The 55972-nt window shown below is 71.3% G+C and carries 48 protein-coding genes and 1 pseudogene; 17 read left to right on the top strand and 32 right to left on the bottom strand.

The genetic code is table 11. The features are described from left to right. Positions 1–17: 17 nt before the first annotated feature. Positions 18–737 carry a glutathione S-transferase gene (locus QZ500_RS02850; protein ID WP_295850541.1) on the bottom strand — a complete coding sequence of 240 codons (720 nt, stop codon included), beginning with the start codon at positions 735–737 and terminating at the stop codon, positions 18–20. A gap of 42 nt (positions 738–779) precedes the next feature. Beyond that, positions 780–2063, bottom strand: a complete 1284-nt coding sequence (locus QZ500_RS02845) for a hydroxymethylglutaryl-CoA reductase, degradative (RefSeq protein ID WP_295850538.1) — start codon at positions 2061–2063, stop codon at positions 780–782. 133 nt (positions 2064–2196) lie between these two features. On the opposite strand from QZ500_RS02845, the gene QZ500_RS02840 reads away from it, so the two are divergent. Together QZ500_RS02840 and QZ500_RS02835 are read left to right on the top strand one after the other, a co-directional pair. Then, complete coding sequence (locus tag QZ500_RS02840) at positions 2197–3081, top strand: alpha/beta hydrolase (RefSeq protein ID WP_295850536.1); 885 nt, start codon at positions 2197–2199, stop codon at positions 3079–3081. Positions 3082–3098: 17 nt separating this feature from the next. After that, positions 3099–4487: a PLP-dependent aminotransferase family protein gene (locus QZ500_RS02835; protein ID WP_295850533.1), complete on the top strand. Its 1389-nt coding sequence runs from the start codon at positions 3099–3101 to the stop codon at positions 4485–4487. Positions 4488–4493: 6 nt separating this feature from the next. Here the strand turns inward: QZ500_RS02835 and QZ500_RS02830 are convergent, their stop codons facing one another. From QZ500_RS02830 to apaG, 12 genes are all read right to left on the bottom strand, one after another. Next, entirely contained in the window at positions 4494–6137 is a 1644-nt protein-coding gene (locus QZ500_RS02830) for an AMP-binding protein (protein WP_295850531.1), read from the bottom strand. Then, positions 6134–7756 (bottom strand): GMC family oxidoreductase N-terminal domain-containing protein, encoded by a 1623-nt coding sequence (locus QZ500_RS02825; RefSeq protein WP_295850529.1) that lies wholly within the window; start codon positions 7754–7756, stop codon positions 6134–6136. Before QZ500_RS02825 ends, QZ500_RS02830 begins: the two co-directional genes overlap by 4 nt. Position 7757: 1 nt before the next feature. Beyond that, positions 7758–8519 (bottom strand): ABC transporter ATP-binding protein, encoded by a 762-nt coding sequence (locus QZ500_RS02820; RefSeq protein ID WP_295850527.1) that lies wholly within the window; start codon positions 8517–8519, stop codon positions 7758–7760. Next, positions 8512–10338, bottom strand: a complete 1827-nt coding sequence (locus QZ500_RS02815) for a branched-chain amino acid ABC transporter ATP-binding protein/permease (protein WP_295850553.1) — start codon at positions 10336–10338, stop codon at positions 8512–8514. Before QZ500_RS02815 ends, QZ500_RS02820 begins: the two co-directional genes overlap by 8 nt. A 109-nt stretch (positions 10339–10447) precedes the next feature. Next, positions 10448–11368, bottom strand: coding sequence for a branched-chain amino acid ABC transporter permease (locus tag QZ500_RS02810; RefSeq protein ID WP_295850522.1), 921 nt, complete (start codon positions 11366–11368; stop codon positions 10448–10450). An 85-nt stretch (positions 11369–11453) separates the two neighbouring features. Then, positions 11454–12626 (bottom strand): ABC transporter substrate-binding protein, encoded by a 1173-nt coding sequence (locus QZ500_RS02805; RefSeq protein WP_295850551.1) that lies wholly within the window; start codon positions 12624–12626, stop codon positions 11454–11456. Positions 12627–12764: 138 nt separating this feature from the next. Continuing rightward, complete coding sequence (locus QZ500_RS02800; RefSeq protein ID WP_295850519.1) at positions 12765–14429, bottom strand: FAD-dependent oxidoreductase; 1665 nt, start codon at positions 14427–14429, stop codon at positions 12765–12767. Positions 14430–14513: 84 nt separating this feature from the next. Further along, positions 14514–15272 (bottom strand): amino acid racemase, encoded by a 759-nt coding sequence (locus QZ500_RS02795; RefSeq protein WP_295850517.1) that lies wholly within the window; start codon positions 15270–15272, stop codon positions 14514–14516. A gap of 48 nt (positions 15273–15320) precedes the next feature. Further along, positions 15321–16439 (bottom strand): YbdK family carboxylate-amine ligase, encoded by a 1119-nt coding sequence (locus tag QZ500_RS02790; RefSeq protein WP_295850515.1) that lies wholly within the window; start codon positions 16437–16439, stop codon positions 15321–15323. Further along, on the bottom strand, positions 16429–17718 hold the full coding sequence (locus QZ500_RS02785) for a cation:proton antiporter (RefSeq protein WP_295850514.1): 1290 nt from the start codon (positions 17716–17718) through the stop codon (positions 16429–16431). Before QZ500_RS02785 ends, QZ500_RS02790 begins: the two co-directional genes overlap by 11 nt. A 28-nt stretch (positions 17719–17746) precedes the next feature. Next, the gene (locus tag QZ500_RS02780; protein ID WP_295850512.1) at positions 17747–19786 is read right to left on the bottom strand and encodes a site-specific recombinase; all 2040 of its coding nucleotides are present in this window, start codon (positions 19784–19786) and stop codon (positions 17747–17749) included. 8 nt (positions 19787–19794) lie between these two features. Then, positions 19795–20199: a Co2+/Mg2+ efflux protein ApaG gene (gene apaG / locus QZ500_RS02775; protein WP_295850510.1), complete on the bottom strand. Its 405-nt coding sequence runs from the start codon at positions 20197–20199 to the stop codon at positions 19795–19797. 62 nt (positions 20200–20261) lie between these two features. Between apaG and rpe the strand changes: the two genes are divergently transcribed. Together rpe and QZ500_RS02765 are read left to right on the top strand one after the other, a co-directional pair. Continuing rightward, the gene (rpe, locus tag QZ500_RS02770) at positions 20262–20948 is read left to right on the top strand and encodes a ribulose-phosphate 3-epimerase (RefSeq protein ID WP_295850508.1); all 687 of its coding nucleotides are present in this window, start codon (positions 20262–20264) and stop codon (positions 20946–20948) included. Positions 20949–21354: 406 nt separating this feature from the next. After that, a complete protein-coding gene (locus QZ500_RS02765; RefSeq protein ID WP_295850505.1) occupies positions 21355–23532 on the top strand; it encodes a catalase in 2178 nt (725 codons plus the stop codon). 96 nt (positions 23533–23628) lie between these two features. On the opposite strand, the gene QZ500_RS02760 is transcribed toward QZ500_RS02765, so the two are convergent. Together QZ500_RS02760 and QZ500_RS02755 are read right to left on the bottom strand one after the other, a co-directional pair. Continuing rightward, positions 23629–23928, bottom strand: a complete 300-nt coding sequence (locus QZ500_RS02760) for a hypothetical protein (protein ID WP_295850501.1) — start codon at positions 23926–23928, stop codon at positions 23629–23631. Positions 23929–23972: 44 nt separating this feature from the next. Further along, a pseudogene (locus QZ500_RS02755) lies at positions 23973–24428 on the bottom strand (hypothetical protein); the annotation flags it as partial. A 158-nt stretch (positions 24429–24586) separates the two neighbouring features. On the opposite strand from QZ500_RS02755, the gene gph reads away from it, so the two are divergent. Together gph and trpE are read left to right on the top strand one after the other, a co-directional pair. Beyond that, a complete protein-coding gene (gph, locus tag QZ500_RS02750; RefSeq protein WP_295850498.1) occupies positions 24587–25279 on the top strand; it encodes a phosphoglycolate phosphatase in 693 nt (230 codons plus the stop codon). Between the two features lie 298 nt (positions 25280–25577). Further along, entirely contained in the window at positions 25578–27080 is a 1503-nt protein-coding gene (trpE, locus tag QZ500_RS02745) for an anthranilate synthase component I (protein ID WP_295850495.1), read from the top strand. 93 nt (positions 27081–27173) lie between these two features. Here the strand turns inward: trpE and QZ500_RS02740 are convergent, their stop codons facing one another. Continuing rightward, positions 27174–28016 carry an IclR family transcriptional regulator gene (locus tag QZ500_RS02740; protein ID WP_295850491.1) on the bottom strand — a complete coding sequence of 281 codons (843 nt, stop codon included), beginning with the start codon at positions 28014–28016 and terminating at the stop codon, positions 27174–27176. Positions 28017–28163: 147 nt separating this feature from the next. Between QZ500_RS02740 and QZ500_RS02735 the strand changes: the two genes are divergently transcribed. The 9 genes from QZ500_RS02735 to QZ500_RS02695 all read left to right on the top strand — a co-directional run bounded on the left by QZ500_RS02735 (position 28164) and on the right by QZ500_RS02695 (position 37558). After that, entirely contained in the window at positions 28164–29129 is a 966-nt protein-coding gene (locus QZ500_RS02735) for an MBL fold metallo-hydrolase (RefSeq protein WP_295850487.1), read from the top strand. 23 nt (positions 29130–29152) lie between these two features. Beyond that, the gene (locus QZ500_RS02730) at positions 29153–30904 is read left to right on the top strand and encodes an FAD-dependent oxidoreductase (protein WP_295850485.1); all 1752 of its coding nucleotides are present in this window, start codon (positions 29153–29155) and stop codon (positions 30902–30904) included. Next, positions 30901–31095, top strand: coding sequence for a DUF2783 domain-containing protein (locus QZ500_RS02725; RefSeq protein WP_295850482.1), 195 nt, complete (start codon positions 30901–30903; stop codon positions 31093–31095). The genes QZ500_RS02730 and QZ500_RS02725 overlap by 4 nt, the downstream gene beginning before the upstream one ends. Before the next feature lie 79 nt (positions 31096–31174). Next, positions 31175–32503 (top strand): homogentisate 1,2-dioxygenase, encoded by a 1329-nt coding sequence (gene hmgA, locus QZ500_RS02720; protein ID WP_295850477.1) that lies wholly within the window; start codon positions 31175–31177, stop codon positions 32501–32503. Positions 32504–32536: 33 nt separating this feature from the next. Beyond that, positions 32537–33526, top strand: a complete 990-nt coding sequence (locus QZ500_RS02715) for a tripartite tricarboxylate transporter substrate binding protein (RefSeq protein ID WP_295850474.1) — start codon at positions 32537–32539, stop codon at positions 33524–33526. A gap of 36 nt (positions 33527–33562) precedes the next feature. Continuing rightward, the gene (fahA, locus tag QZ500_RS02710; RefSeq protein ID WP_295850472.1) at positions 33563–34918 is read left to right on the top strand and encodes a fumarylacetoacetase; all 1356 of its coding nucleotides are present in this window, start codon (positions 33563–33565) and stop codon (positions 34916–34918) included. Positions 34919–35013: 95 nt separating this feature from the next. Further along, a complete protein-coding gene (locus tag QZ500_RS02705; RefSeq protein WP_295850469.1) occupies positions 35014–35889 on the top strand; it encodes a transglutaminase family protein in 876 nt (291 codons plus the stop codon). A 192-nt stretch (positions 35890–36081) separates the two neighbouring features. Then, on the top strand, positions 36082–36330 hold the full coding sequence (locus QZ500_RS02700) for a CsbD family protein (RefSeq protein WP_295850466.1): 249 nt from the start codon (positions 36082–36084) through the stop codon (positions 36328–36330). 292 nt (positions 36331–36622) lie between these two features. Then, positions 36623–37558, top strand: coding sequence for a formylglycine-generating enzyme family protein (locus tag QZ500_RS02695; RefSeq protein ID WP_295850548.1), 936 nt, complete (start codon positions 36623–36625; stop codon positions 37556–37558). A 16-nt stretch (positions 37559–37574) separates the two neighbouring features. Here the strand turns inward: QZ500_RS02695 and QZ500_RS02690 are convergent, their stop codons facing one another. The 9 genes from QZ500_RS02690 to QZ500_RS02650 all read right to left on the bottom strand — a co-directional run bounded on the left by QZ500_RS02690 (position 37575) and on the right by QZ500_RS02650 (position 46115). Continuing rightward, on the bottom strand, positions 37575–38492 hold the full coding sequence (locus tag QZ500_RS02690) for an SMP-30/gluconolactonase/LRE family protein (protein ID WP_295850464.1): 918 nt from the start codon (positions 38490–38492) through the stop codon (positions 37575–37577). A 37-nt stretch (positions 38493–38529) separates the two neighbouring features. Next, entirely contained in the window at positions 38530–39432 is a 903-nt protein-coding gene (locus tag QZ500_RS02685) for an amidohydrolase family protein (RefSeq protein ID WP_295850461.1), read from the bottom strand. 5 nt (positions 39433–39437) lie between these two features. Continuing rightward, complete coding sequence (locus QZ500_RS02680) at positions 39438–40412, bottom strand: tripartite tricarboxylate transporter substrate binding protein (RefSeq protein ID WP_295850458.1); 975 nt, start codon at positions 40410–40412, stop codon at positions 39438–39440. A 77-nt stretch (positions 40413–40489) separates the two neighbouring features. Beyond that, positions 40490–41473, bottom strand: a complete 984-nt coding sequence (locus QZ500_RS02675; protein ID WP_295850454.1) for a tripartite tricarboxylate transporter substrate-binding protein — start codon at positions 41471–41473, stop codon at positions 40490–40492. A 5-nt stretch (positions 41474–41478) separates the two neighbouring features. Continuing rightward, the gene (locus tag QZ500_RS02670; protein ID WP_295850451.1) at positions 41479–42414 is read right to left on the bottom strand and encodes an NAD(P)-dependent oxidoreductase; all 936 of its coding nucleotides are present in this window, start codon (positions 42412–42414) and stop codon (positions 41479–41481) included. Continuing rightward, positions 42411–43097: an RraA family protein gene (locus QZ500_RS02665; protein ID WP_295850448.1), complete on the bottom strand. Its 687-nt coding sequence runs from the start codon at positions 43095–43097 to the stop codon at positions 42411–42413. The genes QZ500_RS02670 and QZ500_RS02665 overlap by 4 nt, the downstream gene beginning before the upstream one ends. Positions 43098–43140: 43 nt before the next feature. After that, positions 43141–44148, bottom strand: coding sequence for a tripartite tricarboxylate transporter substrate binding protein (locus tag QZ500_RS02660; protein ID WP_295850445.1), 1008 nt, complete (start codon positions 44146–44148; stop codon positions 43141–43143). 31 nt (positions 44149–44179) lie between these two features. Next, positions 44180–45085: an amidohydrolase family protein gene (locus QZ500_RS02655; RefSeq protein ID WP_295850442.1), complete on the bottom strand. Its 906-nt coding sequence runs from the start codon at positions 45083–45085 to the stop codon at positions 44180–44182. 34 nt (positions 45086–45119) lie between these two features. After that, entirely contained in the window at positions 45120–46115 is a 996-nt protein-coding gene (locus QZ500_RS02650; RefSeq protein ID WP_295850439.1) for a tripartite tricarboxylate transporter substrate binding protein, read from the bottom strand. Positions 46116–46313: 198 nt separating this feature from the next. On the opposite strand from QZ500_RS02650, the gene QZ500_RS02645 reads away from it, so the two are divergent. After that, the gene (locus tag QZ500_RS02645; RefSeq protein ID WP_295850546.1) at positions 46314–47024 is read left to right on the top strand and encodes an IclR family transcriptional regulator; all 711 of its coding nucleotides are present in this window, start codon (positions 46314–46316) and stop codon (positions 47022–47024) included. Positions 47025–47046: 22 nt separating this feature from the next. Here QZ500_RS02645 and QZ500_RS02640 read toward each other — a convergent pair whose 3' ends face one another. The 5 genes from QZ500_RS02640 to QZ500_RS02620 all read right to left on the bottom strand — a co-directional run bounded on the left by QZ500_RS02640 (position 47047) and on the right by QZ500_RS02620 (position 53499). After that, positions 47047–47775, bottom strand: coding sequence for an extensin family protein (locus QZ500_RS02640; protein WP_295850436.1), 729 nt, complete (start codon positions 47773–47775; stop codon positions 47047–47049). 48 nt (positions 47776–47823) lie between these two features. After that, positions 47824–49920 carry a primosomal protein N' gene (priA, locus tag QZ500_RS02635; RefSeq protein WP_295850433.1) on the bottom strand — a complete coding sequence of 699 codons (2097 nt, stop codon included), beginning with the start codon at positions 49918–49920 and terminating at the stop codon, positions 47824–47826. 1091 nt (positions 49921–51011) lie between these two features. Beyond that, on the bottom strand, positions 51012–52124 hold the full coding sequence (gene hemE, locus QZ500_RS02630; RefSeq protein WP_295850430.1) for a uroporphyrinogen decarboxylase: 1113 nt from the start codon (positions 52122–52124) through the stop codon (positions 51012–51014). A gap of 67 nt (positions 52125–52191) precedes the next feature. Further along, a complete protein-coding gene (locus tag QZ500_RS02625; protein ID WP_295850428.1) occupies positions 52192–52368 on the bottom strand; it encodes a hypothetical protein in 177 nt (58 codons plus the stop codon). Positions 52369–52479: 111 nt separating this feature from the next. Next, a complete protein-coding gene (locus QZ500_RS02620; RefSeq protein ID WP_295850425.1) occupies positions 52480–53499 on the bottom strand; it encodes an asparaginase in 1020 nt (339 codons plus the stop codon). 409 nt (positions 53500–53908) lie between these two features. Between QZ500_RS02620 and QZ500_RS02615 the strand changes: the two genes are divergently transcribed. Then, complete coding sequence (locus QZ500_RS02615) at positions 53909–55300, top strand: methyl-accepting chemotaxis protein (protein WP_295850423.1); 1392 nt, start codon at positions 53909–53911, stop codon at positions 55298–55300. Between the two features lie 221 nt (positions 55301–55521). On the opposite strand, the gene QZ500_RS02610 is transcribed toward QZ500_RS02615, so the two are convergent. Beyond that, a partial coding sequence (locus QZ500_RS02610) for a thioredoxin family protein (RefSeq protein ID WP_295850421.1) occupies positions 55522–55972 on the bottom strand: 451 nt, incomplete at its 5' end.

Genomic DNA, 55972 nt, shown 5'->3' with positions numbered 1-55972 from the left:
CCCCCCCCCGCGCCGACCTATGCGGCGTCTAGCACCTGCGGCGCAGGCCTTGGCGAAACACCCTGTGCGATGGCCGCCGCCCGCTCGGCAGCGAGGGCCCGGCGGTAGCCGTCGCGCTGCTGCAGCCGCGCCCAGTAGCGCTGCACCGCCTGCGGATAGCGCGGCTCCAGCCCCAGGAAATCGCCGAGCATCAGCGCGTAGCCGACCGACACGTCGGCCGCCGTGAAGCGGCCGGCGCAGAGCCAGCCGGCGTCGCCAGCGTCGCCGTTTCGGCCGGCCAGCCGCGCGTCGATGCCCCGCAGGCGCGCCAGGAACCACTTCTCGTAATCGTCCGCCGCCTGCGGCAGCCGGCGCTCCGGCGTCTCGAAATGCCGGTAGCGCAGCACCAGCGTCTGCGGGAAGGTCAGCGTCGCCTCGCCGTGGTGCAGCAGGTCGAGCCAGGCGGCGTAGCCCGGCTCGTCGGGCCGCACCGCCAGGCCGTGGCGGTGGTCGGGGTCGCACCGCTGCGGCAGGTACTGGCACATCGCGGCCGACTCGGTCATGCGCACGTCGCCGTCCTCCAGCAGCGGCACGGTGCCGAGCGGGTTGCGCGCCAGGTAGTCGCGGGCGCGGGCGCGCGGCGGGAAGGGCAGCATCGCCAGCGCGTAGGGCGCTTGCAGTTCCTCCAGCAGCCACAGCGGCCGAAACGAGCGGGCGCCGACGCAGTGGTGCAGGAAGATTTTCGGGCTCGGACGCATGCAGGATCTGCGCGGGGTGCTATCGAAACAGGAGTAATCCGCTCAGCCGCGGATCTCGGCCAGCAGGGCCAGCGCCCGGTCCGCCCGCACGTCCTTCTCGGCGGCCATGGTGCGGGCGATGCGGTCGATCTCGTCGCCGGTGGCGCCAGCCACGACGGCGATGTTGCGGGCGTGCAGCGCCATGTGGCCGCGCTGGATGCCCTCGGTCGCAAGCGCACGCAGGGCGCCCAGGTTCTGCGCCAGGCCGACCGCGACCGCGATCTCGCCCAGTTCCTGCGCCGAGCGCACGCCCATGATCTTCAGCGCCAGCCGCGCCAGCGGATGGGTCTTGGTGGCGCCGCCGACCAGGCCGACCGGCATCGGCATCTCGATCGTGCCGACCAGGTGGCCGCGGGTGTCCTTCTCCCAGCAGGTCAGCGAGCCGTAGTGGCCGTCGCGGCAGGCGTAGGCGTGGGCGCCGGCCTCCACTGCGCGCCAGTCGTTGCCGGTCGCCACGATCACCGGGTCGATGCCGTTCATGATCCCCTTGTTGTGAGTGGCCGCCCGGTACGGGTCCACCGCCGCGAAGGCGTAGGCATCGAGCACGCCCTCGATGATCTCGGCGCCGCTGCGCTCGGCGGTGGTCAGCACCTCGGGCGACAAGGACACCCGCGCGCGTGCGAGGCGCAGGTCGGCCAGGTTCGACAGGATGCGCAGCCGCACCTGACCGCCGGTGATCTCCTCCAGCAGCGGCGAGACCGCCTCGGCCATCGTGTTGACGGTGTTGGCGCCCATCGCGTCGCGCACGTCGACGATCAGGTGCAGCACCACCATCGCGCCGCGCGGCGTCGTCTCGAACACATGGACCTCGATGTCGCGGCAACCGCCGCCGAGGCCGATCAGCACGTTGTCGCGGCTGTTGGCGACCGCCAGGATGTCGTCGCGGCGGCGCAGCAGCGCCTGCCGCGCGCCGCGCGGGTCGGTGGTGCCCAGGATCTGCACCTGCGCGCGCATCAGCGGGGTGCTGCTGCTGGTCTCGAAGCCGCCGCTCTCGCGCGCCAGCCGGGCCATGAAGCTCGCGGCCGCGACCACCGAGGGTTCCTCCACCGCCATCGGCACCAGCACGTCGCGGCCGTTGACCCGGAAATTGGTCGCCACGCCCAGCGGCAGCTCGAAGGTGCCGACCACGTTCTCGATCATCCCGTCGGCGCGCGTCAGGCCGAGCGCGCCGGGCGACTGCAGCAGCGCGGCCTCGTCGGCGGTGAGGCCGGCGGCCTGCACGATGTGCGCGAGGCGGTCGGCGGGCGCGAGGGCGCGGAAGTTGGGCAGGCGCGAATCGAGGCTCATGGTGTCGGTGTCTCCGGTGGTCGTTGCCGGCCACTCTAGGGGCGCTGTACCCGTGGCGGTAGGTACAGTTGCGGACGACAGCGCCCGGCCGCCCCGGGCCGGCGCGCGCATCCGAACTCAGGAGACGATCCCCATGCTCGACGACTTCGCCATCCACGACCTGCCGGGCGCCGACGGCACCACGATCCGCGTGCGCACCGCCGGCACCGGCGCGCCGCTGCTGCTGCTGCACGGCCATCCGCAGACGCATGCGATGTGGCACCGCGTCGCACCCGCGCTGGCCCAGGACTACGCGGTGGTGCTGGCCGACCTGCGCGGCTACGGCGATTCGGCCAAGCCGGCGCCGGTTGAGAGCGGCGCCGCCTATGCGAAGCGCGCGATGGCGCAGGACATGGTCGCGGTCATGGAAGGCCTGGGCCACCGGCAGTTCCTGCTCGGCGCGCACGACCGCGGCGCGCGGGTGGCGCACCGGCTGGCGCTCGACCATCCGGAGCGGGCGCGCCGGCTGCTGCTGCTCGACGTGGCGCCCACCCTCGCGATGTACGAGGGCACGACCGACGCCTTCGCCCGCGCCTACTGGCACTGGTTCTTCCTGATCCAGCCGGCGCCGCTGCCGGAACGCCTGATCGCGGCCGACCCGGCGGCCTACGTGCGCGAGGTGATGGGCCGCCGCCATGCAGGGCTGGCCGCCTTCGCCCCGGAGGCGCTCGCCGAATACGAGCGCTGCATCGCGCTGCCCGGCACCGCGGCGGGCATCTGCGGCGACTACCGCGCCTCGGCCGGCATCGACCTGGAGCACGACCGCGCCGACCGCGACGCCGGCCGGCGCCTCGCGATGCCGCTGCGGGTGCTGTGGGGCGCCGAAGGCGCGGTCGGCCGCAACTTCGACGTGCTGGCGCTGTGGCAGGCGGCGGCCGACACCGTCTCGGGCCGGGCGCTGCCCTGCGGCCACTACCTGGCCGAGGAGGCGCCGGACGCGGTGCTGGCCGAGATGCGCGCCTTCTTCGGCGCGGCCTGATCCACGCCGCGCAGCCCATGGCCCGCATCACCCCGATCTTCCTGACGCTCGCCAACGCGATCGAGCGTCAGATCCACGACGGCGCCTACAAGCCGGGCGACAAGCTGCCCTCGCTGCGCGAGATCGCGCGGCTGCGCGGCTACGGCAAGAACACGGTGGTCACCGCCTTCGAATCGCTGGTCGCGCGCGGGCTGGTGGAGCCCAAGCGCGGCGCCGGCTACTTCGTGAAGGAGCCGGCGATCGAGCCGGAACGCGCCGACGACGATTCCGGCTCGCTCGGCCGCGCGATGGACATCGTCTGGCTGCTGCGCAACCAGCTGCACGTGGCGCCGGGACACCTGAGCGTGGGCGACGCCTTCCCGCCCGCAGAATGGCTGCAGGGCGCGCGGCTCGACCGGGTGCACCACAAGGTGGCCCGGGGCGGGCTGGGCACGCTGTTCCGCTACGGCGACCGGCGCGGCTATGCGCCGCTGCGCCAGCGGCTGGCACGCAAGCTGGCCGACATCGGCATCGACGCGCAGCCGCGCCAGATCGTGCTGACCCACGGCGCCAACCAGGCGATCGACTTCATCGTGCGCTACTTCGTGCCTCCGGGCGCGCCGGTGCTGGTGGACGACCCGGGCTACTACCCGCTGTTCGGTAAGCTGAAGCTCGCCGGCGCGCACATCGTAGGCGTGCCGCGGCGCGCCGACGGGCCCGACCCGGTCGCGCTGGAAGCCCTGCTGCAGCGCTGGCGGCCGCGGCTCTTCTTCACCCAGTCGCTCGGCCACAACCCGACCGGGTCCGACATCACCGCCGCGCGCGCCCGGCAGGTGCTGGCGCTGGCCGAGCGCTTCGACCTGCGCATCGTCGAGAACGACGCGCTCTGCGACCTGCACCCCGCCGCCGCGCCGCGCATCAGCGCGCTCGACCAGCTGGAACGCACGCTGTACGTGGGCAGTTTTTCCAAATCGCTGTCGGCGGCGCTGCGGGTCGGCTTCGTCGCCTGCAGCCCGGACCTGGCGAGCGACCTGGCCGACCTGAAGGTGCTGGTCAACACCAGCAGCAGCGAGTACAGCGAGCGCACCGTCGACACGCTGCTCGGCGAGCGCGCCCATCCGCGCCATCTGGAGCGGCTGCGCGGCCGGGTGGCCGACGCCAGCCTGCGCGGCCGCGCGCTGCTGCGCAGCTTCGGCGCCGAGGTGTTCGCCGACACGCCGCAGTCGCTCTTCCTCTGGGCACGCCTGCCGGGCGTGGCCGACTCGCTCGCCACCGCGCAGACGCTGATGGCGCAGGACGTGGTGATGGCGCCGGGCCGCATCTTCTGCGTCGATGCGGCGGCGCCGTCGCCCTGGTCGCGCTACAACGTGCACGCGGTGCTGGACACGCGCTTCACCGCGGCGATGCGGACGGTGCTGGGCGGCTGAGGCGCGTCAGGCGATGCGCGTGCGCCGCTTGCGCGCCCGCAGGTCCTGCACGCCCGGCGCCGTGCGCGGGTCGGTGCCCGCCGGGAAGATCGCGTGCTTCTGGATCTTCTGCGTGCCGGTGGTCGGGATGTCGTCGGTGACGTGCAGCCAGCCCGGTGCCTTGTAGTACGCCAGCGCCGCATCGCAATGGTCGAACAGCGCGTTCGCCACCGCCTGCCGGTCGGCCGGCGCGTCGGGCCGCAGCACCACGCAGGCCATGACTTCCTCCTCGCGCACCGCGTCGGGCACCGCCATCACCGCCGCCTGCGCGACCCAGGGATGGGTAAGCAGCGTGGCCTCCACCTCGGCGGCGGCGATGTTCTCGCCGGAGCGGCGGATGATGTTCTTGCGCCGGTCCACGAAGTGCAGCATGCCGTCCGGGTCCTGCGTGACCAGGTCGCCGGTGTGGAACCAGCCGCTGCGCCAGGCCGCTTCGGTGGCGGCGGGGTCGTCCAGGTAGCCGTCGAAGAAGTCCTGGCGCGGCGTGGCTTCGGAATGGCGGATGACGAGTTCGCCCACCGTGCCGCGCGACACCTCGCGGTCAGCGTCGTCCACCACCTGCGCTTCCACGCCGGCCTCGGGCAGCGGCCGGCCGAAGGCGCGGGTGCCGACCTGGCGCGGCGCATGGCAGTCCACCAGCGCCCGCACCATCTCGGTCATGCCCCAGAGCTCGAGCAGTGGAAAGCCGAAACGCGCCTCGAAGGCTGCATGCAGCTGCGGCTCGGCACCGGCACCGAAGCCGAAGCGCACCTGGTGGTCGCGGTCCTGCGGGCCGGGCGGCAGGGCCATCAGCATCTGCACGATCACGCCCAGGTAGTGCACGACCGTCGCGCCGCTCTCGCGCACCTCGGTCCACCAGCGGGCGGGCCGGAAACGGTCGGACTGCACCTGGCAGTTGCCGGTCAGCAGCGCGCACTGGAACGACAGGATCGACGCATTGACGTGGAACAGCGGCAGCGGGTTGTAGATCCGCTCCGCGCCCTCGCGCAGCGTGGCCAGCCCGCCGCGGGTGGCGTAGGCATGGCCCGAGGCGAGTTCGTAGCGGTGCGACAGCACGCAGCCCTTGGGCCGGCCGGTGGTGCCGCTGGTGTAGAGGATGCTGGCGGGCGTGGTGCCGTCGGGCGTGCCGGGCACGGCGGCGCGGCGGGCGGCCGGCAGGGTCTGGGCGAAGCGCTCCAGCGTCGCGACGGCGGGGCGGTTGCGGCATTCGGCCCGCGCGGCCTCCAGGTCGGGCAGGCGGGCCTCGAGCAGCAGCAGCAGGTCGAGATTCGCATGGTCCACCAGGTAGGCCAGTTCGCGCGGCCGGTAATCCGGGTTGACCGGCACGCAGCAGGCGCCGAGCGCGTTGAGCGCCAGCTTGTGCAGCATATGTTCGGGCCGCGATTCCAGCAGCAGGCCGACGCGGTGGCCGAGCCCGTAGCCGGTCTCGGCATACCGCGCCATCAGCGCCTGCACCTGGGCGGCCATGGCGGCGAAGCCGATGGTGCGGCCGGCCGGGTCGTAGTCGCGGCCGGGGTTCGCGGGCACCATCAGCAGGGGCTTGTCGCCGTACGCGTCGGCGGCGCGGAACAGCGCCTCGCCCAGGGTGGTGCGGAGGTCGATCGCGATCATCGGCGGCCATCCTCGCGGATCAGGTCGGCGGCCTTCTCGCCGATCATCATGGTGGCGGCGCAGGTGTTGGCCGACGGGATTTCGGGCATCACCGACGCGTCGGCGATGCGCAGGCCCTGCAGGCCGTGCACCCGCAGCCGCGCATCGACCACCGCGCCCGCGTCGGCCGCCGGGCCCATGCGGGCGCTGCCGTTGACGTGGTACGAGGACACCCCGTAGCGGCGGATGTAGTCGAGCAGCTCGTCGTCGCGCTGCACCGCCACGCCCGGCATCGACTCGGCCACCACGTAGGGTGCGAGCGCGCGGGTCTGCAACAGCCGGCGGGCGAGGCGGGCGCCGTCGAGCAGCGTGCGGCGGTCGTCCTCGTGCTCCAGGTAGCGCGGCTGCACCACCGGCGCGGCGGCCGGATCGGCCGAGGCGATCTCCACCGTGCCGTGGCTGCGCGGCCGGTGCTGCCACACGCCGCAGGTCATGCCGGGATAGGTGTCGAGCCGGCCGACGTAGCCTTCGCGGTAGCTGGCCGGCGCGAACACGCCCTGCAGGTCCGGCCGGTCGAGCCCGGCGCGCGAGCCGGCGAACCAGTGCACCACCGACGGGCTGAGCGCCAGCACGCTCGGCCGGCCGGCGGCCCAGCGTGCCAGCTGGCCCACCAGGCGGGGAAAGCGCGCCAGCTCGTTGATGGTGGCGATGCCCTGGGTGCGCGCCACCAACCGGATCGAGAAATGGTCCTTCAGGTGCGCGCCCACGCCCGGCAGGTCGCGCTGCACCGCGATGCCGTGGCGCTGCAGCAGCGCGGCCGGTCCGATGCCCGACAGCTGCAGCAGCCGCGGCGTGTTGAGCGCGCCGGCGCTGACGATCACCTCGCGCCGCGCGGCCACGGTGCGTTCGACTCCGCGCGCGCCGGCCTGCCGGTAGCGCACGCCGGTCGCGCGGCCGCCGTCGAGCACGATCTGCGTTGCCTGCGCATCGGTGCGCACCGTCAGGTTGCGGCCGCGCTTCTGCGCCGGATGCAGGAAGGTACGCGCCGTGCTCATGCGCCGGCCGCGGTGGATGGTGCGCTGGAAATACCCGACGCCCGCCTGCTGCGCGCCGTTGTAGTCCGGGTTGCGCGGCAGGCCGAGTTCCTCGGTCGCGCCCTGCAGGAAGGCCTCGCAGATCGGATGCGACCAGTCGCAGCCGGTCACCGGCAGCGGGCCGTCGCGGCCGGCGTGCGTCTCGTCGGTGCTGCCGACGCGGCGTTCGGTGCGCCGGAAATACGGCAGCACGTCGGCGAAGCTCCAGCCCGGGTTGCCCTGCGCCGCCCAGCCGTCGAAGTCCTCCGCCTGGCCGCGGTTGTAGACCAGTCCGTTGAGCGAGGTCGAGCCGCCGAGCGTGCGGCCCTGCGGGATCGGGATGCGCCGGCCGTTCGTCCAGTGGGTCGGCTCGGTGCTGTAGGGCCAGGTGAAGGCGGGGTCGAACACCGCCTTGATGTAGCCGGCCGGCAGGTGCAGCCACGGGTGCCAGTCCGACGGCCCGGCCTCCAGCACGCAGACGGTCACGGCCGGGTCTTCCGCCAGCCGTGCCGCGACGATCGCGCCGGCGGCGCCGCTGCCGACGACCACGTAGTCGAAGGTGTCCATCTCAGTGATCGCCCAGGTAGGCGGCGCGCACCTTCGGGTCGCGCCGCAGGTCGGCGCCGCGCCCCTGCAGCGTGATGCGGCCGGTCTCCAGCACGTAGCCGCGGTCGGCCACCGCCAGCGCCTGGTTGGCCATCTGCTCGACCAGCAGCAGCGTGATGCCCTGCTGCTTCAGGCCGCGGATGATGCCGAAGATCTCCTTGACGATCAGCGGCGCGAGGCCGAGCGACGGCTCGTCGAGCAGCAGCAGCTGGGGCTTGGCCATCAGCGCGCGGGCGATGGCCAGCATCTGCTGTTCGCCGCCCGAGAGCGTGCCGGACTGCTGGTCCTGCCGCTCTCGCAGCCGGGGGAAGGCGCAGAACTGCGCCTCGATGTCGGCCTCGATCTCGGCATGGCTCGCGCGGCGGTGGTAGGCGCCGAGCACCAGGTTGTCGCGCACGCTCTGGTCGGCGAACACCTGCCGGCCTTCGGGCGATTGCGCGATGCCGAGCGCGACCCGCTGGTGGCCCGGCATCCGGGTGATGTCCTGGCCGCGGAACAGGATGCGGCCGACGGCGGCAGGCTCCAGGCCCGAGACGGTTTTCATCAGCGTACTCTTGCCCGCGCCGTTGCCGCCGATGATCGTCACCACCTCGCCTTCGCCGACGGCCAGCGAGATGCCCTTGAGCGCCTCGATCGCGCCGTAGCGCACCTCCAGGCCCTCGATCTGCAGCAACGGTGTGGCGGTGGCCGCCAGGGTGTTGCTCGTGGTCGTCGCGTCAGACATGGCGCAGCTCCGGCTGGACGGGCGGCGGGCCGTCCGATTCGTCGTCCTCGTCGTCGGTGCCCAGGTAGGCCGCCACGACGCGCGGGTTGCGCTGCACCTCCTGCGGCGCGCCCTCGGCGATCTTCTCGCCGTAGTCGAGCACGATCACATGGTCGGAGATCGCCATCACCAGGTCCATGTGGTGCTCGATCAGCAGCACCGTGATGCCCAGGTCGCGGATGCGGCCGATCACGCCGATCAGGTCGCGCGTCTCCTGCGGATTGAGGCCGGCGGCCGGCTCGTCGAGCAGCAGCAGCCGCGGATGCGTCGCCAGGGCCCGCGCCAGTTCCAGCCGGCGCTGCAGTCCGTAGGGCAGGCTGCCGGCGGTCTCGTGGGCCTTCTCGCGCAGGCCGAGGAAGTCGAGGATCTGCAGCGCCTCGTCGCGGGCGGCGCGTTCCTCGCGGGCGGCGCCCGGCAGGCCGAACAGGCAGGCGAAGAAGCCCTGGCGCAGCCGGGTGTGCAGCCCGACCATCACGTTGTCGAGCACCGACATGTCGGCGAACAGCCGCAGGTTCTGGAAGGTCCGGCCCATGCCGAAGCGGCAGATGCGGTGCGGCGCCACGCCGACCGTGTCGTGGCCGTTGAAGGCGATGCTGCCGCGGCTCGGCGCGATCACGCCCGACAGGATGTTGAGCAGCGTGGTCTTGCCCGCGCCGTTCGGCCCGATCAGCGAATGCACGTGGCCGGTGCGGATGCGCAGGTCCACGTCGCGGGTCGGCACCACGCCGCCGAAGGCCTTGTAGAGCTTCTGTGTCTCCAGGAGCGGCTTGTCGGCCGGCGGCACCTCGGCCGACTGCAGCCGCCAGGCCGGCACCGCGTCCGGCAGCGGCGGCGGGCGGCGCAGCGCGGGCACCAGCGCCTGCGCGGCGCGGCGGATCGCGCCGGCCAGGCCGTCGCGCATCGCATACAGCGCGAACAGCAGCAGCGCGCCGTAGGTGAAGTGCTGCACGTCCGGCCAGCGCGCGAGGAAGGCGTCGAGCAGCGTCAGCACGATCGCGCCGACCAGCGGCCCGTAGACCGAGCTGCCGCCGAACAGCACGATCAGCAGGAAGAAGATCGACAGGTTGAAGTTGATGAAGTCGGAGTTGATGTACTGGTTCTGCTGCGCGATCAGCGCGCCGGCCAGGCCGCAGGTGACGGCGCTGATGACGAAGGCCAGCACCTTGAACTTGTAGACCGACACGCCGACGCTCTCGGCCGCGATCTCTCCGGTGTTGACCGCCATGAAGGCGCGGCCGAACTTGCCGCGCAGCAGCGCCCGCAGCATCAGGTGCGCGGCCAGCGCCAGGGCGCCGGCGAACCAGACCCAGTACCGCATGTCGAACATCGTGCCGCCGATCGACGGCGGGATCACGCCGTAGATGCCCTGCTGGCCGGCGAACACGTCCTGCCATTCCGACACCACCTTCTCGACCACGATGCCGAAGCCGATGGTCACCATCGCCAGCGCCGGGCCCTTGACCCGCAATGCCGGCAGCGCGATCACCACGCCGAACAGGCCGGCCATCGCCCCGGCCGCGACGAACGCCAGCCAGGGGTTCCAGCCGGCGCGGGCGGTCAGCAGCGCGACGGTGTAGGCACCGACCGCGAACAGCCCGGCGTGGCCGAGCGACTTCTGCCCGGTGTAGCCGACCAGCACGTTCAGCCCGGCGGCGGCGAGGTAGTTGACCGCGATCAGGAAGGCGATCTTCAAATAGAAGCCGTTGTCGGTGACCAGCGGCAGGGCGGCGACCAGCGCCACCGCGGCCGCGACGCCGACCAGGTGGCCGTGGCGGGGCATCGTCATGGGGTGGACCTCCGGGGTGCGCAGCAAGGAAAATATCGGAAGGAAATCGGGCTTCGGCGCCCGTCCAGCATGCGCATGAAGCTATGGATTCGATAGCGCATGCTCAGACCTTCTCCGCGATGCGCCGGCCGAGCAGGCCTTCGGGCTTGACCACCAGCACCACGATGATCAGCACGAAGATGCTGATCTCGCGCAACTCCGCGTGCCAGAGGCCGACCAGCGCCTCGATCAATCCGAGCACGAAGCCGCCGAGCATGCAGCCGCGCGGGCTGCTCAGGCCGCCGAGGATCGCCGCCGAGAACGCCTTCAGCGCGAGCGTCAGGCCCATGAAGACCGAAGCAGTGGTGATCGGCGCGACCAGCAGGCCGGCCAGCCCCGCGAGGCTGGAGCTGACGACGAAGGCCAGCACCACGATCGCGGTCACGTTGATGCCCATCAGCGTGGCGGCGGAGCCGCTGTGCGCCACCGCGCGCACCGCCTTGCCGAGCCGCGTCTTCTGCATCACCAGGTCGAGCGCGACCATGATCGCGACGCTCGCGCACAGCACCAGGATCTCCTGCGGCAGGATGCCGGCGCCGCCGATGCGGATCACCGCGTTGCCGAGCGGCGAGGGCAGCACCAGCGGGGCAGGGCCCCAGATCGCCAGGGCGGTGTTCTGGATGATGATGCCGAAGCCGATCGTGCTCATCACCCAGGCGAGGCCGCTCTGGCCGATGAACGGCCGCACCGCGGTGAAGTACAGCAGCACGCCGAGCAGGCCCATCAGCGCCATCGTGGCCAGCAGGCCGCCGCCGTAGCGCGCCAGCGTGACCTCGGCCGGCTGCAGCGAGGCGCCGAAGCCCTTGCCGGCCAGCAGCACCACCGCCGTCACGCCGATGAAGGCGCCGCCGACCAGGAACTCGCCCTGGCCGAAGTTGAAGGTCCTGGTGGTGCTGTGGGTGATGTTGAAGCCCAGCGCGACCAGCGCGTAGATGCTTCCGAGCGCCAGGCCGCTGAACACGGCCTGGAGGATGGTGGCTCCCATGTCTCGCCTTTCCGGCCGCCTCCGGCCCGGTGCGGCGGACCGGCGCGCTGCGCGGTCCGCGGCGGTTCTCTCTCTATCGCGTCGCTTACTTCTTCAGGTCGGCCGGCGTCAGGGCCTTGGTGACCGCGTCCTCGTAGCGGCCGGGCGCGTCGCCCTTCCAGCGGGCGAGGTAGAAGTCGCTCACGTCCAGGCCCTCGTGCGATTGCTTGCTGAACGGCTTGTTGTAGGTCTTGATCACGCCCTGCACGCCGCTCACGTTCTCGAGCGCGGCGGCGACCTTCTCGCCGTCGGTGCTGTTGGCCTGCTTCATCGCCGCGGCGATCAGCATCACCGAGTCGTAGGCCTGCGCGGCGCAGGGGAAGGTGGTGAGCGTCGGGAAGTTCTTGCGCACCCGCTGGCCGAGTTCCTTGGTCTTCGCGTTGGTGTCCTCGGTGGTCGAGGCCGCCAGGATCAGGTGCTCGGCGAGCTTGCCGCCGGCCATCTTCGGCAGCAGGCCGCTCAGGTTGCCCCAGGTGCCGAGCGTGGTCGGCATGTAGTTGATCTTCTCCATGCTGCGCAGCACCTGCGCGGTGCCGTCGGCGATGCCGTAGACGATCACGGTGTCGGCGCCGGCGGCCTTGATCTTCGACAGCTGCGAGGTGATGTCGGTGTCCTTCGGGCCGTACTTCTCGACCGCGACCGGCTTGATGTTGTGCAGCGCCAGGATGTCGGTCGCGTCCTTGATGCCGCCCTGGCCGTAGCCGGTGGAGTCGGCGAGGATCGCGATCTTCTTGTCCTTGCTGGCCTTGGCGGCGTAGGCGCCGAGCAGTGCGACCTGCTCGCGGTCGACCATCGAGACGCGGTACAGGTAGTTCTGCGGTTCCTTGGCGTAGCGGGTGGTGATCTCGGTGCCGGTGGCGATCGGCACCACGACCGGGATCTTCTTCTGCTGCGGGATGTGCAGCCATGCGAGCGCGTTGCCCGAGTTGGCCGGGCCGACGACGGCGGCGACCTTCTCGTTGTCGATCAGCTCGGTCATGTTCTGGATCGACTTCGGCGGCGTGCCGAGGTCGTCGCGGATCACCGGCACCAGCTTGCGGCCCATCACGCCGCCCGCCTTGTTGATGTCCTCGATCGCGGCCTCGAAGCCCCAGCGCCCGGCGACGCCGAGCTCGGCCACGCCGCTGGCCGACATGTCGGCGTTGTAGCCGATCTTGATGTCCTGGGCGTGGGCCGTGCCGGCCACGAGGGCTGCCGCGAAGGCGGTCGCGGTGACCATGCGGTGGATCGCTGTCTTCATGCTGCTGTCTCCTGTCGTTGTGCCGTCGCCGGCTGGTGGTCGGGCCACTGTAGGACGACTGTACCCACTGCGATAGGTACAGTTGGACGGGACAGCGCGCCGCGGCCGGCGCGGGGGTCAGACCTGCGGGAATTCCCTCGGAGGGGCAACCCTGCCCTGCACCAGGTCGGCGGCCTTCTCGGCGACCATCATGGTCGGCGCGCCGGTGTTGCCCGACGGCATGGCCGGCATGACCGAGGCGTCGGCGATGCGCAGGCCCTCCAGGCCGTGGACCCGCAGCTCGGCATCGACCACCGCCATCGGATCGTCGGCCGGCCCCATGCGGCAGGTGCCCATGAAATGCCAGGCGGTGCCGCCGCGCTGACGCGCGTAGTCGAGCAGCGCCTCATCGCTGGTGGCGGAGGCCGGCGGCGCCTCGTCGGCCGCGATGTAGCGCTGCAGCGCCGGCGTATGCAGCAGCCGCCGCGCCAGCCGCAGGCCGTCGACCACGGTGCGCCGATCGCCCTCGGCCGCCAGGTAGTGCGGCTGGATCGCCGGCGGTGCGAACGGGTCGGCGGAGGTGGCGCGCACGAAGCCGGCGCTCTCGGGCCGCAGCTGGTAGAAGCCGAGCGTCATGCCCGGGAAGTCGTCGAGCCGCCCGGCGATGCCCGAGGCGTAGCTGCCCGGCGAGAAATGGAACTGCAGGTCCACTGCCGGCGCGTCCGGCCGCGATTTCGCGAAGGCGTAGGCGACCGACGGGCTGATCGCCAGCACGCTCGGCCGGCGGGCCATCCATTTGCCGATCTCCGCGAGCAGCCGCCAGCCGCGGGCGGTGCCGTTGATCGTCTGCACGCCCTGCACCCGCACGATGGAGCGCACCATGAAGTGGTCCTGCAGCCCCTCGCCGACGCCCGGCAGGGCATGCACCGGCGCGATGCCGAGCGACTGCAGCAGCGCAGGAGCGCCGACGCCCGAGAGCTGCAGCAGCTTCGGCGTGTTGGCGGCGCCGGCGCACAGGATCACCTCGCGCCGGGCCGATACGGTGCGCTCGGGTGCGCCGGGCGCGGCGCGGAACCGCACGCCGGTCGCTCGCCGGCCATCGAACCGCACGGCGGTCGCATGCGCGCCGGTGCGGACCTGCAGGTTCGGCCGGCGCATCGCCGGTGCCAGGAAGGCCTTGGCGGCGCTGACCCGGCGGCCGTGCTGGATCCAGCGCTGGTAGTAGCCGGCGCCGGCCTGGTCGGAGGCGTTGTAGTCGGTGTCGCGCGGAATGCCGAGCGCGTCGGCGCCGTCGATGAAGCCGTCGCACAGCGGATGGCGCCAGTCGCAGTCGGTGATCGGCAGCAGGCCGTCGGTGCCGCGCCAGCGCGGGTCGGCGGCGCCGATGCGGCGCTCGGTCCGCTTGAAGTAGGGCAGCACGTCGGCATACGCCCAGCCGGGGTTGCCGCGCGCGGCCCAGCCGTCGTAGTCGGCCGGCACGCCGCGGGTGTAGTTGAAGCCGTTGATCGAGCTGGAGCCGCCGAGCGTGCGGCCGAGCTGGGTGGTGATGCGACGGCCGGCAGTGCCCTCGCCCGGCTCGGTGCTGAAGCTCCAGGTGTAGCGCGGGTCGTAGCCGACCTTGATGAAGCCGGCCGGGATGTGGATGAACGGACTGCGGTCGGGCGGGCCGGCCTCGAGCAGACAGACGGTGTGGCGGCCGTCCTCGCTCAGCCGGTGGGCGAGCAGGCAGCCGGCGGCGCCGGCGCCGACGATGACGTAGTCGAACGAATCCCCGGAAGCATCCCCGGGCGAGGCGGTGGGCATCAGTGCTGTCTCCTGTAGTGGCGCGGGCGCTCTGCGGCGCCGGTCCGCGACTGTAGAGCGTCTGCGCCCGCCGTGCAGGAACGGTCAGCCGGCCGCGTAGGCGCGCTCGGCCAGCGCACGGGCCAGCACCCGGGTCGGATCGACCAGCGGCCAGCCTGCGGCCGCGGGCGCCTGCGGCAGCGCCAGCGGGATCTCGGTACAGCCCATGATCAGCATGGTGTCCGGCCCGTGGCGCGCCCGCAGCGCGGCGCCGACCGTGGTGAAGCACTGTTCGGCGAGCGCCATGTCGTCGGCCTTCACGCCGTCGTAGATGCCACACATCAGCTGCGTGCGCTCGTCGGCTTCGGGCTGGTGGCAGGCGATGCCCGCGGCCGTGAACGCGGCGTCGTAGAGCCCGTTGCGGTAGGTGCCTTCGGTGGCGAGCAGTGCGACCTCGGTCACGCCGGCGCGCTGGACATGGCGGGCCGTCTCGCGCGCGATGTGCAGGATCTCGAGCCCCGGAAACCGCGCCTGCAGCGCCGCATGCCAAGCGTGCGCGGTGTTGCAGGCGATGCCCACCGCCCGCACGCCGAGCTGCTCGAAGCGCTGCAGCGTGCCCGCCAGCTGCGTTTCCACCCGGACGATGGCGTCGGGTCCGTCCAGCAGGGCCCGGGTGCGGTCCGCGACCGGCACCTGCGCCAGCCAGTGCTCGGGATAGGCCTGATCCTGGATCGCCAAGCCGCGCGCCTGCAGCAGTGCGCGGCAGCTCTCCAGGAACAGGCGGGCGATGTCGAGGCCGGCGGCGGGGCCCATGCCCCCTAACAATCCGACAGGAATAGGAGCGGGGGCGGTGGATGCGTACATGCCCCAAATGTTAGCGGTTGCAACTCCGCCTGTCCGCCGGTGCAGCGCTCAGGCGCCGCGGAATTTCAGCGTCGCCTGCCGGCTGACCTCGGCCAGCAGCTGTTCGCGGTGCTGGCGTTCGCGCAGCCAGCGGGCATCGTTGTGACCGCGGGTGACGTCGGCGCGCAGCAGGTGCAGCGCGTCGGATGCGCCGTGCTGCCGCGCATGGCGCTGCAGGTGGTGCATCGTCAGCAGGATGTGGTCGCGCAGCGGCATCTGCTCGCCGGTGCCGGGGTCGACGTAGTTGCCCTCCAGCCCGAAGCGGCAGGCGTGGAAGCGGTTGGTGGAGTAGACGAGGTAGTCGTCCTCGTCCGGCGTGAAGGGCTGCTCGGCCAGGAACCAGGCGGCCAGCGCCTGCACGTAGCCGGCCAGCGCCGCGGCACGCTCGACCGACAGCGGCGTGTCGAACACCCGGATCTCGATCGTGCCGTACTCGGGCTTGGGCCGGATGTCCCAGTAGAAGTCCTTCATGCTCTTGACCACGCCGGTGCGGGTCATCTTGTCGTAGAAGGTCTCGAACGCCGACCACTGCAGCGCGAACGGTGCTCGGCCCGACAGCGGAAAGGCGAACACCGAATTCAGCCGCGCCGAATCGAACTGCGTGTCCTGCCCCTGCACGTACGGGCTGGACGCCGACAGCGCGATGAAGTGCGGGATGTAGCGCGACATGCGGTGCAGCATCAGCAGCGCGCTGTCGGCGTCGGGGCAGCCGATGTGCACGTGCTGCCCGAAGATCGTGAACTGCTTGGACAGGTAGCCGTAGAGCGCCGACAGCTCCTGGAAGCGCGGCCGGTCGTAGATGCGCTGCTCGTGCCACTGCTGGAACGGATGCGTGCCGCCGCCGGCCACCGCGATATTGAGCCGGTCCGCGCAGCGCACCAGCGCGTCGCGGATGTCGGAGAGCTGCCCCAGCACCTGGCCCGCATCGCGGCACACGTCGGTGGAAATCTCGATCATGCTGGAGGTCATCTCCGGCACCACGTTGCCCGGCAGGTCGATCTGCTCCATCAGCCGCAGCATGTTGCCGGCATAGGGCGCGAGGTCATAGTCGTGGGTGTTGACGAGCTGCAGCTCCAGCTCCACCCCGAGCGACAGGGCCTGCGACGGGCGGAAAGCCTCAAGCGCCATGGCCGTCGCCTTCCCCGGTGCCCGGCGCATCGCCCGGCAGGGCGGGCAGGCCCCTGCGGCGCGGCCGCCAGGCCCGCGAGGCTTCGCCGGCGCGGTACAGCGCGACCGTCGCGACCACGGCGCCGAGCAACTCCATCAGCAGGATCGCCGGCAGCGCGATCGACGCGATCTGGCGGGCCGCGGCGCCCGGCGCCTGCGCGTACTGCGAGGCGATCAGCAGCGCGATCGAGGACATCGGCGCCATCGCGCAGCCGATCCACAGTGCCTGCCGCGCGCTCGTTCCGCTGCGCACGTTGGCGAGCGTCACGCCGCCCACCTTGGCCAGCAGCCGCACGCCGACCAGCACCAGCACCAGGCCGGCCACCGGCGCGGTCCAGTCGGCCTGCGCCGCGACCACTGACACCAGCACGAACATCAGCATGGTGAGCAGCGACGCGGCGGTGCCCAGCTGCCGCGGCCAGGCCCAGGGCCGCGCATGGAACTGCTTGAGCAGCATGCCGCCGAGCAGCGCGGCCAGCGGCGCCGAGCCGCCCAGGTGCGAGGCGATGCCCGCCGCCGCCGCGATCAGCGCCAGCAGCAGGATCGAGGTGTTCTCGCTGCTCGGGCTCATGAAGCGCAGCGCCAGACGCAGCACCAGCGCCAGCACCGCGCCCACCCCCACCGACAGGCCGAGCACCAGCGCAGCCGGACCGGCGGTGGCCAGCAGCTGCAGCTGCTCGCGGGCCTGTAGTTCCGCATGGGCGGTGCCGATGGCCAGCGCATACAGGGTGCTGAGCGTGGCCAGCACCAGGGCCCGGTCGGTCACCGGCCCGGAGGCCCGGGCGTCGGCCGCGACCCGCGCCAGCACCGCCGGCGAGGCGGCAACCGCCACCAGCGCGAGCGGCACCGCCACGGTCGGCCGCACGCCGAGCCAGCCGAGCGCGGCATCGACTGCCAGGTAGGTCAGCGCGGATTCGGCGATGCTCTGCAGCAGCACCATCGGGTTGTAGCGGAACCAGCGCAGCGGGATGCGGCCGCCGGCCTCGAACAGCACCACCGCGATGCCGAGTTCCAGCAGGAACAGCTCGGTGCCCGACAGCGGCCAGGCGGCGCCGCCGAAGCCCGCGAAGCCGGCGGCGCTGCCGGTCAGCGCATAGCCGACCACCTTCGGCAGCCCGGTCGCGCGCTGCAGCAGGGAGCCGGCCATCGCCGCGGTGGCCAGCACCAGCGCCCACTGGACCGTCACCAGGCCGATCGACGGCCGGAGCCAGTCGATCCAGAGGGTGACGATCTCGTTCATGGCGGCAGGGCGTGCGGGCGGCGCGCGCTCAGTGCGGCTCGATCCGGTCGGGCGGCGGCGGAGGCGGGTCCGCCCGGCGGGTGCTGCCGCCGCGCGGCACGAAGAAGGAGAGCGGCGCATCGCGCCAGCGCGACCAGATCGCCGCACGGATGCGCAGCCGGTCCACCCGGCCGACGTTGTGCGCCCGCAGCGCCAGCCGGAAGGCGAACAGGAAGCTCACCACCAGGTTCAGCGCGCCGATCACCGGGATCGCCGCCAGGCACCACCAGAAGGCCGGGTTCTGCACCACCGCGAGTCCGTAGACCGAGGCCGCGCCGGCGATCTGGCCGGTCGACAGGGTGACGTGGCGGGCCTCCAACCCGATGCCGACGAAGGCGAGCAGCGGCGGCAGCATGCCGAGCATCACACCCAGCGAGATGTTGGAGGCGAAGCCCGAGACGTTGTCGCGCATGAACTGCGCCCAGCGCCGCGCCCGGTCGGAGCCCAGCCAGCGGGTGATGCGCGGGTTGTATTCGATCGCCGAGCCCAGCCGGTGCAGCACGAACCAGTTCTCGGCCCAGCCCGCCATGATGCTGGCGGAGAACAGCAGCACGCCGGTGAACGCGGCGAACAGCGCCGTCGGCCCGAGCAGCGTGAGCGACTCCAGCACGTGGTGGGCCTCCTTCACCGGGATCATCGGATGGCCGAGGGCCGCCTTCAGCCCGATGCCGACCAGCAGCACCGCCGGGAATACCGTCAGCACGTTGCCGAGCACCGCCGCCACCTGCGAACGCACCAGGTGCGTCACCTCGTCGACGAATTCGTCCACCGCGCGTCCGCTGCCGAGCTCCTTCAGCTTGGCGGCCATGGCCGGCGCGGTCATCGCCGGCTGCTTGGTGGCCAGCGTGCAGTGCAGCAGCTGGATCAGCACGAAGCTGCCGGCGTACAGCACGCTCGACCAGACGCCGTTCCAGAACGGCGACAGCGCCAGCGCGGTGATCGCGAACTTGCCGAGCACCGTGCCGGCGGTCAGCACGCCGCCGCCCGCGGCCTGCCGCAGCATGCGGCCGTAGGCGGCGCGGTCGCGGGTGATGTAGTGCTCGCCGGTCTCGGCGCTGCGCTCGGCCACCTTGGAGGCGAGCAGCGAGGAGTTCGACGCGATCAGCGCGCGGATGCTGCGGCGCTCCGGCCCCATCGCCGCGAGCCGTGCCAGCAGCCGGCCGGTCGCCGCCTGCGGCTGGCCCGACAGCAGGCAGTCCAGCAACTCGCGGATGCGCAGCAGCCGCTCGCGCAGCTGCCGCAGCCGGAATACCAGGCCGACGGAGATGCCGTTGTCCTCCAGGTGCGCATAGACGGTGGAGACCGCCTGCCGGCAGCCGTCGAGCCGGTCGCGCAGCCGCAGCGCGGCGTCCTCGAGTTGCGGGCCGTCGCGGGGCAGCCGCACGACCTCGCGGCGCAGCGTTTCCACGTCCTGCGCCAGCGACCGGAACGGCCGGGTGGCGCGCGCCGCGGCGCTCATGCGCAGCCGCACCTCGGGTGCGAAACCGGTCGCGACCGCCTGCGCGGTGCAGTAGACGATCGCGTCGAGCAGCGTGCGCTGCCAGGCGGTCAAGCCCGGCGCCACCGCCGCGGCCGGGTCCTCGATCGCGAACAGCGCGCCCAGCCGGGCGAGCTGGGTGTCGTCGAGCGCCGCGATCCAGTGCACGTCGCGCGGGTCGGACAGCAGCAGCGCGAACAGCTCGCCGGCGTCGATCGTCTCGGGGCTGACCGGCAGCAGCTTGCGACGCAGGCGTTCGGCCAGCTCGCTCATGAACGCGGTGCGCGGCGCGAAGCCGTAGTCGGCCAGCAGCGCGGTGAAATCGACCGTCGCCACCAGCCGGGTCCACCAGGCGCGCAGCAGGGCGCGCTTGTCGGGCTGGGCGTCGAGCGCGTCGATCAGCAGCTGCACGCGGCTGACGGCGGCCTGCGGCGTCGCGCCGCGTCCGCGGATCCAGTCGATCAGTTCGACCGCCCACAGGTGCCGTTCGGCCAGCGATGCGTCGGGGTCCAGCCGGTCGAGGATGCCGGCGAGGTCGCGCTTCCTGCGCATCGGCCGCGTCAGTGCAGCACGCGCGGGCCGGCGGGCACCGCATGGGGCTGCGCATCGGCCTCGAGCACGAAGAGGGGAATCGGTGCGTCGAACACGGTGGTGTCCTCGGCGACGCAGACGTAGCGGCCTTCCATCGTGCCGTTCGGCGTCCGCAGATGGCAGCCGCTGGTGTAGCGGAACGACTCGCCCGGCTGCAGCAGCGGCTGCTGGCCCACCACGCCGAAGCCGCGGACCTCCTCGGTGCGGCCCTGCAGGTCGCGGATGGTCCAGTGCCGGGCGATCAGCTGCGCCGGCAGGTCGCCACTGTTGGTGATGGTGATGGTGTAGGAGAAGCTGTAGACGTGCTGGTCCGGTGCGGACTGGGCAGGCAGATACTGCGGCTCGACTTCCACCGTGAACAGGTAGTTCGGCATGGCGGTATGGTACTGCGGGCCTCCGGCCGGCTCTGCGGGCCGCGCTGCGACAATCCCGCCCCATGAGCGCCGCCCCCACCTACCGCATCGCCCCGTCCATCCTCTCCGCCGACTTCGCCCGCCTGGGCGAAGAGGTGCGCGACGTCGTCGCCGCCGGCGCCGACTGGATCCATTTCGACGTGATGGACAACCACTACGTCCCGAATCTGACCTTCGGCCCGATGGTCTGCCAGGCGCTGAAGCCGCACGCCCGCACGCCCGACGGTACCCCGGTGCCGATCGACGTGCACCTGATGGTGCAGCCGGTGGATGCGCTCGCCGCGGCGTTCGCCGAGGCGGGCGCCGACCTGATCAGCTTCCACCCCGAAGCCTCGGCCCATCCGCACCGCAGCATCCAGGCGATCCGCGCGAAGGGCGTGAAGGCCGGCCTGACCTTCAACCCCGCCACGCCCCTCGACATCCTCGACTGGACGATCGACGACCTGGACCTGATCCTGCTGATGAGCGTCAACCCGGGCTTCGGCGGCCAGAGCTTCATCGACTCCACCCTGCGTAAGATCGAGCAGGTGCGCAAACGCATCGACGCGACCGGCCGGGACATTCGCCTGGAAGTCGACGGGGGCATCAAGGTCGACAACATCGCCCGCGTGGCGGCCGCCGGCGCCGATACCTTCGTGGCCGGCAGCGCCATCTTCGGCCAGCCCGACTACCGCACCGTCATCGACGCGATGCGCAGCGCGTTGCGCTGAACCGCGCCAGCGGATGCACTCCGCGCCCCGTTGTCGGACAGGGCTGACACGCCCGGTCGCCCTGTCCCACAGGGCGTCAGAGCTTCCGGCTACGGCCCTCGTCGTTACCCGACGTTAATCTTTCCTCACTTCCGTAAACGGGGCATGTCGCCGCCGGGCGGAGGCTGCGACAAACGGGGAACGTACATCATGGACTGGGTCATCTGGTGTGTAGCAGGCGCGATGGGCGCCGTGGCGCTGGTAGCCCTGGTCAACGCCCTCGAACGCTGCTTCGACTACTGAGCGGCCGCAGCCCCTGGGGGTGCCCTGCGCATCCGGCCTGCGGGCCGGTGCGCCGGCACCCCGTTTTCCTTGACGGTTCGAGGCGCGCTCCACCGTGGGCGTGCGGGAAGGCGAGAGACACACGATGGTGCAGGCGCGCAACGGGGCACGGGGCAAGGCGAGGGCGGCCGACGGCTCCACGGACAAGCTGCAGCAGCTGCAGCCCTATCTGGACGAACCGGCCCAGGTCCTGACGACCAATCAGGGGCTGCAGATCCCCGACAACCACAACTCGCTCAAGGCGGGCGCACGCGGCCCGACGCTGCTGGAGGACTTCATCCTCCGCGAGAAGATCACCCACTTCGACCACGAGCGCATCCCCGAGCGGGTGGTGCATGCCCGCGGGGCCGCGGCGCACGGCACGTTCCACGTCTACAAGGCACTGTCGGAATACACCACCGCTCAGTTCCTGAACGACACCGAGGCCCGTACCCCGGTCTTCGTGCGCTTCTCGACCGTCGCCGGCCCGCGCGGCAGCGCCGACACGGTGCGCGACGTGCGCGGCTTCGCGGTCAAGTTCTACACGCCCGAGGGCAACTACGACCTGGTCGGCAACAACATGCCGGTGTTCTTCATCCAGGACGCGATGAAGTTCCCCGACCTGATCCATGCGGTCAAGGGCGAGCCGCACCACGAGATGCCGACCGCCGCCAGCGCGCACGACACCTTCTGGGACTTCGCCTCGCTGATGCCCGAGACCACCCACATGCTGATGTGGGCGATGAGCGACCGGGCGCTGCCGCGCAGCTACCGGATGATGGAAGGTTTTGGCGTCCACACCTTCCGCATGATCAACGGCCGGGGCGAATCGCACTTCGTCAAGTTCCACTGGAAGCCCAAGCTCGGCCTGCACGGCCTGGCGTGGGACGAGGCGCAGAAGATCGCCGGCAAGGACCCGGATTTCCACCGCCGCGACCTCTGGGAGTCGATCGAGAAGGGCCACTTCCCGGAATGGGAGCTGGGCCTGCAGCTGGTGCCGGAGGACAAGGCCGCGTCGTTCGGCATCGACCTGCTCGACGCGACCAAGCTGATCCCCGAGGAGTTGGTGCCGGTGGTGCCGGTCGGCAAGCTGGTGCTCAACCGCAACCCGGACAACTTCTTCGCCGAAACGGAGCAGGTGGCCTTCCACCCGGGGCACCTGGTGCCGGGCATCGACTTCAGCAACGACCCGCTGCTGCAGGGCCGTCTGTTCTCGTACACCGACACGCAGCTGTCCCGCCTGGGCGGCCCGAACTTCCACGAGATCCCGATCAACCGTGGCGTCTGTCCGTTCCACAACTTCCAGCGCGACGGCATGCACCGCATGACCATCGGTCGCGGCCAGGTGTCGTACGAGCCGAACTCGCTCGCGGCGGGCGCGGAATTCCGGGTGGACGGCGGCCAGCACGGCTTCCAGAGCCATCCCGACAACACCATCGAGCCGCCGAAGCTGCGGCGCCGCAGCCCGACCTTCGACGACCATTTCAGCCAGGCCGCACTGTTCTGGAACAGCATGACGCCGGCCGAGAAGGAGCACATCGTCGCAGCCTTCCGCTTCGAGCTGGGCAAGGTGACGGTGCCGGCGATCCGCCAGCGCATGGTGAACAACCTGGCGCTGGTCGATGCGCGGCTCGCCAAGAAGGTGGCGGCGCCGCTCGGCATCGAGCCGCCGGATGCGCGTGCCGCGACCGGGCAGGCGGGTTACCGCAACGTACAGGCGCAGTCGCCGGTCGAGGAGTCGCCCGCGCTCAGCATGGCCCCGCGGCCCGACAAGCGCGGCATCCAGACGCGCAAGGTCGCGGTGCTGGCGGCCGACGGGGTGGACGTGGTGTCGCTGCGGCCGGTGCAGCAGGCGCTGGCCGATGCCGGGGCGGAATGCCTGGTGGTGGCTCCGCGGCTCGGCAGCGTGGCGACGGCCGGCGGCCGCCGCTTCGACGTGCACGCGACCTTCGCCGCGATGCCCTCGGTGATGTTCGATGCGGTCCTGGTCGCCGGCGGCAAGGACAGCGCAGATGCGCTGGCCCAGCTGGGCGACGCGGTGCATTTCGTGCTGGAGGCCTACAAGCACGGAAAGGCGATCTGCGCGATCGGCGACGGCGCGGCACTGCTGAAATGGCTCGGCATCGCCGCCGGCGCGTCGGGCGAGGCGCTGGCGCAGCACCCGGGCGTGGTGCTCGGCGCGGCACAGGCCGAGGCGGCGGAAACCACCGCGCCCGCCTTTATCGCCGCGATCGGCGAGCACCGCCACTGGGACCGGCCGCTGGCCGAATCGATTCCGGCCTGACCGGTGGAGCAGCTGGGCGAGGTCCGGCGCGTTTCGTACCCAAAACAACGCCCCGCGCAGGTCCATCCTGCGCGGGGTGCTCTCGTTTCAGGAGCGTCAGGGCTTCTGCTGTTCGCGGTAGACCTGGTCGGTCACCGGCGCGCGGTCGGTGTCCTGCTGGCCGCTGGTCGCGTCGTCGTGCGCCTGCTCGCCCTGCTGGCGGGCGGCATGCGAATGGCGCGGCTGGCTGTCGGCCGACTGATCGCGTTCGTGCGGCAGGCGGGGGGACGACTGCTCGGTGCTCTGGTCGGACTGGGCGACACGGGTGTCGCCTTCGTCCGGATGGTCCGACGGCCGGCCGTCGGGCAACGGCGCCGGGTCGTCGCGCTTCTGCAGCGCGGGTGCGGTGGCGCCCATGGTCACAGGCCTGCGTAGTAGCGCTCGGACGGATATTCGCGCTCGGCACGATCCCAGGCGGCCCGCGCGGCCGGGCGGGCCTCGTCCCAGCCGAGGGTCGAACGCTCGCGGCGGCTTTCCCAGGCAGAGGCCAGTTCGGCGTCGTAGTCCTCGAACTTGCCGGGGCGCTCGGCGCGGCCCTGCCAGCCGGCGCGGTAGGCCGGCTCGTAGTCGTCGTAGCCGCGGCCGGTGGCGTAGTAGGGCTCGTTGGCGTAGTTGTCGCGCCAGTAGGCGTCCTCAGCGGTCGGGTTGACGGCTTCGGCCGCGCCCTTGCCGGCCAGGCCGCCGACCACCGCGCCGATCACCGTGCCCACGGCCACGCCCACCGGGCCGCCTGCAGCGCCGAGGGCTGCGCCGGTCAGTGCGCCGCCGCCGGCGCCGATACCCGTGCCGATCGGATGGGCGCCGGGTGCGTCGGTGATCGGGTCGCGGTTCAGGTTGTCGTCGTTGTTCGTCGCCATGGAATGCTCCTTGTTCGGATGGAATGCCGGCAGGTGCCGGAAGGCCGTTCATAGTGCGGCAGGCATCCGGTGCGCGGCGGTAGGACGGGGCGGGGGCGGGCTGTAGGAGCGCCGGGGCGATAGCATCGCGGGCCCTGCCATCCGCGTTCGCCCGACCCATGTCCTTGTCCCTGCCGCCCCTCTCGTTCGCCGGATCGCCGCTCGCGGCCGCCATCGTCGATCTCGACGGCACGCTGGTCGACACGCTCGGCGATTTCGAGGTCGCGCTCGGCGGCATGCTGCAGGAGCTCGGCGCCGCGCCGCTGCCGCGCGCGGTGATCGCCCACATGGTCGGCAAGGGCTCGGAGCATCTGGTCGCGTCTGCGCTGCGCCACTGCGGCCTGGCGCACGACCCGGCCGATGCGCTGCACCGCTACCTCGCGCACTACGACCGCATCAACGGCCGGCATGCCGAGCCGTTCCCCGGCGCGGCGGAAGGCCTGCAGGCCCTCCAGGCCGCCGGTCTGCGCCTGGCCTGCCTGACCAACAAGCCGACCGGTCTTGCGCAGCAGCTGCTGCGCGACAAGGGGCTGGACGGCTTCTTCCTGCACGTCTTCGGCGGCGACGCCTTCGCCCGCAAGAAGCCCGACCCGCTGCCGGTGCTGCAGACCTGCGCCGCGCTCGGCACCGCGCCGGCCGCGACGCTGATGGTCGGTGATTCGCGCAACGACGCCGAGGCCGCCCGCGCCGCCGGCTGCCCGGTCGCGCTGGTCACCTACGGCTACAACCACGGCGAGCCGGTACGCGCAGTCGACGCCGACCTGTTCGTCGATCGGATCGATGCGCTGCCGGTGCTGCTGCAGCAGGCCTGAGCCGCAGACCCCCGCTGCTACACTTTCCCGATGTTCGTCCACCGCACGTTCCGCGCAGGTCCCGGCGACCGGGGAGCCTGGCCCTGGCGACGCCCGACCGCTCCGCACCGCGGATGACGCGGACCGCCGCGCGCACCCTGCGCCGGTCCTTCGGGCCCCGCCGACCGACGCCGGCCCTGCGGCATCCCTCCCGCCGTTCCATCTCCTGCCTTTCTCCCTTCAGCCAGACCGCCGCCGTGCGCGTCCCGGGCCGCCCGTCGCGGCCACCCGGGCCGCCGGCCCGAACCGGAGCGACACCGTGATCACCGAACTTGAATTCAAGAGCCTGACCCAGCAGGGCTACAACCGCATCCCGCTGATGGTCGAAGCCTTCGCCGACCTGGAGACGCCGCTCTCCCTCTACCTGAAGCTCGCCCATGCCAAGGACGGCGGCAAGCACAGCTTCCTGCTCGAATCCGTCGTCGGCGGCGAGCGCTTCGGCCGCTACAGCTTCATCGGCCTGCCGGCGCGGACGCTGCTGCGCTCGCGTGGCTTCGGCGCCGACGCGACCACCGAGGTGGTGAAGGACGGCGTGGTGGTGGAGACGGACCACGGCAACCCGCTCGACTTCATCGCCGCCTACCAGCGCCGCTTCAAGGCGGCGATCCGGCCGGGCCTGCCGCGCTTCTGCGGCGGGCTGGCCGGCTACTTCGGCTACGACACGGTGCGCCACATCGAGAAGAAGCTGGTGCACTCCTGCCCGCCCGACACGCTGCACTGCCCCGACATCCTGCTGCTGCACTGCGAGGAGCTCGCCGTCATCGACAACCTGTCGGGCAAGCTCTACCTGATCGTGTACGCCGACCCGTCGCAGCCCGAGGCCTACGGCACCGCCAAGAAGCGGCTGCGCGAACTGCGCGAGCAGCTGAAGTACTCGGTCAGCGCGCCGGCGATCCGGCCGTCGCAGAGCCATCCGTCGGAACGCGAGTTCGCCAAGGCCGACTACATCGCCGCGGTGGAGCGGGCCAAGGAGCTGATCGCCGCGGGCGACTTCATGCAAGTGCAGATCGGCCAGCGCATCAAGAAGCGCTACACCGAAGCGCCGCTGTCGCTCTACCGGGCGCTGCGCTCGCTGAATCCGTCGCCCTACATGTACTTCTACAACTTCGGCGACGACCTGCACGTGGTGGGCGCGTCGCCCGAGATCCTGGTGCGCCAGGAGAGCACGCCCGAGGGTCAGAAGATCACGATCCGCCCGCTCGCCGGCACCCGGCCGCGCGGCGCCACGCCCGAGGCCGACAAGGCCGCCGAGACCGAGCTGGTCAACGACCCGAAGGAGCGCGCCGAGCACGTGATGCTGATCGACCTGGCGCGCAACGACATCGGCCGCATCGCGCAGACCGGCAGCGTGAAGGTGACCGAGGCCTTCGCGGTCGAGCGCTACAGCCATGTGATGCACATCGTGAGCAACGTCGAGGGCGTGCTGAACGAGGGCATGAGCGCGATCGACGTGCTGCGCGCCACCTTCCCGGCCGGCACGCTGACCGGCGCGCCCAAGGTGCATGCGATGGAGCTGATCGACCAGCTGGAGCCAACGAAACGCGGCCTGTACGGAGGCGCCTGCGGCTACATCAGCTACGCCGGGGACATGGACGTGGCGATCGCGATCCGCACCGGCCTGATCCAGGACCAGACGCTGTATGTGCAGGCCGCCGCCGGCGTGGTCGCCGACTCGGTGCCCGAGCTGGAATGGAAAGAGACCGAGGCCAAGGCCCGGGCGCTGCTGCGGGCGGCGGAGCTGGTGGAGGAAGGGCTGGAGTAAATCTGGAATAGGGGCGGGCGGCAGCCCCTGACGCCCGAAATTTGAAGCAAATCGGGCTCCAGCGCCCGTCCTGCCTGCGCGAGCAGCTATTCTTTAGATAGCGCCCTTGCGCACCGGCGCCCCCAGCCGCGCCGACACCTCGGCGGCGCAGGCCTTCAGCGCCCGCGCCACCGGCCCGTCCCAGGCCGCATCGAAGGTGCCGACCGCGCCGATCGCGGTGATCGCCAGCACCAGGGCGGAGTCGGCGTCGAACACCGGCGCCGACATCGCGTTCACCCCGCGCACCACCTCGCCCTCGGAGCGGCTGAGGCCGTGGCGGCGCACCTCGGCCAGCTGCGGGGCGAAGGCCGCCCAGTCCGGCAGCGGGTCGCGCGGCGGCGTGCCCGGCGTGTCGGCCACGGCGCTGCTCGCCTGCCGCGCGCGGTCGGCCTCCAGCATGGCCTGCGCGACCGCCGGGTCGAGATACGCGCCGAACAGCCGTCCCGAGGCGGTGCCCGCCAGCGAGAACACCGTGCCGTGGCGCATGCTGACGAACACCGTCTCCGGCGATTCCTCCACCCGCACGATGGTCGGCCCGCGATCGCCCCAGACCGCCAGCGCCACCGTCTGCCCGATCGTGCGGGCCAGCGGCGCGAGCAGCGGCGTGGCGATCGTCAGCGGGCTCGACTGCTGCAGGCCGATCAGCCCGAGCTGCAGCGCGAGCGGGCCCAGCGCGTAGCGGCCGCTGGCGCCGTCCTGCTCCACCAGGCCCAGCCGGCCGTAGCTGACCAGGTAGGGATGCGCCTTCGCCGGCGACATGCCGGCATCGCGCGCCAGGTCCTTCAGCGCCATCGGCACGCCGGCATGCACCAGCGCCTGCAGCAGCTGGCCGCCGACTTCCACGCTCTGGATGCCGCGCCGTCCGCGCTCGCCCTCGTCTTCCGTGTCGCCCTGCATCGATTTGGTCCCCCGTGGCTCCGATGGTAGGGCGGAGTGTTGTCGAATCCGTTAGACATGATTGAATTTCGTCGCTACGATGGCGCGATTCACTGAAAACAAACGCCTTTGTCTAAAACGAAGGCGTCGACCGGAGCGAGACAACCCATGGCCACCAAAGCCTTCGCCAGCCACGCCGACCTCGAGGAAAAGAAGGTCAGCTTCGTTCAACTCACTGCCAACGCCTGGGCCTATACCGCCGAGGGCGACCCGAACACCGGCGTCTTCATCGGCGACGACGCGGTGATGGTGGTGGACACCCAGGCCACGCCCGCGATGGCGCAGGACCTGATCCGTCGCATCCGCGGCGTGACCGACAAGCCGATCAAGTACGTGCTGCTGTCGCACTACCACGCGGTGCGGGTGCTGGGCGCCTCGGCCTATTTCAAGGAAGGCGCGCAGCAGGTGATCGCCAGCCGCGATACCTACGACCTGATCGTCGAGCGTGGCGAGCAGGACAAGGCGAGCGAGATCGGCCGCTTCCCGCGCCTGTTCCGCAACGTCGAGTCGGTGCCCGACGGCCTGACCTGGCCGACGATGACCTTCACCGGCACGATGAGCGTCTGGCTCGGCGCGGTCGAGGTGAAGATCGCGCAGATCGGCCGCGGCCACACCAAGGGCGACACGATCGCCTACATCGAGGATCAGAAGGTCTGCTTCGCCGGCGACCTGGTCGAGTACGAGAGCACCGCCTACGCCGGCGACTGCTACTTCAAGGATTGGCCCGCCACGCTCGACCGGCTGTCGGGCTACGGCTTCGAAAAACTGGTGCCCGGCCGCGGCGACGCGCTGCAGAGCGCCGCGAAGGTGCAGGAGGCCATCGCCTACACCCGCGCCTTCGTGAGCGACGTCTACACCACGGTCAACAACGGCGTGGCCCGCGGCCTGGATCTGAAGACGATCTACCGCGAGACCTACGACGCGCTGAAGCCGCGCTACGGCCACTGGGTGATCTTCGACCACTGCATGCCGTTCGACGTGACCCGCGCCTACGACGAGACGACCGGCCACGTCCATCCCCGCATCTGGACCGCCGAGCGCGACACCGAGATGTGGCACGCCCTGGAAGGCTGAACCCGCCGCCGCAGGAGACGACCGTGCGACTGCAGGACCTGCCCGCGCTCGGCGACGACGCCGACTTCCAGACCCTGGCCTTCGACTACGTCCGGCCCGCCGACCTCGACGCCGCCGCGCCGGCCCGCCATCCGGTGGTGGTGGTCGGCGCCGGCCCGGTCGGGCTGGCGCTGGCGATCGACCTGGCGCAGCGCGGCGTGCCGGTGCTGCTGCTCGACAACGACCACCGGCTCTCGACCGGCTCCCGCGCGATCTGCTTCGCGCAGCGCACGCTGCAGATCTTCGACCGGCTCGGCTGCGCGGCGCCGATGGTCGCGCGCGGCGTGTCCTGGAGCGTCGGCCGGGTATTCAGCGGCGCATCGCAGGTCTACCGCTTCGACCTGCTGGCCGAGGCGGGCCACGAGCGGCCGGCCTTCATCAACCTGCAGCAGTACCACGTCGAGGGCCAGCTCGCGCGGCGCGCGGCGCAGCTGCCGGGCCTGGAGGTGCGCTGGCACCACCGGGTCGTCGGCCTGGTGCAGGACGGGGAGGGCGCGACGCTGACGGTCGAGACGCCCGACGGCCGCTACGACCTGCGCGCCGGCTATGTCGCCGCCTGCGACGGCTCGCGCTCCACGCTGCGCGGCCTGCTCGGCCAGGAAAGCCGCGGCCGGACCTTCCGCGACCGCTTCCTGATCGCCGACGTGCGGATCGACGGTGGCCGCCCGGCCGCGCGTGCCGCCGGTTTGCCGAGCGTCGGCGCCGACACGCCGGCCGAGCGCTGGTTCTGGTTCGACCCGCCGTTCCACCCCGGCCAGAGCGTGCTGCTGCACCGGCAGGCCGACGACGTCTGGCGCATCGACTTCCAGCTCGGCTGGGACGCAGATCCGGAGGAAGAGAAGAAGCCCGAGCGCGTCCTGCCCCGGGTGCGGGCGCTGCTCGGGCCGGAGGCCCGCTTCGAGCTCGTCTGGGCGAGCGTCTACACCTTCGCCTGCCAGCGCATGGCGGCCTTCCGCCACGGCCGGGTGCTGTTCGCCGGCGACGCGGCGCACGGCGTGTCGCCCTTCGGCGCGCGCGGCGCCAATTCGGGCGTGCAGGACGCGGACAACCTCGGCTGGAAGCTGGCGGCCGTGCTGCAGCAGGGCGCGCCCGTCGCGCTGCTCGACAGCTACGCCCGGGAGCGCGAGGCCGCGGCCGACGAGAACATCCTGCAGTCCACCCGCTCGACCGACTTCATCACGCCCAAGAGCCCGGTGAGCCAGCTGTTCCGCGACGCGGTGCTGGCACTGGCGCGCGACCATGCCTTCGCGCGCCGGCTGGTCAACAGCGGCCGGCTGTCGGTGCCGACGGTGCTGGCGGACTCGCCACTGGTCACGCCCGACCGCGACCACTTCGCCGGCACCCTGCGGCCCGGCGCGCCGGCGGTGGATGCGCCGCTGGACGACGTCCCCGGCGGCGGCGGCGGCGGCAGCGACAACGGCTGGCTGCTGCGCCGGCTCGACGGCCGCGGCTTCGCGGCGCTGGTGTTCGGCGACGGCCCGGCGGCAGACGCGGCCGTGCAGGCGGCGGCAGAAACCGATCCCCCGATCGCCGTCCTGCGCATCGCCGACGGCCCGGCCCATGCGCTCGCCTGGCAGCGCTACGACGCCCGGCCCGGCACCGTCTACCTGCTGCGGCCCGACCAGCACGTCTGCGCCCGCTGGCGCGCGCCGTCGGCCGACGACCTGCGGTCGGCGCTCGATCGGGCCTGGGGCCGGACGCCGGCGCCGCCCATCCCGCTCGCGGAGGCCGCATGACCGACCGGCTGATCACCGAACCGAACCTCGACGCGCCCGACGACTTCTACCAGGCGCTGCTCGACGCGCACCAGCCGCTGGGCACCGAGGAAAGCCACGCCTTCAACGCCCGGCTGGTGCTGCTGCTGGCCAACCACATCGGCCGCCTGCCGGTGCTGCGCGAAGCGCTCGCTGCCGCGCAGATGCGGTGAATTTCCGATGTTTTTTGGCCTCCTGCGCCCGCCCCGCCTGCGCAGGCAGCTACTGATTCGATAGCAAGGAGCGATTTCCATGACGTCCGCCCCCTCCGGCCCGCTGCGCTACCAGAGCGGCTTCGGCAACCAGTTCGCCACCGAATCGGTGCCGGGTGCGCTGCCGCAGGGCCGCAACAGCCCGCAGCGCGCGCCGATGCAGCTCTATCCGGAGCTGGTCTCCGGCAGCGCCTTCACCGCGCCGCGCCACGAGAACCTGCGCACCTGGCTTTACCGGCGCCAGCCGTCGGTGGTCTCGGGCCGCTACCGGCCCTACGCCCAGGACGCCTGGACCACCGGCGCGGCCGGCGGCGGCGGTGCGGCGATGCCGCCCGATCCGATGCGCTGGGCGCCGGTGCCGATCCCGGATGCGCCGACCGACTTCGCCGACGGCCTGCGCACGATGGTCGCCAACGGCGACGCCGAGACCCAGTCCGGCATGGGCGCGCTGGTCTACACCGCCAACCGCTCGATGGAGCGCCGCGCGCTGGTCGATGCCGACGGCGAACTGCTGGTCGTGCCGCAGCAGGGCCGGCTGGTGCTGACCACCGAGATGGGCGTGCTGGAGGTCGCCCCCGGCGAGATCGCGCTGATCCCGCGCGGCATCGCCTTCAAGGTCGGCCTACCCGACGGCCCGTCGCGCGGCTATGTCTGCGAGAACTACGGCGCGCATTTCCGGCTGCCCGAGCTGGGCCCGATCGGCTCCAACGGCCTGGCCAACCCGCGCGACTTCCAGGCGCCGGTGGCCGCGGCCGAGGACGACGCGGGCGGCGGCTACGAGATCCTGCGCCGCTTCGGCGGCCGGCTCTGGCGCGCCGACATGGCGCAGTCGCCGTTCAACGTCGTCGCCTGGCACGGCAACCTGACGCCATTGAAGTACGACACGCAGAACTTCATGGTGATCGGCTCGATCAGCTTCGACCATCCGGACCCGTCGATCTTCACCGCGCTCACCTCGCCGAGCGACACGCCCGGCACCGCCAACTGCGACTTCGTGATCTTCCCGCCGCGCTGGCTGGTGCAGGAGGACACCTTCCGCCCGCCCTGGTACCACCGCAACCTGATGAGCGAGTTCATGGGGCTGGTCTACGGCCGCTACGACGCCAAGGCCGAAGGCTTCGTGCCGGGCGGCGCGAGCCTGCACAACTGCATGGTGCCGCACGGCCCGGACGAGGAATCGTTCGAGAAGGCCAGCACCGGCGACCTGCAGCCGCAGAAGCTCGACGGCACCCTGGCCTTCATGTTCGAAAGCCGCTACCGTTTCGTGCCGACCGCCTGGGCGCTGCAGGACCGCGACGCGGGCGGCGTGCGCGATCCGAATTACCCCGACTGCTGGCAGGGCCTGGCCGACCGCTTCGCCGCTCCCTGACCCGCCCTCCACAACCCGAAAGAAACAACTCCTATGCGCACCTTCCTCCGCCGCCGCGGCTTCGCCCGGCTCGCCGGCACCCTGGCCGCCGGCATCGGCCTGGCCCTGCCGGCCGCCCATGCCGCCGACGGCCCGCAGGCGCCGATCCGCTTCGTCGTGCCCTATACCGCCGGCGGCACCACCGACCTGGTGGCCCGCACCGTCGGCCAGAAGATGGCCGAGACGCTCGGACGCCCGGTCATCGTCGACAACCGGGGCGGCGCCGGCGGCAACATCGGCATGGACCTGGTCGCCAAGGCGGCGCCCGACGGCACGACGATCGGCTTCGGCGCGATCTCGACCAATGCGCTCAATCCGCACATCTACAAGTCGATGGCGTTCGATCCGCGCAAGGACTTCACCGCCATCGGGCTGCTCGGCACCTCGACCATCGTGCTGGAGGTGCCCGCCGCCTCGCCGGTGAAGACGGTGGCCGACCTGGTCGCCGCCGCGAAGGCGAAGCCGGGCCTGCCCTATGCGACGGCCGGCGCCGGCACCTCGATGCACCTGGCCGGCGTGATGTTCGGCCAGGCCACCGGCACCGAGCTGACGCACGTCGCCTACAAGGGCAGCGGCCCGGCGCTGAACGACCTGATGGGCAACACCATCGGCGTGATGTTCGACAACCTGCCGGCCTCGCTGCCGCACATCCAGGCCGGCAAGCTGCGGGCGCTGGCCGTCGCCGGGCCCCAGCGCTCGCCCGCGCTGCCGCAGGTGCCGACGCTGGCCGAGGCGGGCCTCGCCGGCTATGCGCTGGAGCCCTGGTTCGGCGTGTACGGCCCGGCCGGCATGCCGGCGGCGACGGTGCAGGCGCTCAACCGCGCGATCAACGATGCGCTGGCCCTGCCCGAGGTGCGCGACAAGCTGCTGCAGGCCGGCTTCACGCCGCGCGGCTCGACGCCCCAGGCGCTCGATGCCCTGACCCGCACCGAATACCAGCGGCTCGGCGAGGTCGCCCGCCGCGCCGGCATGTCCGCCGACTGACTGCGCTTCTCTTCTCTTTTTCCTGTCCCACCGTCCATGACCGCACGCCTCGACCGCACCCACGACGCCGCCCTGCAGAGCTGGGTCGCCTCCGCCAACACCGAAGGCACCGACTTCCCGATCCAGAACCTGCCGCTCGGCATCTTCCGCCGCGCCGGCAGCGACGAAGCCTTCCGCCCCGGCACCGCCATCGGCGACCAGATCCTCGACCTGACGGCGCTGGTGCGCTCCGGCGCCCTGACCGGCGACGCCGCCGCCGCGCTCGCCGGCACCGAGGACGGCACGCTCAACGCGCTGATGGCCCGCGGCCGTCCGGCGCGGGTGGTGCTGCGCCAGGCGCTGTCCGACGGCCTCGCCGCCGGTGCCGCAGGCGAAGCGGCGTGGCGGTCCGCGCTGGTGCCGCAGGCCGAGGCGGAATACGCGGTGCCCGCCCGCATCGGCGACTACACCGACTTCTACACCAGCGTGCACCACGCCACCTCCATCGGCCGCATGTTCCGTCCGGACAACCCGCTACTGCCCAACTACAAATGGGTGCCGATCGGCTACCACGGCCGCAGCTCGTCGCTGGGCGTGTCGGGCCAGCGCTTCCCGCGGCCGGTGGCGCAGCTGGGCGCGGGCGGCGCCGACGGCGCGCCGCGCTTCGGCCCCTGCGAGCGGCTCGACTACGAGCTGGAGATGGCGATCTACGTCGGCACCGCCAACGCGCAGGGCGAGCCGGTGCCGATGGCCGAGGCCGAGGACCACCTGTTCGGCCTCGGCCTGCTCAACGACTGGTCGGCCCGCGACATCCAGGCCTGGGAGTACCAGCCGCTCGGCCCCTTCCTGTCGAAGAACTTCGCCTCGACCCTGTCGCCCTGGATCGTGACGCTGGAGGCGCTGGAGCCGTTCCGCGCGCCGTTCGTGCTGCCCGCGGGCGATCCGCAGCCGCTGCCCTACCTCGACAGCGACGACAACCGGGCGCGCGGCGCGCTCGACCTGCAGCTCGAAGTCTGGCTGCAGACCGACAAGATGCGTGCCGCCGGCCAGCCGCACCAGCGGCTGATGCGTAGCAACTTCCAGGACTCCTACTGGACCATCGCCCAGCTGCTCGCGCACCACACGGTCGGCGGCTGCAACCTGCAGCCTGGCGACATGCTGGGCTCCGGCACCCAGTCCGGCCCGACGCCGGACCAGGGCGGCTCGATGCTGGAACTGTCGGCCGGCGGCAAGCAGCCGCTGGTGCTCGGCAACGGCGAGACCCGTGCCTTTCTGCAGGACGGCGACAGCGTGATGTTGCGCGCGCGCGGCGAGCGGGCGGGCTTCCGCACCATCGGCTTCGGCGCCTGCGAAGGGCAGGTGCTGCCGGCCCGCGCCATGCCGTCCACGCAGGCGGCGGCTGACGGGCGCTGACGGCGCAGGCCCACACGGCCGGGGCCCGGGCGGCGGGCACAGTGACGGGCTGGCGGGCCGGAAGAGGGCCCGTCTGCCCGTCACGAAAGCCGTCCATGTCCGCCCTACCCATCTCGTCCGTCGACGCGGCGCCGACCCTGCTGCGCTGCGATCTGGAATACCAGGTCTACCAACCGTCGCACTTCATCTTCCAGATCCAGTGCGCCCACTCGCCCGACCAGCAGGTGCTGGCGGAGACGCTCACCGCCACGCCCAACGTGCTGCTGCGGCAATCCACCGACAGCTTCGGCAACCGGATCTTCCGCTGCGACGCACAACCTGGACAACTCAACATCCGCTACGACGCCAGCGTCTGGATCGACCGCTGGCTGCCCCATGGCGGTGAGCGGGAGGCGGAAATCTCCGAGATTCCGGACGACGTCCTGCCCTACCTGATGCCGAGCCGCTTCTGCCCGTCGGACACGATGGGGGCGGACGGCCGCTACCTGTTCGGCCACCTGCCGCGCGGGCCGCAGCGGGTCGAGGCGATCTGCCAGTGGATCCGCGACAACATCGCCTACCAGATCGGTACCAGCCACCCGACCACCACTGCGCTGGACGCCTTCCAGCAGCGTGCGGGCGTCTGCCGCGACTTCGCGCACCTGGCGATCACCTTCTGCCGCTCGCTCAACATCCCGGCGCGCCTGGTCGGCGGCTACTGCCACTTCCAGGAGCCGCCGCAGGATTTCCATGCGGTGATCGAAGCCTGGATCGGCGGTCGCTGGATCATGTTCGACCCGACCCGGCTGGCCGAACCGATGAACGTGGTGCGGGTCGCCACCGGGCTCGACGCCAAGAACACCGCCTTCACCACCGTCTACGGCGCCTTCCTGATGACGCACATGCACATCCAGGTGAGCCACGAGGGCGTGCCGCCGTCGGACAACCCCGATCCGGTGCAGGCCACCGTCCGCCGGCTGGTGCCGCTCTGACGGCCGTGGGCGGCCGGCCGGCGTGGGGTGGCGTCCCACAGCCGGACGGTCGCAATGCACTACGGCATCAGGCGACGCGGCGCCGCGCGCAGACCGGCAGGCATCGACGACAGTAGCGCTTCGTCCCCGGCACAGGCTTCCAAGGCTGGAACCAGGGACGCATCACATCACTACTCACGAAAGGCTTCCACCATGCTCGAAAAGATCGAAGGCACCGCACAGAAACTCGCCGGCCACGTCCAGGACGCCTTCGGCGCCGCCACCGGCGACAACAGCCTCCGCGCAGAAGGCAAGACCCGCCAGGCGGCCGGCAAGGCCCAGGAGCTCTACGGCGATGCCCTGAACCAGGTGCGCGAGTCGGCGGTCGCGAACCCGCTGGCCACCCTGGCGATCGTGGCCGGTGCCGGTTTCCTGCTCGGCGCGCTGTTCACCAAGCGCTGATCTCCGGCGGCTCCGTGCCGGCAAATCGTTCGCCGTGACCCGGACCTGCCCCGCGGCCGGTTCCGCTCGGGACCGCCGCAGCCGGGGCCCGGTCCACCCTGACGCTCATACTGCGTCCGTCATGGTGGACCGGGCCCCGCGCTGTATGTGTTTCCTGCTTTTGTCGTCTTCCCGCTTGCGGCATCGTTTCGGCGCACCGTGGGCACTGGGGCTCGCCGCCTTGCTGCTGACAGCGTGGCCACTCGCCAGCTCGGCAGGGCCGCCGCCGGCCGTCGCGACCAACATCCTCGGCATGGAGTTCGTGCGCATCCCGCCCGGCAGCTTCCGACGGGGCAGCGACGAATCGCCTGCCGTCCTCGCCGCCGCCTACCCGGGCATGGCACCCGAGCGCTTCTCGGCCCTGGCGGACGAGAAGCCGGTGCGGACGGTCCGCTTCATCCGGGCGTTCGAGCTGGGCCGCACCGAAGTCACGGTCGGCCAGTTCCGCCGCTTCGTCGCGGCCTCCGGCTACCGGCCGGAATCCGAGGCCGACGGCACCGGCGGCTACGGCTGGAACCCGGCCTACGACCCAACGACCACCGCCCGCGGCGACGCCTTCGAAGGCCGCGATCCGCGCTATTCCTGGCGGCACCCGGGTTTCGTGCAGACGGACGACCATCCGGTGGTCAACATCACCTGGCACGACGCCCATGCGCTGGCCGCCTGGCTGAGCGCCACCGAAGGCCGCCGCTACCGCCTGCCGACCGAGGCCGAATGGGAATACGCCTGCCGCGCCGGTGGCCGCGGCCGCTATCCGCACGGCGACGACCCGCAGCAGCTGGTGCGCCACGCCAACACCTTCGACCAGGACGCCGCACCCTACTGGCCCCGCTGGCAGTCCCAGGCCCTGCACGGGCACGACGGCCATGCGTTCACTGTGCCGGTCGGGACCTACCCGCCCAATGCCTTCGGCCTGCACGACATGGTCGGCAACGCATGGGAGTGGGTGTCGGACTGGCATGCCGACGACGCCTACGCCGCCGCGCCGCGCGACGATCCGCAGGGCCCGGCCCGCGGCGAGGTGCGGGTGCGGCGCGGCGGCTCCTGGCACACCTGGCCGCTGTATGCGCGCTGCGCCTACCGGAACTGGAACAAGCCGGACACGCGGTACACGCTGGTGGGGATGCGGCTGGTGCGGGAGGTGGCCGACGCCGCGCCGACCGCGCGGCCGCGGGGCGGGCGCCGCTGACCCGGCGCCGCGCAGGTCAGCGTTGCGGATGCAGCGCCAGCCCGGGCACGTCCATTTCCGCCCGCAGCACGCAGCCGTGCGTCGAATCGGTCACGTACAGCGTCCGCCGATCCGCGCCGCCGAAAGCGAGGTTGGTGATCGACGCCCCCGCCGGGCCGCGCAGCACCTCCACCGGCTCGGCCCGCGCGTTGAGCACCCAGACGTAGCCGAGACCGGGGTTGGCCACCAGCAACCGGCCCTGCGCATCCACCGCCAGGCCGTCCGGGCCGCTCGGGCCGTAGGAGGTGAAGAACTGGCTGACCTTGGCCACGCTGCCGTCCGGCAGCAGCGGCACCCGCCAGACGCAGTTGCCGCGGGTCACGGCGAGGTACAGCACCCGCTCGTCCGGCGACAGGGCGACGCCGTTGGGACTCGGTACGTTCGACAGCAGCAGGTCGAGCTGGTCGTTCGGCCGCAGGCGGTAGAGCCGGCCCGACGGATCGTGCAGGCCGCTCTGGCCCTGGTCGGTGAAGTACAGGTTGCCGGCGCGGTCGAACACCAGGTCGTTCACGCCCTTGAAGCGTTCGCTGTTGCGGCGCTCCAGCCAGGGCGTGACGGCGCCGGTGGCGGTGTCGATGCGCACCAGGCCGTTCTTGTAGTCGGTGACCAGCAGCGTGTGCGCATCCAGGAACTTCATCCCGTTGGGCTCGCCGTCGTACTCGGCCACCAGCGTCCAGCCGCCCTGCGGGTCGATACGGAAGATGCGGCCCCACGGGATGTCGGTGACGTAAAGGTTGCCCGCGCCGTCGAACACCGGGCCTTCCAGGAAACTGTCGGTGGCCGTGCCGCCGCGGTTGGCATCGGCCCAGACGCTGCGCTCGGGCTTGCGCAGGGCGTCGGGCAGGGTGGTGAACAGCGCGAGTTCGCGCACCTGCGGGGGCTGGATCAGGAACATGGTCGAAACGTGTCCGGAATCGGTGAAGGAATGACGGTCAGGGCATGAAGCCGTAGAGCCGGGCCGGGGTGTCGACCAGGATCGCATGGCGCGCGGCATCGTCGCCGTCGCACCAGGCGTCCAGCGTGTCGAGCAGCACCGCATCGTCCACCGTGCCGGGCGCCTCGGTGGTGTGCGGCCAGTCGCTGCCCCAGACCAGCCGTCCGGGCGCGGCACGCACCAGCGCGCGGCCCAGCGGCCAGGTGTCGGCATAGTCGCCCTGCGGGCCGCCGGCGGCCGAGCGCATGTAGGCGCCTGAGAGCTTGACCCAGGTGTTGCCGCCGTCGATCAGCCGGCGCACGGCGGCGAACGCTGCCGCGTCCGGACCCTGTGCCGGGTCGATCCGGCCCATGTGGTCGATCACCAGCGGCACCGGCAGCCGGGCGAGGCGCGGCTCCAGCGCCACCACCTGCTCCGGGTGCAGGAAGACCTGCACATGCCAGCCGAGCCGCGCGATCCGGGCGGCGAGGGTGTCGAGCATCTCCGGCGTGGTGGTGCCCCAGGACTGCGGCGTGACGAAGTTGACCCGCAGGCCGCACACGCCCTGCGCGGCGAGGCGGTCGAGTTCGGCATCGTCCACGGCCGCATCCACCACCGCCACGCCGCGGGCCACGGCCGGGCCCAGCTGCGCCAGTGCGTCCAGCGTGCAGCGGTTGTCGGTGCCGTAGGTCGAGGGCGTGACGACCACCGCGCGCTCTGTGCCCAGTCGCTGCTGTAGTCGGCGGTAGGCCGTGACCGGTGCATCGGGCGGCGTGCGTTGCCAATGCGGCGACGGCGCGAAGCGCGGGTCGAAGATGTGCATGTGGCTGTCGCAGGCCCGGGCGGGCAGGCGACGGGCCGGGCCGGCGCGGCCGGCCGAATGCGGCACCGGCCATGCCGCGGGATCGGACGGAAGCGGCATCGCGGTCAGTCGGCCTTGATGTCGCCCTTCTTCACCACCTCGCTCCACTTCGTGCTTTCCTTCTTCAGGAAGGTGGCGAACTCGGCCGGCGTGGAGCCGACCGGCTGGGCGCCGAGGTCCTTCAGCCGCTGCTGTACCTCCGGCTCCTTCAGCACCTCGACCACCGCCTTCTGCAGCCGGTCGGCCACGTCGGCCGGCGTCTTCGCCGGCAGCAGCATGCCGTTCCACTCGAAGGCCTCGTAGCCGGGCACGCCGCTCTCGGCGACGGTCGGCACGTCGGGCAGGCGCGGCGAGCGCTGCGGCGACGAGATCGCCAGCGCCCGCAGCTTGCCCGAGGCGATCAGCGGATAGGACGCGGCCACGGTGCTGAACATGAAGTCGACCTGGCCGCCCATCACGTCGGCGATGGCGGGGCCGCCGCTCTTGTAGGGCACGTGGACCATGTCGAGCTGCAGCCGCTGGCGAAACAGCTCGGAGGCGAGCCGCTGTACCGTACCGCTGCCCCCCGAGGCGAAGTTGAGCTTGCCGGGCGCGGCCTTGGCGCGGGCCACCAGGTCGTTCACCGTCTTGAACGGCGAATCGGCCTTCACGATCAGCACGTTGGGCGCGAGCAGCACCAGCGACAGCGGCTGCAGCGCGTCGGGTGCGTAGGGCAGCTTGGGGAACAGGTAGGGGTTGATCGAATAGGGCGTCGCGTCGTACAGCACGGTGTAGCCGTCCGGCGCGGCCTTGGCGACATAGGCCGCACCGATGGTGCCGCTGGCGCCGGCGCGGTTGTCGACGATCACGCTGGTGCCCAGCTTCTCGCCCATGCGGACGGCCAGCACGCGGGCGACGGCGTCGGCCGCGCCGCCGGGGGCGTAGGGCACGACGATCGTCACCGGCCGTTCCGGCCAGGCGGCGTGGGCGGCGAAGGGGGCGAGGACGGCGCTCAGGCCGGCGGCCAGGAGGGTGCGGCGGGCGAGGGTGGACGAAGTCATGGCGGGTCTCCTTGGAAATTCGGGACAGGCAGCGGGGGCCGGTGCGCCCCGAGGGCACGCACCGGCGGCGCCCCGCGTCATTCGGTCTTGAGGTCGAGTTCGCGGGCCAGGCGGGTGTAGCCCTGCACCTCGCGCTGCAGCTGCGTGCCGAAGGCCGTGCCGCAGACGCTCTGCGCTTCCATGCCCAGCGACCGCAGCTTCTCCACCGTGGCGGGCGCCTGCGCGAAGGACTGCGCGGTCTTCTCCAGCAGGGCCAGCACCGCCGGCGCGGTGCCGGCCGGGGCCAGCAGGCCGTACCAGGCGTCGGCGCGGTAGCCCTTCACGCCGGCCTCGTCGAAGGTCGGCACCTGCGGCAGCAGGGCCGAGCGCTGCGGCGCGGCCACCGCAAGCGCGGTCAGCTTGCCGGCCTGCACCTGCGGCAGCACCGAGCCCAGCGTGGCGAAGGAACTGTCCACCTGTCCGCCCACCAGGTCGGTCACCGCCTGCGCGGCGCCCTTGTATGGGATGTGGTTCATCTTCGTGCCGGTGAGCCGGGTGAACTGCTCGCTCGCGAAATGGCCGGAACTGCCGGCGCCCGGCGTGGCGTAGGTGCGCTCGCCCGGCGCGGCCTTCACCTTCTGCAGGAAGGCGGTCAACGTGGGCGCCCTCATCGACGGGCCGGTCACCAGCACCGTCGGGCTGACCGCCACCGTGCAGACGGGCGCGAACGAGGTCACCGCGTCGAACTTCACCCGGGCGCTGTAGAGCGCCGGGATCATCGTGTGGTTGGTGGCGCCGACCAGCAGGGTGTAGCCGTCGGCCGGCGCGGCAGCGACCGCCTCGGCCGCCAGGATGGTGTTGGCGCCCGGCTTGTTGTCCACGACGAAGGGCTGGCCGAGCGTGCGGGAGGCATGGTCGGCGAAGGCCCGCGCGACCACGTCGGTCGGGCCGCCGGCGGAAAAGCCGACCACCAGCCGCACCGGCTTGGCGGGCCACCCCTGTGCCTGTGCGCTGGATGCTCCTGAAACAAGAGCTAGAAGCGCAAGCAGGACGGGCGCCAGAGGCGGTTTTGGCTGCGACATGCCGTTCACGCCGCCGTGGCGGTTCGCTGCCCCAGCACCGCCAGCAGGTTCTTCGCCGCGCCCACGCCCATGTTCACGTAGGCATCGCTGGTCACGCCGCCGATGTGCGGGCTCAGCACGATGCGCTCCTGGCCCTGGAACGGATGGCCGGCGGTCATCGGCTCGACTGCGAAGCTGTCGAGGCCGGCGCCGCGCACCTGGCCCGAGCGCACCGCGTCGAGCAGCGCCGCTTCGTCGATCAGCCCGCCGCGCGCGGTGTTGACCACGATCACGCCGGGCTTGCACTTCGCCAGCGTCTCGGCGTTCAGCAGGCCGCGGTTCTCGTCGGTCAGCGGGCAGTGCAGCGAGACCGCGTCGGACTCGCGCCAGATCGTTTCCAGGTCCACCGACGCGATGTACGACGGCAAATTCTTCGCGTACGGATCGAAGCCGATCACCCGCATGCCCATCGCGTCGGCCATCTTCGCGAAGCGCTGGCCGATCGCGCCCAGGCCCAGCAGACCGACGGTGCGGCCGCCCAGCTCCAGGCTCTTGTGCGTGGCCTTGTCCCAGTGGCCGGCGTGCATGCGCGCATCCAGCGGCACCACCGACTTGGCGCAGGCGAGCAGCAGGGCGAGCGCCTGCTCGGCCACCGCCGCGGCGTTGGCGCCGACGGCGGCCACCACCTCGATGCCGCGCGCTGTCGCCGCGACCTTGTCGATCGTGTCGGTGCCGCTGCCGTGCTTGGAGATCACCTGCAGCGACGGCGCCGCGTCCATCACCGCCGGGCCGACCTTGCCGTAGCGCACGATGATCGCGACCGGATCGTGGGCGCCGCACAGTGCGACCAGATCGTCCTCGGTCGGCGTCTTGCCGGCATAGACGATGTCGAAGTCCTGCAGCAGTGCGAGGGCCTGGGGCGCCAGGTCGGCGCCGGTGACGAGGATGGCGCGGCGGCTCACAGCGATTCCCCTTCCTTCAGCACACCGGCGGCGCGCAGGGCGGCCGGCAGCCACTTCGACGCGGTGTCGCCGGCGGCGATGGCCTCCAGGCGCTTGGACTCGTCGGCCACCTTCTTGACGGCCAGGTCCATCATCGCGGGCGCCTTGGCGCGCTCGATCACGACCACGCCGTCGGCGTCGCCGACCACCAGGTCGCCCGGGTTCACCACGGTGCCGCCGGCGGAGATCGGGTGGTTGATGCGGCCCGGCACGAACTTGGTCGGGCCGGCCGGGTTGAAGCCGGCGCTGAACACCGGAAAACCGAGGTCGAGCAGTTCGAGCCGGTCGCGGATCGCGCCGTCCACGATCACGCCGGCCAGGCCCAGCTTCTTGCACGCGCTGAGCATCAGGGTGCCCATCAGCGCGGCCGTCTGGTCGCCCTTGCCGTCGATCACCAGCACGTCGCCGGGCTTCGCCAGTGCGATGGCGGCGTGGATCATCAGGTTGTCGCCGGGGCGGACCTCGACGGTGAAGGCCGGGCCGGCGACCACCATCTTCGGATCGACCGGCGCCACGCGGGCATGCATGGTGCCGCGGCGGCCGGCCACGTCGGCCAGGATGGCGGCCTGGAAGGTCTTGGCCTTCGCGACGACTTCGGGGGACACGCGATCGAATTCGCGCACGACTTCAGGGAGTTGGCTCATGGTGTGGTTTCGGAGGAGAAATAAAGAAGGAGGAAAAGGGGGGTCACTCGGCCTTGATGTTTCCGTCGCGGATCACCCGGGCCCATTTGGCGGAATCGGATTTCTGCAGGTCGCCCAGCTGCTGCGGCGTGCCGCCGACCAGGGTCACGCCCAGCTTCTCGGCCAAGGCCACGACAGTCGGGTCCTTGAGCGCGGTGTTGATCTCGCGGTTCAGACGCTGCACCACCGGCTGGGGCGTGCCGGCCGGCGCGAACACGGCCTGCCACTGTTCGACGACGAAGTCCTTCAGGCCGGCCTCGCCCATCGTGGGCACCGTGGGCAGGGATTTCAGGCGAGCGGCGGACGTGACGGCCAGCGCCCGCAGCTTGCCGGACTGGATGTGCGGCAGCGCCGCCGCGGCGGGCGCGAACATGAAGTTCACCTGCTCGCCGAGCGTGTCCTGCAGAGCCGGCGTGTCGCCCTTGTAGGGAATGTGGTTGAGCTGCAGGCCGGTCTGCTGCTTCAGCAGTTCGCCCTGCATGTGCAGCACGGTTCCGTTGCCGCCCGACGCATAGGCCAGCGTGCCGGGGGCCTTCTTCGCGGCGGCGATCAGGTCGGCGACCGTTTTGAACGGCTGGTTCGCGCCCACCACCAGGATGTGCGGGATCGTGCCGATGGTGACGACCGGTGCGAAGCCGGCAATCGGGTCGTAGGGCAGCTTGCCCATCAGATGCGGCGCGATGGCCTGGGGGCCGATGGAGGTGCCCAGCAGGGTGGTGCCGTCCGGTGCGGCCTTGGCGACGTAGGCCGCGCCGATGGTGCCGGTGGCACCCGCCTTGTTGTCGACGATCACGGTGGTGCCGAGCGGGCCCGCGATGCGCTGCGCCAGGTTGCGGCCGAGCACGTCGGTGCTGCCGCCGGGCGGGTAGGGCACCACCCAGGTGATGGTCTTGCCGGCCGGCCAGTCGCCCTGCGCGAAGGCGGGCGGCACGATGCCGGCGGCCACCGTGGCGGCAGCGAAGGTCGTGAAAGCGCGGCGGCTGACGGCGCGCGGGGTGCGGGGCAGATGCATGGGATGTCTCCGGGAAAAAACGCGGCGGTCGTCAGGCGTCGAAGCCGTAGAGCGTCCGCGGGTTGTCGACCAGGACGCGGTGCAGGGCCGCGTCGTCGTGGCCGATCCAGCGCGAGAGCGCGTCGACCTGCGCGGCGTCGTCGGGCATCGGGTGGTGGCCGGCGGAGGCGGTGACATGCGGCCAGTCGCTGCCCCAGACCACGCGGTGCGGCGCAACGGCGAGGTAGCTCCGGGCCAGCGTGTCGAGCGCGGGGTCGTCTACGGTGTGCGAGGCGCTCACGATGTAGCCGCCGGACAGCTTCACCCACGTCCGTCCCTCGGCGAGCAGCCGCAGCAGCAGGGCGTGGGCCGGGTGGCGGTGCGCATCGTCCGGCGCCATGCGGCCGAAGTGGTCGAACACCAGCGGCACCGGCAGGCGCTCCAGCACATCGGCCAGATCGGCGAGCCGGTCCGGCACCATCAGCAGCTGCAGATGCCAGCCCAGCGGCGCGATGCGCCGTGCGAGCGGCTCGATCTGCGCTTCGCTGCCGGTCACGCCGAGCGAGAGGTTGAGCCGGATGCCGCGCACACCGAGTCCATCGAGCCGCTGCAGTTCGGCATCGGTCTCCGTTCCGTCGATCACCGCCACGCCGCGGGCGTCCGTCCCGAGCGCTTGCAGTCCCGCGAGCATCGGCCGGTTGTCCGCACCGTAGGTGGACGGCGTGACGAGCACGGTGCGCCGTGTGCCGATGCGCTGCTGCAACTGCCGGTAGTCGGCGACCGTCGCGTCGGGCGGCAGCAGGCGGGCACCGGCCACCGCCGGAATCCGGCGGTCGTAGAGATGCATGTGGCAGTCGCAGGCCTGCGATGGCACCGCGGCCCGCGGGGCGGCGGTGCCGGCCGAGAACGGCACGGTACCGGCGTGACGGTGCGACGACGACAGCATGTCGGCGGTCATGGCGCGAGCGGGGCAGAGAGCCGGGTGGACGCGGTCAGTCGATCGTCGCGCCTGAGTCCTTGACGATCTTCCCCCAGCGCGGGATCTCGTTCTTCAGCAGCGTGGCGAACTGCTCGGACGTGCCGCCGATCACGTCGCCGCCGTCGGACTTCAGCTTCGCGGCCACGGCCGGGTCGCGCAGGGCGTTGTTGATCTCGGTGTTGAGTGTCTTCACGATGGCAGGCGGGGTGCCGGCCGGCGCGAGGATGCCGAACCAGGTCACCGCGTCGAAGCCCTTGTAGCCCGATTCGGCGAGCGTCGGCGTGTCCGGCAGCTCGCCCGAACGCTTGGCCGAGGTCACGGCAAGGGCGCGCAGCTTCTGGTTGCGCACCTGGCCGAGCAGCGTCGGCACCGAGGACATGTACAGGTCGATCTGGCCGCTCACCAGGTCGGTCATCGCCTGCGCGGCGCCCTTGTAGGGGATGTGCTGCAGGTCGATGCCGGCGGTCTTCTGCGCCAGCTCGCTCGCCAGGTGGGCGACGGTGCCGTTGCCCGAGTAGCCCATGGTGATCGTCTTCGGCCGCTTCTTCGCATCGGCGACCACGTCGGCAAACGTCTTGTACGGCGAGTTCACGCCCACGGCGATGACGATCGGCGAGGACGACACCAGCGCCACCGGCACCAGGTCCTTCAGCGGGTCGTAGGGCAGCTTCGGGTAGAGCGTCGGGTTGATCGCCAGGTTGCTGGTCTGGCCGAGCACCAGCGTGTAGCCGTCGGGTGCGGCCTTGGCGGCCTGGTCCACGCCCAGGTTGCCGCCGGCGCCGGCGCGGTTGTCGACCACGATGGTCCACTTCAGCGTGTCGGCGAGCTTCTGCGACACGGTGCGCGCGATCATGTCGGTGCCACCGCCCGGCGGGAACGGCACGATCAGGCGGATCGGCTTGGACGGATAGGCCTGCTGCGCGACGGCCGGAAAGGCGGCGGTGCCGGCGGCGAGCGCAAGGCCCAGGGCGAGGGCCGCGCGGCGGCCGGTGGCAGGGTGGAACGTCATCGACAGGTCTCCTTGTGGTGCCCGCGGCCTCGTGCTGCGGGGCGGTGGCGCACTGTAGGGTGCGGTTTCGTTCCGTACAATGTTGTTTCGACGAACGAAACGCATGCTGGAAAGCGAAACTTGAGGAAAACCCTAGGTTCCCCCTCGGCGGCACCGCCCGGTCCGGGCCCGGCCGAGGCCGAGTCGAGTACCGGGAGCGTGGTCGCGGTCACCCGCGCGATGGCGCTGCTCGGGGCCTTCGCGCTCGGCGAATCGCAGCTGTCGCTGGCCGAACTGAGCCGCCGCTGCGGCCTGCACAAGACCACCGCGCTGCGCATCGCCCGCACCCTGGCGATGGCCGGCTACATGGTGCCCTGCGACGACGGCGGCTGGCGGCTCGGGCCGGCGGCCGGCTGGCTCGGCGCGCGCTACCAGTCGGGCTTCGACGTGCAGGACGTGGTCGAGCCGATGCTGCGCAAGCTCTCCAAAACCACCCGGGAAAGCGCGGCGTTCTACGTGCGCGAAGGCGATTTCCGCACCTGCCTGATGCGGGTCGAGGGCGTGCAGCCCTTGCGCCACCATGCCCGCATGGGCGAGGCGCTGCCGCTCGACAAGGGCTCGCCGGGCCGGGTGATCCTGGCGTTCTCGGGCCAGCGCGGCGCGGTGTACGAACGCATCCGCCAGCGCGGCTACTGCCTGTCGATCGGCGAGCGGGAGAAGGGCGTGGCAACGGTGTCGGCGCCGGTGTTCGGCACGCACTGGAAACTGCTCGGCTCGGTCTGCATCTCGGGCCCGGCCGCGCGGCTGACCGAGGCGGTGCTGGAGGCGCATGCGAAGACGGTGATCGATGCGGCCAATGCGCTGTCGTATGCGCTGGCGGGCAGCGTGTCGGCGCAGACGCCGACGGTGGTGTCAACCTGGCATCCGTAGCGGCGGCGGTAGCCGCACCGCGTCAGCGGCAGACGCGGTTGGGGCCCTGGTCGAAATGGAAATGGTCGCGGTGCGCCGCGTTGTATTCCGGCCCCAACACGCCTGCGAAGAATCGGCACGCCGACCCGTGCGCAGCCCGCAGGAAGGTGGGCTGCGGCGCATCATCGGGCGCAGCGCGCCAGTCGCGCAGCACCGACACCCGGCGGCCGTCGGCCAGCCGGAAGCCGGCGATGTCGAACGCGTTGGCGGTCGCATGCTGGCTGCGCCGGCCCTCGGCCTGGCCGTACACGTTGCGGCAGGCGTAGCTGCCCAGGTGCTCGATCGCCGCCACGCGGCTGCCCAGGTACTGCTCGGCCGCCGGCTGCAGGCCGTGCCGTTCCCAGAGCGCGAGCCGCGCCACCGCCGGGCACGCGAGCACGAAAGTTGAAGAAAACGTGACCCCCCCGACGCCGCTCACCCGGCTGGCGTTCTGCCAGCCGCAGCCGTCGTCGCCGAGGCGGTCGGCCACCGGCGTGTGGCGCACGCCGGCCGTGTCGAGCCAGCCGGTGCAGGCCGCAGGCGTGGCGGTCGCGCGGCGCAGTTTCCAGGCGGAGAACGGGCCGGGCGGCTCGGCGATGTCGAGCGGCGCCCACGGGTTCCACTGCGGCGGCAGCCGGTGCCGGCCTTCCTCCCAGGTCCAGGCCAGTGCCGCCAGCGCGGCGGCGGCGAGGACCAGGCGGATGGCGATGGCGGCGACGGCGCGGGCAGGCATGCAGCGAGTGTGCGCAGCCGCGCCGCCGCCGCGGTTACCCGATGTGGGTCAGACCGCCAGCGGGTCCACGTCCACCAGCCAGCGGATCAGCCCCTTGTGCGCGGGATCGGCCCGGGTGGCGTGCAGCAGCGGCTGCCACGCCGCCAGATAGCGCTGCAGCGCCTGGCGCGACGAGCTTTCGAGCAGCATCTGCGCACGCTCGACATTGGCGACGCGCTGCACCGCCATCGGCACCGCACCGAAGGCGACGACCTGGCCGTCGGCATCGAGGCCTGCGTCCTGCGCGGCCTGGCGGGCCGCGACCAGGAAAGCCTGGGCCACCTCCTGGCTGCGGGCGTCGGCGCGTACCAGCGCCTGGAAGGCGAAGGGCGGCATGCCGGCGGCCCGGCGCTCCTCGAGCTGCTGCGCGGCGAAGGCGGGATAGTCGTGCGCCTTGAGCGCGGCGAAGAGCGGGTGGGTCGGCTGGTCGGTCTGCACCAGCATCTCGGCCGTGCTGCCTTGCTGCGCGACGAAGGCGGCGTCGCGTCCGGCGCGGCCGCCGGCTTGCATCAGTAGTGCGAACAGCCGCTCGGCCGCCCGGAAGTCGCTGGAGAACAGGGCGCCGTCGGCATTTACCGCCGCCACCAACGTGATGCGGCGGAAGTCGTGGCCCTTGGCGATCATCTGGGTGCCGACCAGCACGTCCACCTCGCCGGCGTGTACCTCGGCCAGCTGCGATTCCAGGGCACCCTTGGCGCGGGTGGTGTCGGCGTCGATGCGGGCCACCCGCACCGGCCGGCCGTCGGGCCGCCGCACGCCGGCGAGCAGTTCGCCGAGCGTTTCCTCCAGCCGCTCGGTGCCGCGGCCGAGCGGCGCGATGTCCACGTTGCCGCAGGCCGGGCAGGCGCGCGGCACCCGTTCGGCGAAACCGCAGTGGTGGCAGCGCAGCGTGCGGTCGATCTTGTGGAAGACGCGGTAGGCGCTGCAATGCGGGCATTCGCTCTTCCAGCCGCAATCGTGGCAGGTGAGCACCGGTGCATAGCCGCGGCGGTTGAGGAACACCATCGACTGCTCGCCGCGCGCGATCCGCTCGCCGATGGCCGCCAGCAGCGGCGCCGACAGCACTGTGCCGCGCGGCTGGTGGTTCATGTCGATGCGGCGCACGACCGGCAGCGCGCCGCCGCCGACACGGTGCGGCATCTCCAGCCGCAGGTAGCGGCCGCCCGGGTCGTCGCCTGTGGGCGGCCGGCTGGCGTGCCAGCTCTCCAGCGAGGGCGTGGCCGAACCGAGCAGCACCTTGGCGCCTTCGCGCCGGCCGCGCCAGACTGCGAGGTCGCGCGCCGAATAGCGGGCGCCCTCCTGCTGCTTATAGCTCGGGTCGTGTTCCTCGTCGACGACGATCAGCCGCAGCGTCGGCATCGAGGCGAACACCGCCATCCGGGTGCCCAGCACGATGCGCGCTGCGCCGGTGTGCGCGGCCAGCCAACTGCGCAGCCGCTGCGGGTTGGTCATGCCGCTGTGCAGCGACACCACCCGGTCGGCGCCGAAGCGGGCGCGGAAGCGCTCCTCCAGCTGCGGGGTCAGGTTGATCTCGGGCACCATCACCAGCGCCTGCGCGGTGGCCTCCCGTGCGAGCAGGGACTGCACGGCGTGCAGGTACACCTCGGTCTTGCCGCTGCCGGTGGCGCCGAACAGCAGGAACGGACCGGGATGGGCCTCGAAACCGGCGATGGCGCCCGCCTGTTCTGCGGTGAGTGCTATGGTTTCAGGACCGATGTGCGCTGCCTCGTCCCCGGCCTGCGCGCCTGCGGTCCGGCGCAGCCGGCGCGCCATCTGCACGCCGTCGAGCCCGCGCAGCTGCGGCGGCAGCGCGGCCAGCGCCACCTCGCCGGCGCCACGCTGGTAATAGCGGGCGGCGAAGGCGACCAGATCCCGCCACGCCTCCCCCAGCGGCGGAACGCCGTCGAGCACGCCGGCGACGGCCCGCACCTCGACGCCCGGCGCGGGCGGCTCCGCATTGCCGTTCCAGACGATCCCGAGCGTCTCGCGGCTGCCCAGCGGCACCCGCACCAGCGTGCCCGGCGGCAGCGGTGCCTTCGCCGCATAGCTCAGCGATCCGGCGATGCCGCTGTGGGCGGGCGTCTGGACCAGGACGGGGATCAGCATGGTGCCGGCAGGCGCCGCGGGCCGCGGCTGAGAAGGAAGGTGGGGTTCATCGCGCAAATGCTTGACCGGACAGGGATTTGGAGCACGCTGCGTATTTCTGTGGATAACTTTGTTGACAGAGTGCAGCGGCGGCGCTGGCCGTCGGGGCACCATTGTCGTGCTTCCGGTGGACGGCTTCTAAGGTCATTCGATTTATCTATATAAATCAATGGCTTGTAAAATTCCGCACAGAGTTCACTCCATGACCCGATGCCAAGTGGTACGTCTCCGCGCATGTGCACAACCGACACGGGTCCATACGAAAAAAGGAGCGCCCGAGGCCCTGTGGGCGCGGATATGCGGGCCTGACGCGGTGCAGCACGGCGCCATCCCCGCTTTTTGGGGATAACTTTGTTGATAGCCGGTAGCGAGCCGTGCCAAGTCCGCGCCGGCATTGGGCACCCACGGATTGCGCGAAAAACAGGCTGCTGGCGCATGCCATACGAATCAACGACTTACGCGTGTTGAGCGAGCGGCTGCACGCTTCGACGCGTGCTGTGGGTTTTCGGCGCCCGCTCTGCCGTTGGTGTGCATAAGCAAGCCTGCAGCACAAAATTTTTTGCTTGACAGCCGGCGGAGCGGTTTCAGTGGACCGGCGTCGGCCGGCTGTCGCTCACAGAGCCTTGGCGGGCGCGGGTCCGGCGGCGAAGTCGGCACTTCCTTTGGCCGTCGGCGGGTTGCTTTCGATCCGCTGAGCAGCCTGTCAAGCCCCGGTGGCTCGCGTCGCTCGGCACCGGCGGCCCCGGCCAACCGACGCCTGCGACGGACCTCCGCTAAGTGCCTGATGCGCAAAGGATTTGCGACAGATTCCCGTTTTTTGTGGATAACTTTGTTGAAAGCTCTGTGGCGATGGCGCCGAAGCCGCGCCCAGCAAGGCTTTCGACACGGTGCCCGCCAAAAAAGCAACAGATGGAACCTATACAAATCAACGACTTAGAGATGCCAAACCGAATGTGACTTTTAAGTGACACCGCTTGGCGACCGCTGTCAGCCAACCGCCCGATGTGTGCATAAGCCGAAACACCCGGTTGCAGGTCGGTTGCGGAAAACCGTCAGGCGACCCGCAGACGACGGGAATGGCGGTGCACGGCCTCGACCAGGGCGGTGACGTGCTCCGGCGGCGTGTGCTGGCTGATGCCGTGGCCCAGGTTGAAGATGTGGGTCGGGCCGGTGGTGGTCGGGTCGGTGTGCGGCGTGCCGAAGCTTTCCAGCACCCGGGCGACCTCGGCGTCGATCTGCGGCGGTGGGGCGAACAGCACGTTCGGGTCGATGTTGCCCTGCAGCGCCTTGCCGGGGCCGCCGACCGTGCCGCCGACCAGCCGGCGGGCGGTGCCCAGGTGCATCGTCCAGTCCAGGCCGAGCACCTCGCAGTCGAGCTGGGCGCCCATCTGCTCCAGCCACAGGCCGCCGCCCTTGGTGAAGACGATGCGCGGCACGTCCTGGCCGTCGGCGCCGGTGCGCTTCAACTGTTTGAGCACCCGGGCGGTGTAGGCGAGGCTGAACTGCTGGAAGGCGCCATCGGCGAGCACGCCGCCCCAGCTGTCGAAAATCATGACCGCCTGCGCGCCGGCGTCGATCTGGGCATTGAGGTACTGCGCCACCGCATCGGCGTTGACCGCCAGCATCCGGTGCATCAGATCCGGCCGGCTGTAGAGCATCGTCTTGACCAGCCGGTAGTCGTCCGAGCCGGCGCCCTCGACCATGTAGCAGGCGAGCGTCCAGGGGCTGCCCGAGAAGCCGATCAGCGGCACTCGGCCGTTCAGCGCCTGGCGGATCGACGACACCGCGTCGAACACGTACTGCAGCTTGTGCATGTCCGGCACCGCGAGCGCCGCGACGGCCGCCTCGTCGCGCACCGGATGGGCGAACTTCGGCCCTTCGCCGAGCTGGAAGGACAGGCCCAGGCCCATCGCGTCGGGCACCGTCAGGATGTCGGAGAACAGGATCGCCGCATCCAGCGGATAGCGGTCCAGCGGCTGCAGCGTGACTTCGGTGGCGTAGTCGCGGTTGGTGGCGAGGCCCATGAAGCTGCCGGCCTGCGCGCGGGTGGCGCGGTATTCCGGCAGGTAGCGGCCGGCCTGGCGCATCAGCCAGACGGGGGTGTGGTCGGTGGCCTGGCGCCGACAGGCCCGCAGGAAGGTGTCGTTCTGGAGGGGGGCAAACATGGGCGGGATTGTCGCCGCTGCCCCGGCGCGGCGCCGGGCCGCCATGCGGCAGCGGCGGGGCCGGAGGTCAGTCGCCGTCGCCGTCGGCACCGTCGGTTGCGCCGTCGTCCGGCGCGTCGGGTGCGTCTTCGAGCGGTTCCATCTGCCAGCGGTTGTCGGTGCCCGGGTCCTGCGGGACGGAGTCCTCGCTGACCGGCTTCACCGGCTCTTCGTTGTCGGGGTTCGGATGCGGGGTGGTGCTCATGGGCGTGCCTGTTCGGTGAGGAGAAAGAGACACGCCAGCATGGGCGGGCGAGGGCGGAGCGCCTGTCGGGGATCGGCCCGCACGGCCGTAGGCATGCGTTCGACGCGGCCCTCAGTAGGTCGAGAACACCTGTTGCATGCCGGCCGCATCCAGCCCTTCGGCCAGCGCCAGGGCGGCCAGCAGCCGCGCCTTGGCGCCGTTCTGGTCGTCGGCCGCGACCCAGCCGAGGCCGTCGTCGTCGACGGCGCCGTTGCGGACGACCGCGCCGCCGCCGGTGCGGCTGGCACGCACCAGCAGCACGCCGCGCGCACGCAGGCCGTGCAGCGTGGCTTCGAGGTAATCGGGCACGGTGCCGCCGCCGAAGCCCAGGTGCACGATCGCCCGCGCGCCGGCGGCGGCCAGCGCCTCGTAGGGCGCGGGGATGGTGTGGCCGTGGGCATAGACCACGCCGACCTCGGGCAGCGCGGCGATCCGGCCGATGTCGAACAAGCTCGCCGTGGTGTGCGGCCGCGCCGGCAGCCGGTAGAAGCGCACCCGGCCGTCGGCCACCGTGCCGAGCGGCCCGTATTCCGACCGGAAAGCATCGGTGCGGCTGGCATGCGTCTTCGCCACGTCGCGGGCGCTGTGGACCTGCTGGTCCATGACCACCAGCACGCCCTTGCCCGCCGCCTCGGGGCTGCCGGCCACGACCACCGCATCGAGCAGATTGAGCGGCCCGTCGGCGCTCAGCGCGGTGGCCGGACGCATCGCGCCGGTCAGCACGATCGGCTTGGCGCTCGGGATCGTCAGGTGCAGGAAATAGGCGGTTTCCTCCAGCGTGTCGGTGCCGTGGGTGACGACGATGCCGTCCACCTCGTCCGACGCCGCCAGCGCCGCGACCCGGCGCGCCAGCAACAGCAGGCGCTCGTTGTGGAAGCTTTCGGAGCCGATCTGCAGCACCTGCTCGCCCTGCACCGCGGCGACCTCGGCGATCTGCGGAACGGCGGCCAGCAGCGCATCGACACCGGTGACGGCCGAGGTGTAGCGGCCGGTGTCGGCGGCCGTGGCACCCGCGCCGGCGATGGTGCCGCCGGTGGCGAGGAGGGCGATGCGCGGCAGGGAGTGTCGAAAAGCGTGCGAGGTAGGCGGCATGGGGGGCGCAAGCAGGTAGGTCTGCCAAGTATCGCCAGCGCCGTTGCCGGGCGATCTTTGGTGGTGCTGACGGCCCTGCAAGGGGCATTCCCGCCCATGCCGCAGGTTTCTGCCGGCCGGTTCACGCGACAGAGATTAATTAATCTGCCATATCAAAATAAAAGGAAAGCTTCGATTTCTGAAATCTGCGTAATCAACTGCGCCTGGGACTGGTGGGAATATTCCGACAAACAATCGGCTTTTCCGGTCTTCACTTCTTCGAATGAAACTCAATGTAAGTGGTAATCATAAGATGATGCTGCAATACATAAAATTATGTATCAAGAATTTTATTATGAAAAATTCCATTACTTATTCGAATTATGTGAGGCACTCCCTCCACTTGGTTTCGCGGTCTGCCGATACTGTCATGCTGTCGACGCTGGTACTGTCGGGATTTGCGGCCATGCTGCTGGGGCGGCACGAAGGACTGCTGGCCTTCGCCGTGCTGGGAGCCTTCTCGATCGCACTGCCTGGCGTCATGGGTTTCTGGCTGGGCAGGGGCACCACGTTTTCATGGGTCGCATTGACGTTATCGAATGCCGCCATGGTGGCGTTCCATATTCAGATTTCTCGCGGAACCGTCGAATACCACTTCGGCGTTTTCGTTTTGCTGGGTCTGCTGCTCGTCTATCGGGACTGGCGACCCATCGTGCTGGGAGCGGCTTTTTTCGCGGTGCATCATGTGCTTTTCGATCGGCTGCAGGCACTGGGTTGGGGCGTCTACTGCACCACCACGCCTGATTTTGGGAACGTTGTCCTGCACGCGGCCTACGTGGTCCTGCAGACCGGCATCGAAATCTTCCTGGCACTTGTCTTGCGGCGGGCCGCCATCGAGCAGGCCGAATTGAACAGCGTCGTCGCTGCGATCGACCAGGGCGGTTCGCTCCACCTGGATGTCTCGGGACTGCATGTGGCGTCGCCGGCCGCACGCAACCTGCAGGCGGCGATGGGCAAGATCGCCAACGCCCTGAGGGAGGTCGGCGCTGCGGCGGGCCATGTCGAGCTTGCGGCCGACGAGATTGCCGTAGGCAGCCACGACCTGAGCCGGCGGACGGAGAGCCAGGTCAGCAGCCTGCAGCAGACCGCAGCGTCGATGGAGATGCTGACGCAGTCGGTTCGGGCGACCGCCGATTCCGCCGACACTGCCGCACAGTACGCGGGCGAGGCCTCGAGGACGGCCTCCGGCGGCGGCAGCGCGGTCCACAAGGTAGTCGAGACCATGCAGAACATGGCCCAGTCGTCCAGCGACATCGCCGAGATCACGGGCGTCATCGACGGGATCGCTTTCCAGACCAACATCCTGGCGCTGAACGCGGCGATCGAGGCGGCGCGGGCCGGAGAGCATGGCAAGGGCTTTGCCGTCGTCGCCAAGGAGGTGCGCAACCTGGCGGCACGTTCCGCCGACGCCGCCAAGCAGATCAGGACCCTGGTCGAAGAAAACCTGTCGAAAGTGAATGCGGGCCGGAAGCAGGTCAACGACGCAGGGTCGGGCATGGCCAGCGTGGTGGAGGGCGCGCTCAAGGTCAGCGACGTGGTGCAGGGCATCGCCACAGGCACGCGGCAGCAGAGCACCGGGATCAGCGACATCAGCCGCTCGATCACGCAACTCGACTCCTTCACCCAGCAGAACGCAGCACTCGTCGAACAGAGCGCGGCCGCCGCCCAATCGCTCCATGCGCAGGCGGTGAAGCTTAACGAAGTCGTGCGCCGCTTCGTGCTCGGCGACATGGCGCGCAGCGCGCTGGTCCGGCTGGGGTAGCGGAGGACCGGTCGCCGCGGGGAATCGGACCCGCGGCCTGCCGCAGACGCCGGAAGGTGGCAGGAAAAGCAGGCATTCCAAGGTCGGCCGGTTTGCGCTCGCGACGACCGCGCACGGCGAATACGGTCTCGTTCTCCGGTCCGGTCTGGCCCGGCCTAGCCCGGCCCGACCTGGACCTGACCGCGGCGCGGCGCGGCGCGGCGGTCGATGCAGTGCAGCGCCTACAGCGCGGCGATCGCCGCCTTCAGCTCGTCCGCACTCAGGATCTCGCTCAGCACCACCGGCGGCCGGCCGGGTGCCTGCAGCAGGTAGACCGGCACGCCGCTGCGGCCGAGGGCGCGCAGGGCGGCGCCGATCGCCGGGTCCTGCCGGGTCCAGTCGGCGCGCAGCAGGGCGACCTGCCGGGCGTCGAACGCGGCCAGCACGTCGGGGCGGGCGAGGGCGCCGCGCTTGTTGACCTGGCAGGTCACGCACCAGGCGGCAGTGAAATCGACGAACACCGGCCGGCCCCCGGCGGCCAGTGCGGCGGCCCGGTCGGCGCTCCAGGGCTGCCAGCGGTCGCCGGCCTGCGCCACCGGGTCGGCGAGGGGGGCGATCTGTAGCATATTCCGGCCCCAGGCGCCCGCCACGCCTGCGAAAGCAGCTATCGAAAGCGTAGCGACGACGATCCGG

The sequence above is a fragment of the uncultured Xylophilus sp. genome, assembly GCA_913776965.1.
Taxonomy (GTDB): Bacteria; Pseudomonadota; Gammaproteobacteria; order Burkholderiales; family Burkholderiaceae_C; genus Xylophilus.
This window is presented reverse-complemented; position numbering and strand designations above follow the sequence as displayed.

Coding starts and splice junctions, on each gene's coding strand:
- QZ500_RS02850 (WP_295850541.1), bottom strand. CDS start 737: ATGCGTCCGAGCCCGAAAATCTTCCTGCACCACTGCGTCGGCGCCCGC.
- QZ500_RS02845 (WP_295850538.1), bottom strand. CDS start 2,063: ATGAGCCTCGATTCGCGCCTGCCCAACTTCCGCGCCCTCGCGCCCGCC.
- QZ500_RS02840 (WP_295850536.1), top strand. CDS start 2,197: ATGCTCGACGACTTCGCCATCCACGACCTGCCGGGCGCCGACGGCACC.
- QZ500_RS02835 (WP_295850533.1), top strand. CDS start 3,099: ATGGCCCGCATCACCCCGATCTTCCTGACGCTCGCCAACGCGATCGAG.
- QZ500_RS02830 (WP_295850531.1), bottom strand. CDS start 6,137: ATGATCGCGATCGACCTCCGCACCACCCTGGGCGAGGCGCTGTTCCGC.
- QZ500_RS02825 (WP_295850529.1), bottom strand. CDS start 7,756: ATGGACACCTTCGACTACGTGGTCGTCGGCAGCGGCGCCGCCGGCGCG.
- QZ500_RS02820 (WP_295850527.1), bottom strand. CDS start 8,519: ATGTCTGACGCGACGACCACGAGCAACACCCTGGCGGCCACCGCCACA.
- QZ500_RS02815 (WP_295850553.1), bottom strand. CDS start 10,338: ATGCCCCGCCACGGCCACCTGGTCGGCGTCGCGGCCGCGGTGGCGCTG.
- QZ500_RS02810 (WP_295850522.1), bottom strand. CDS start 11,368: ATGGGAGCCACCATCCTCCAGGCCGTGTTCAGCGGCCTGGCGCTCGGA.
- QZ500_RS02805 (WP_295850551.1), bottom strand. CDS start 12,626: ATGGTCACCGCGACCGCCTTCGCGGCAGCCCTCGTGGCCGGCACGGCC.
- QZ500_RS02800 (WP_295850519.1), bottom strand. CDS start 14,429: ATGCCCACCGCCTCGCCCGGGGATGCTTCCGGGGATTCGTTCGACTAC.
- QZ500_RS02795 (WP_295850517.1), bottom strand. CDS start 15,272: ATGTACGCATCCACCGCCCCCGCTCCTATTCCTGTCGGATTGTTAGGG.
- QZ500_RS02790 (WP_295850515.1), bottom strand. CDS start 16,439: ATGGCGCTTGAGGCTTTCCGCCCGTCGCAGGCCCTGTCGCTCGGGGTG.
- QZ500_RS02785 (WP_295850514.1), bottom strand. CDS start 17,718: ATGAACGAGATCGTCACCCTCTGGATCGACTGGCTCCGGCCGTCGATC.
- QZ500_RS02780 (WP_295850512.1), bottom strand. CDS start 19,786: ATGCGCAGGAAGCGCGACCTCGCCGGCATCCTCGACCGGCTGGACCCC.
- apaG (WP_295850510.1), bottom strand. CDS start 20,199: ATGCCGAACTACCTGTTCACGGTGGAAGTCGAGCCGCAGTATCTGCCT.
- rpe (WP_295850508.1), top strand. CDS start 20,262: ATGAGCGCCGCCCCCACCTACCGCATCGCCCCGTCCATCCTCTCCGCC.
- QZ500_RS02765 (WP_295850505.1), top strand. CDS start 21,355: ATGGTGCAGGCGCGCAACGGGGCACGGGGCAAGGCGAGGGCGGCCGAC.
- QZ500_RS02760 (WP_295850501.1), bottom strand. CDS start 23,928: ATGGGCGCCACCGCACCCGCGCTGCAGAAGCGCGACGACCCGGCGCCG.
- gph (WP_295850498.1), top strand. CDS start 24,587: ATGTCCTTGTCCCTGCCGCCCCTCTCGTTCGCCGGATCGCCGCTCGCG.
- QZ500_RS02740 (WP_295850491.1), bottom strand. CDS start 28,016: ATGCAGGGCGACACGGAAGACGAGGGCGAGCGCGGACGGCGCGGCATC.
- QZ500_RS02735 (WP_295850487.1), top strand. CDS start 28,164: ATGGCCACCAAAGCCTTCGCCAGCCACGCCGACCTCGAGGAAAAGAAG.
- QZ500_RS02725 (WP_295850482.1), top strand. CDS start 30,901: ATGACCGACCGGCTGATCACCGAACCGAACCTCGACGCGCCCGACGAC.
- hmgA (WP_295850477.1), top strand. CDS start 31,175: ATGACGTCCGCCCCCTCCGGCCCGCTGCGCTACCAGAGCGGCTTCGGC.
- QZ500_RS02715 (WP_295850474.1), top strand. CDS start 32,537: ATGCGCACCTTCCTCCGCCGCCGCGGCTTCGCCCGGCTCGCCGGCACC.
- fahA (WP_295850472.1), top strand. CDS start 33,563: ATGACCGCACGCCTCGACCGCACCCACGACGCCGCCCTGCAGAGCTGG.
- QZ500_RS02705 (WP_295850469.1), top strand. CDS start 35,014: ATGTCCGCCCTACCCATCTCGTCCGTCGACGCGGCGCCGACCCTGCTG.
- QZ500_RS02700 (WP_295850466.1), top strand. CDS start 36,082: ATGCTCGAAAAGATCGAAGGCACCGCACAGAAACTCGCCGGCCACGTC.
- QZ500_RS02695 (WP_295850548.1), top strand. CDS start 36,623: ATGGAGTTCGTGCGCATCCCGCCCGGCAGCTTCCGACGGGGCAGCGAC.
- QZ500_RS02690 (WP_295850464.1), bottom strand. CDS start 38,492: ATGTTCCTGATCCAGCCCCCGCAGGTGCGCGAACTCGCGCTGTTCACC.
- QZ500_RS02685 (WP_295850461.1), bottom strand. CDS start 39,432: ATGCCGCTTCCGTCCGATCCCGCGGCATGGCCGGTGCCGCATTCGGCC.
- QZ500_RS02680 (WP_295850458.1), bottom strand. CDS start 40,412: ATGACTTCGTCCACCCTCGCCCGCCGCACCCTCCTGGCCGCCGGCCTG.
- QZ500_RS02675 (WP_295850454.1), bottom strand. CDS start 41,473: ATGTCGCAGCCAAAACCGCCTCTGGCGCCCGTCCTGCTTGCGCTTCTA.
- QZ500_RS02665 (WP_295850448.1), bottom strand. CDS start 43,097: ATGAGCCAACTCCCTGAAGTCGTGCGCGAATTCGATCGCGTGTCCCCC.
- QZ500_RS02660 (WP_295850445.1), bottom strand. CDS start 44,148: ATGCATCTGCCCCGCACCCCGCGCGCCGTCAGCCGCCGCGCTTTCACG.
- QZ500_RS02655 (WP_295850442.1), bottom strand. CDS start 45,085: ATGACCGCCGACATGCTGTCGTCGTCGCACCGTCACGCCGGTACCGTG.
- QZ500_RS02650 (WP_295850439.1), bottom strand. CDS start 46,115: ATGACGTTCCACCCTGCCACCGGCCGCCGCGCGGCCCTCGCCCTGGGC.
- QZ500_RS02640 (WP_295850436.1), bottom strand. CDS start 47,775: ATGCCTGCCCGCGCCGTCGCCGCCATCGCCATCCGCCTGGTCCTCGCC.
- priA (WP_295850433.1), bottom strand. CDS start 49,920: ATGCTGATCCCCGTCCTGGTCCAGACGCCCGCCCACAGCGGCATCGCC.
- hemE (WP_295850430.1), bottom strand. CDS start 52,124: ATGTTTGCCCCCCTCCAGAACGACACCTTCCTGCGGGCCTGTCGGCGC.
- QZ500_RS02625 (WP_295850428.1), bottom strand. CDS start 52,368: ATGAGCACCACCCCGCATCCGAACCCCGACAACGAAGAGCCGGTGAAG.
- QZ500_RS02620 (WP_295850425.1), bottom strand. CDS start 53,499: ATGCCGCCTACCTCGCACGCTTTTCGACACTCCCTGCCGCGCATCGCC.
- QZ500_RS02615 (WP_295850423.1), top strand. CDS start 53,909: ATGCTGTCGACGCTGGTACTGTCGGGATTTGCGGCCATGCTGCTGGGG.